The following is a 57,671-nucleotide window of genomic DNA, read 5'->3' as shown; positions in this document are numbered from 1 at the left end:
TTACTAATATTAATAAATAGAGATAATACTGTGCAAAATGTATCTTTAGATTTAAATGGTGATGTGCTAGAGGAAGTTTATATTAAATATATTCCTAAGAAGTATGGTGAAATAATAGAAAAAGAAGATGGTGGAGTTTTCAGTAAAGGATTATTCAATATACAAATTGACGAAAAATCTTTTAGAATATTTACACTAAGAAAACATATAGTAGAATAGAGAATAAAAGTGTATCAAGTTATTAATTTGATACACTTTTATTTATTTTAAAATGTAAGTTCTTCATCAGATATATTGGTAGAAGTACTTTCATTAGATTCATTAAATATTTGAGGTGATTCATAGTATTTTTTATCACTAGATTTATTATGATCGAGGAATTTAATTTCATTACCCAAGACCCAAGTTTTATATTTATAAGATCCTTCAGAAGTTTCGTATCTATCAGTTCTAATGGAACCTTCAATAGCTACTAGTTTACCTTTTTGTATATATTGAGCGTAAATTTCTGCTCTTTTGCCCCAAAATTCAATTCTAATAAAATCAGATTCAACTATACCAATTTTATTTTTATAATTTCTACTAACTGCTATTGTAAAACTTGTAACAGCATTATTTGATTCTCCGATAAAGTTTAATTCTGGATTATTTATAAGCCTACCGATTAGAGTAATATTATTCATTAAATCACCTCAAGATAAATTTTATTTTATTTTGATTTTAGACAAATAAATAATATTAAATACAAAAAATAATAAAAAAATTATAGATATAATAAAACACGAAATTTCTTTATTAAAAAGTTTTTACCAGTTCGCATTAAAAAGAATTGTAAAAATGGTGAATATTTTATAAAATAAAGCCAAAACTGATTTCAGGTTAATAAAATAATAAAAAAATCTCTATATCAAAGGTGATAATTAATTTTTTAATGTAATCTATATAAATATAATGTATAATTAAAATATAAGAAAATAAAAAGTTCGAATACGGGGGAATTAAGTATGAAAAAGAAATTAACATTGACGACTAAAATATTACTTGGATTGTTTTTAGGATTCGTGTTTGGTTTAGCACTTAGTAAAGTTCAAGATGGATTTATAAAGAATACACTTTTACTAGATGGAATTTTAAAAGTAGTAGGTACAGGATTTACATCAGCAATAAAAATGATGGTAGTACCATTAGTATTTGTATCTTTAGTATGTGGAACATCATCTATGGGTGATGTAAAAAGGTTAGGACGAATAGGTGGAAAAACTATGTTATTCTACTTAGGTACAACTGCAATAGCAATCATAATATCTTTAGTATTAGGTAGCTTATTAAAGCCTGGTATAGGATTAGATATGAGTAGTATGGTTACAGGAGAAGTTACAATAGGAGAATCTAAGTCACTGGTAGAGATAATATTAAATATAATACCAACAAATCCAATAGCATCGCTGGCTAATGGGGAAATGTTACAAGTGATATTTTTTGCAATGCTTTTAGGAATATCTATGAGTATATTAGGAAAAAAATCGGAACCAGTTAGAGTAGTGTTTGAAAGTGCAAATGAAATATGCATGAAGATGGTAGGTATAATAATGTTAGCAGCTCCATATGGTGTATTTGCCCTGGTATCTACTACATTTGCAACAGTAGGTACTGATGCTATATTTGCTCTATTAAAGTATATAGTAATAGTATTATTAGGTCTTTTAATACATGTAACATTTGTGTATGGAGGTCTATTTAAAATATTTACAAGACAAAAAATAAAACCATTTATAAGTAAATTTAGTGGTGTTGCAGCTATTACATTTTCAACAGCGTCAAGTAATGCATCTGTTCCAGCTAGTTTAGAAATAATGGAAGAATTAGGTGTTAGTAAAGGTGTAAGGTCATTTACTATACCTATGGGTGCTACAATAAATATGGATGGAACAGCTATAATGCAAGGTATAGCAGCATTGTTTATAGCGCAGATATACGGAATTGATTTAGGAATGAATGATATGATTACTATTGTACTTACTGCAACATTAGCATCTATAGGTACAGCAGGTGTACCCGGGGTTGGAATGATAATGTTATCAATGGTATTACAATCAGTAGGGTTACCTCTTGAGGGTATTGGATTGATAATGGGTGTAGAAAGAATAATAGATATGTTTAGAACGACTGTAAATGTTATGGGGGACAATATTTGTACATTAATAATAGCAAATAGCGAAAAGGAATTAGATTTAAAAACTTATAATAGTGAAGACGTTGTAGATAATTTAATATAAATAGGTTAGTAAATATTGATCGGCTAAAGTAAATAGGGTATCTCAACTTGAGATGCCCTATTTTAATATGATAATTATATCCAAATATAATTTGTACAATAAATTATTATTTAGTTATTATAACTAGATATCTTAGCATATAGATAATTATGGACAAAGTTATTTATATGTTAGGAGGATGAACATGCAAGATAAATATAAAGTGAAAGAGATTTTAAAGTTTGCAGGAACATATATATCGGTATGCATAGGTTCAGGGTTTGCAACAGGGCAAGAAATAATGCAATTTTTTTCTGCACATGGAGTACATAAAAGTATTTTTTCTACATTTATTTGTATGATTATAATGTGTTATTGTGGATCAAAGTTATTAGAAATAGGGAAAAGTATTAACTTGAAGTCATCTAATGATATATTCACATATTTATGGGGAGAATCTATTGGAAATTTATTTAAAATGTTTATGCCAGTATTTTTTCTTTGTAGCTTTATAGTGATGGTCTCTGGAGCAGGTGCATCAATAAGTCAATATTATGGCATAGATAGAAATATTGGAAGTACACTTATGGCTGTCTTATCTTTAGTATCGGTATTAATGGGTATAAAAAGAGTTGTAGATATTTTAGGAAATGTTGGACCTATAATCGTAATAGTGTCATTAGCAGTTGGAATTATAACTGTATCGAGAAATTATTCAAGCTTCATCAATAGTGAAAATATAGTTTCAGCACTCAATGTAACTAAGGCAGTAGATAATTGGCACCTTACAGGTATACTATATAGTGGTCTTAATATAATAATGGTTACGACATTTTTAGTAAGTGTAGGACAAACATCTACTAATAAAATTAATTGTAGATGGGGTGGTATTTTAGGTGGGTTAGCTTTTATGTTGGCTTGTTTAGTTATTAATTTAGGGATATTATCAGATATCGAAAATATATGTTTAAATGAAATTCCCACTTTATATATGGCTAAAAAAATAGGACCAATAGTAGGTATTTTATTTTCATTTATACTTATAGCTGGAATATATACAACAGCAGTGCCTTTATTATGGAGTGTATGTAATAGTTTTGCAAAAGAGGGAACGTGGAAATTTAACCTTATAGCATTTTTATGTTCATTAATAGCTTTAATAGGTGGAAGAATTCCATTTTCGGTATTAGTAAACTTTATATATCCTATATCAGGAGCATTGGGAGTACTAATAATAATAGGTTTATTTATAAAAAACATATATGTATAAGATTTAGGTATACTGGTTGAGTAAATATACTTTGTAATAAATACAATTATAAAGTTATGTTAATGTCATACGGAGAAAATACATTTGCCTATATTATTGAAAAAATCTAAAAATTCTGAAAAAAGTAAAGAAATTTATAATAATAAGTGGTATAATCATAAATAAAACTAACAAGAGGTGAGGTTATGGGGGAATATAGTTTTAAATATGGAGATACCACATTAATTACATGTATAAAAGATGAGCATATTATTCATTTGCTTAAACCAAAACATGTAGATTCTATAATAGATATAGAAAAAAAAGTTAATGAAGTTTTAGATAATCCTATTGGAACAGAAGCACTTCGAGATATTATAAAGCCAGGTGAAAAAATATCTATAATAGTAAGTGATATAACCAGAGCTTGGATGCAGAGTAATAAATTTGTAATACATATAGTAAATTATCTTTCATATTTAGGCGTGAAAGATGAAGATATGTTTGTAGTAATAGCTTTAGGTGGACATAGAAAAAGTACAAAAGAAGAATTAATAGCTGTTGTAGGAAAAGAAGTTCTAGATAGAATTAATGTATATGACCATGAATGTGAGGATAAAAATGAACTAGTTTATTTAGGAGAATCAAGTAGAAAGACTCCTATATATTTAAATAAGAGAGTATATGAAGCAGATAGAGTAATATTAACTGGAGGAATAGTATTCCATATATTTGCAGGATTTGGAGGAGGTGCTAAGAGTATACTTCCAGGTGTTGTAGGAATAGATACAATACAAGCAAATCATAGACTTTGTTTTAATCCAGGAAAATCAAGTGGTCTTAATTTAATGGCAGGACCTAATATAGTACAAGGTAATCCACTAAGAGAAGATATGAATGAAGTTTGTAAAATTGTAAATCCAGACTTTTTATTTAATGTTATTCTTGATACAGAAGGAAACTTTATAAAATTTGTAGCGGGACATTTTTATAAAGCATGGTATGAAGGTGGCTTATTTATAAGAAGTCTTTATGGAGTTCCAGTACAAAGTCAAGCAGACATAATAGTGGCATCAGCAGGAGGATTTCCTAAAGATATTAACTTATACCAAACTATAAAGACCATGGATAATGCATTGTATGGCGGAAAAGAGAACAGTGTATTAATATTAGCTAGTGAATGTAGGGATGGATTAGGTGCTGATGAATTTGCAGAATGGTTTAAGTATACTACCTTAGAAGATATGGAAAATGCATTAAAAGAAAACTTTACTGTACCAGGATATGCAGCTTATAAAACAGCCTATACAGCAAATCATAGAAAAGTTATATTTATATCCAATTTAGATGATGATATAGTGAAAGATTTTAATATGATACCATGTCATGATTTAGATGAGGCCATGAAGTTAGCTTATGAAATTTGTGAAATTGAAAATCCAAAAATAACTTTGATGCCATATGGAGGTAATACATTACCTATATCAATGTAAAAAAGAGTTGTATAAAGTACTTAATGTATTTTGTACAACTCTTTTTTACTTTATTATTGTAGTTTTTGATTATTTATAACAAATTTCATTAAAAAAAATATAGGTATAGTAGAAATCACGGGAGCAAGCATTGGTGCAAATACTTTGCTTATTCCTAATATATTAACCATAAATATAATTACTCCCATATTTAATATATACTCAAATATATAAACTAAGAAAGTAAGCAAAAATTTTTTTAATGAAAGTTTACTATTTTTAAATGTATACTTTGAGTTTAGAAAGTAAGAGGCACTTATGCTAATGACACTGACAATAGTATAGGAAACTAAATAATTTATTTTAAATTTTAAAAAAAGCATAAGATAAAAAAACTGAGATATCCAAAAGTTGCTTATTCCAACTATATTAAATTTTATATATTCAATAAACTTAGATTTTAAGTTGCTAAATTGTATAGAAAAGTGTTTAGACATATTAGCGATCTCCTTATAAGTCATAATATAAAATATTATATTATATATTAATAAAATTTATTTGTATATAAGTTATTATTCCAAGAATTATAAAATTAAATTAAAAATATTTGCCTTTGACATAAATATAAAAAAGTCCTACTATTTAGTTAAAAGTAAATGTATAAATATCAAAGGGGGAAAATAAATGTCAAATTGTGGATCTTGTCCATCAAGTAAATCTTGTAATAAAGAACAGTCAAGCTGTGGAGTAAGTAATAATCCTAAAAATAAAATTAATCGAATAATAGGGGTAATGAGTGGAAAAGGTGGAGTTGGAAAATCAACTAGTACTGCTTTAATAGCAAAAAGTTTAAGGAAGAAAGGGTATAAAGTAGGTATATTAGATGCAGATATAACTGGACCTAGTATACCAAGGTTATTAGGGGTTAGCAACTTAAGAGCTAATACAATAGACGGAGAATTACATCCTGTAATAAGTAAAGATCATATAAAAGTAATGTCTTTAAATTTATTAATAGAAGATGAAAATCAACCTGTCATATGGAGAGGTGCAATGATATCAAATGCAGTTAAACAATTCTATACAGATGTTATATGGGGAGATTTAGATTATCTTATTATAGATATGCCACCAGGAACAGGAGATGTGGCATTAACAGTAATGCAATCAATTCCTCTAAATGGAGTAGTTATGATATCAGTTCCACAAGATATGGTCTCAATGATAGTTTCAAAAGCAGTAAATATGGTGAAAAAAATGAATATAGATATAATAGGTGTAGTTGAAAATATGAGCTATATACTATGTCCAGATTGTGGTAAAAAAATTCGAATTTTTAATAGTAATAATAGTAGGGATTTTTTAGATGAAATGAATTTAAATTTATTAGGATCATTACCAATGAACTCTGAAATAGGTAATGTTTCAGTTGGAATATATGAGAGTGATGAAAATTTAGATGATCTATTTAATCCTATAGTAAATAATATGTTAAATTCATTAAATAAAATTGAAAATGAAAAATACATAATCTCTACTATATAATAATGTAATTATCATTAAATCTGGAATCTGGAAAAGTTATAGTATTAGGAGGTTTTGTTATGAAGCAAACTAGAAGTTATGATAGTATAAAGTTTTTTCCAGAAAAAGGATATATTGAATACTGCGTAAAAAATGATGATAATTTACAAGAAATAAAATTAAGTAATGATGAAATGAAGGCAATTAGCTTAAAAGATGTAGAAGGTTATAGTAGTAAAATATGTTCTAAAAAAATGGGAATAACATTAAAAGATTTTGAATCATTAATTAATGAAGCTAGAAAAAAAATAGCAGTAGCACTAGTTGATGGGAAAAATATAAAATTAACGATAAAAGAAAATGATCCTAAAGAAGATGAAGATTTAGATAACAAAAAAGTTTGTAAGTTTAGATGTGCTACATGTGGATATATTTATTATGTAAATTATGAATACCAAGATATAGTATGTCCGAAATGTAAGTCGACAAAAGTTATGTCTAGCGAAGATGCAGGATTTTCAAAAAAGTGGTCTCTTAAGAAATAGATAATAATTGACTAAAGAAAAGCAGTCTGATATTATAACTTTAATGCCATAATCACAGAACTTGAATTCTTTATTCAAAGTTTTGGAATAGAGGAGATGACAAGGTGAAGATATTAGATACTGTAATAATCGGAATTGATTTAATGTTATTTATGTATTTTTATAATGTAGCGATAAATACAACTGATATGACTACAAGACTGATAGCTTGTGCAGCTATGACTTTTGAAGTTTATTTTATTAGAAAACATATAAGAATAATGAGAAGATTAAATGTAAATAAAAAAGAGAATGTAACTAAAGATAAATAATAGTTAATTACAAAAGTACCTACATTTAGGTGCTTTTTTGTTGTAATTTATAAATTTTGGATAAATTATATAATATAAATTAAAATTAATTAGGAGGACATTATGAGTAGACAATTTGAAATAAGTTATTCTTTTGGATATGTGTATGATAAAAGTAAATTAATAGCAATGTATCCAGTAGGTTCAAATGTAATTAGTGAAGATGAATATGAAATGGAAGTAGAAGTGGCATTTTTAGAAGATGGTATAAATGCAGCTTTTAAAGAAGAGGATATTAAGTTCGCAAATGATACTATGAAACCATTGGAAATGTTTTTAATGAAGCCAAATAATATAATACCTTTTGTTGATACAATAAAAGATTTTGATACAAAAGAAGAACTAACTAAGCTTATAACAGAATTTGATAAAGAGTATGAATTAAAGAATGAGTATATACAAAAAGGTTATGAAATAAAAGATTATTATGATGTATTTAAAAATGTTACTAAATACATACCTAATGAGAACTTAGATAATTTAAATATATTAAAAATTGAATCTGAAAAATTTGATATGAATAAATTTTTAAATGATATAAAGGAAAATCTGGATGAAGTAACGGAAGCAAATCCTATATTTATGGGAAAAAGTGAACTTACTCCAAGATTATTTATAAAATCAAAAAGTGCGAATAGTACTAAATGTTTTTATATTCCATTTGCTACATACGGAAGTTCATATGATGATGGAATCGTTTGTGCAAATAAAGAAAGAATTGAAGATATAGATTCAGATATGGGTGATTTAGAGATAACAGTTACAAAAGATGCAGGATACATAATTGAAAATATAAATAATATTTTAACTTTTAAAATAAGTAATTTTAATTCTAAGACAGAAAATAATAATCAAATAACTCAGGTTGTTGATTATGGAGGGATAATTAAGCCAATGATGATAGAATTTTTAAATTCATACATCAAAAATTAAACTTTTAAAAATATATGAGTAGTTTTTATAATATAAATAAGTAGGAGATCTTTTGATATCCTACTTATTTTTTTATTATATAATTAATTTATAAAATTTAGGGGAGATTATTGTGAGTGTATTAAATATAGAGCAAATTAAATATAAATCTAATGAACTAAAACAGTGGATTGTAGACATAAGAAGAGATTTACATAAAACACCAGAACTTGCAATGAATGAAGTTATAACTAAAGGTAAAATTAAGAAATATTTAGATGAGATAGGTATAGAATATAAAGAATTTAATGATAACTATGGAATAATGGCATATATAATTAAGTCAAATGCAAAAAAAACAATAGCTATAAGAGCTGATATTGATGCCTTACCGATTGAAGAAAAAAATGATGTTGAGTATAAGTCTTTAAATAAAGGTATAATGCATGCTTGCGGACATGATGCTCATACTGCAATATTATTAGGCGCATGTAAAATATTATATGAAATAAGAGATAGTCTAAATATTAATATTAAATTCTTATTTCAACCAGCGGAGGAAAATATAGGTGGAGCTAAATATATGATACAAAATAAATGTTTGGAAAATCCAAAGGTTGATTATATATTTGGACTTCATGTCCAACCTTATTTAGAAACATCATTTATAGAATGTAAGTATGATACTCTGAATGCAAGCGCTAATGGATGTAAAATTAGAATAAAAGGTAAAAGGGCTCATGGAGCATATCCTAATAATGGTGTAGACTCACTAATTGCCTCATCTCAACTTATACTTGCTTTACAAAATATAGTTAGTAGAGAAATAGAACCTTCTAATATTAGTGTTATTACATTAGGAAAAATAAATGGAGGAGAAGCTCAAAATATTATTTGTGAAGAAGTGAAGATTGAGGGAACTATAAGGGCGCTTACAATAAAAGATAGAGAATTTATACTCAATAGAGTTTATGATATGGTTGAAAATATATCTAAAGCGCATAGATGCATTGGACATATAGATATTGACCAAAACTGGTATCCTCCAGTAATAAACAATAATTATTTGGTAGATATAGTGAAAGAAAATACACGTAAATTATTAGGTAAAGATAATTTTTTATTAAAAGAATATCCATCTATGGGGGGAGAAGATTTTTCATTTTATACGGATAAATGTAAAGGTGTATTTTTTCATTTAGGATGTGGAAATAAAGATAAAAATATAATTAGTCCACTTCATACAGCAAATTTTAATATAGATGAAGGGTGTTTAACAACTGGAGTTATGATGCATGTAATTAACACATTGTATTTCAATTAAGGATAAAAAGCAAAGTTACTTTAAACTAAGTGACTTTGCTTTTTATTTATATTAAAAACAACATAGATTTTTATATATTGTTAAAAATAATATAAATATATTACGACAATTGATAAGGAGAAAATAGTATGAATAAAAAAAGTGTAAAAATAATCCCTTTAGGAGGTTTGGGAGAAATCGGTAAAAATATTACAGCAATAGAGTATGAAGATGAAATAATAGTTATAGATTGTGGAGTATCTTTCCCAGATGAGGATATGTATGGAGTTGACTTAGTCATACCGAATATAAGTTACTTGATTGATAGACAGGATAAGGTAAAAGGTTTATTTTTAACACATGGTCATGAAGATCATATAGGAGCTATACCATATATAATAAAACAATTAAATATGCCTATATATGGTACAAAGTTAACTTTAGGGCTAGTTGAAAATAAGTTAAAGGAGCACAAAATGTTAGACTTATGTACTTTAAATCCGGTTAATGCAGGATATATGGTGAAATTTGATAATATGAGTATAGAATTTATTAGGGCAACACACAGTATAGCAGATTCTTGTTCATTAGCCATATTTACACCAATTGGAACTATAGTACACACTGGAGATTTTAAAATTGATTATACACCTATTGATGGATTAGTTATGGATTTAAATAGATTTTCAACATTAGGGGATGAAGGTGTATTATTACTATTAGCTGATAGCACTAATGTTGAAAGAGAAGGACATTCACTTTCTGAAAAGGTAATAGGAGAAACACTAAATAGAATTTTTAGAAATGCAAAAGGTAGGATAATAGTAGCTACATTTGCATCAAATATACATAGAATGCAACAAATAGCAAATGCATCTATAAAAGAGAATAGAAAGATAGCTTTTAGTGGAAGAAGTATGGAAAATGTATCACAAGTAGCTATGGATTTAGGATATTTACATATACCAGATGAATCTGTTATAGATATTGATGATATTAATAAGTATCCTAATGAAAACATAACTATAATTACAACTGGAAGTCAAGGTGAATCAATGGCAGGTCTTTCAAGGATAGCTCATGGATCACATAAAAAAATTGAAATAGATAAAGATGATTTATTTATAATATCGGCATCTCCAATACCTGGGAATGATAAGATTATTTCAAGAGTTATAAATCAACTATTTAGAAAAGGTGTAGAAGTAATATATGAAGATTTGGAAGATATACATGTATCTGGACATGCATATAGAGAAGAACTAAAGTTAATACATACATTGGTTAAACCTAAATACTTTATGCCTGTTCATGGAGAGTATAGACATTTAAAACATCATAGTGATTTAGCTATAAAACTTGGAATGAGTCCTGAAAATGTATTTACATTAGAAACTGGTCAAGTATTAGAAATATCAGAGAATGAAGCTAATGCAAATCAGAAAATACATACAGGTGTTTTATATGTAGATGGTATAGGAGTAGGAGATGTAGGTAATATAGTTTTAAGAGATAGAAAGTACTTAGCAAATGATGGTATGGTAACAATAGTCTTAGCTATAAATAGAGATACATTTGAGATTGTAGCAGGACCTGATATAATAACAAGAGGATTTATTTATGCTAGAGAATCAGAAGACTTAATAAATGAAATCAAGGATATATCAAGAAATGTAGTAGAACAATGTTTAGAAGAAAAAGTTATAGAATGGCATATTTTAAAAAATAGTATAAAAAAATCTGTTGAGAATCACTTATATACAAAGACAAAGAGAAGACCTAGTGTATTTCCAATAATAATGGAAGTATAAAATTTGATTAAAAAGTAATGTCAAAAATCAAAGTTGTCTCATAGTATAAGCTAGGAGTTAAAAAACTTCAAAAAAATTATATAGGGGGACAACATAATGTTAGACAGATTTTTTGGAGACGATGGATTCTTTGGTGGATGTGGATGGTGGATAATAGTATTATTCTTCTTATTCTTAGCATTCCAAGATGTATGGGTAGATTTTGATATATGTGCATGGATACCATTCTTAATACTATTATTAATAGTATGTGGATGTGGAGACGTTTTTGATGGTGGCTGCTGCTAATCAAATTGATGTAAAAAGTACCGATTAACTTCGGTACTTTTTTATATAAAATAAAAAAATATATACATAAATTTATAGAATATTGAGTGAAAATAATCTTGAAAAATATTGTCTTAAATTGTATAATATAAACTTAGTTAAAAAGAAAAAATAAATATAAACTTTTTAACAAAATACAAATACAAATATATATAAAATACGGTTATCAAGTAAGAAATAAAAATTAAATATTTAGTGAGGTGGCACAATGAAAATAGGATTTGATCATAAGAAATACCTAGAGGAACAGTCAAAATATATACTAGAGAGAGTTAATAATTTTGACAAGTTATATTTAGAATTTGGTGGAAAGTTAATCGGAGACTTACATGCAAAAAGGATATTACCAGGATTTGATGAGAATGCTAAAATCAAAGTATTACAACATATGAAAGATAAATTAGAAGTTGTTATATGTGTTTACGCTGGTGATATAGAAAGAAATAAAGTAAGAGGAGATTATGGGATCACTTATGATATGGAAGTCCTAAGGTTAATCGATGACTTAAGAGCATATGACTTAGATGTTAACAGTGTTGTAATAACAAGATTTGAAGGACAACCTGCAACTACAGTATTCATAAATAAGTTAGAGAGAATGGGGATAAAAGTATATAAGCATGCTCCAACAAAGGGATACCCAACTGATGTTGATACAATAGTTAGTGATGAAGGATATGGTGCAAATCCTTATATAGAAACAACTAAACCTATAGTTGTAGTAACAGCTCCAGGACCAAATAGTGGAAAGTTAGGAACTTGTTTAAGTCAGTTATATCATGAAAATAAAAGAGGAAATAGCGTTGGATACTCTAAATTCGAAACATTCCCAGTTTGGAATTTACCGCTTAAACATCCAGTAAATATAGCTTATGAAGCAGCTACTGTAGATTTAAAGGATGTTAACATGATAGATTCATTCCACCTTGAAAGATATGGTGAAACATCAGTAAACTACAATAGAGACTTAGAATTATTCCCAGTACTTAAGAAAATAATAGAAAAAATAACTGGAAAAGAATCTATATTCCAATCACCAACAGATATGGGCGTTAATAGGGTTGGATTTGGTATAATAGATGATGAAGTAGTTAGAGAAGCTTCTAAGCAAGAAATAATAAGAAGATACTTTAAAACTGCATGTGAGTATAAAAAAGGTCAATTTGATAAAGATGCATTTGACACTATAAAGTTAATAATGGAACAAGTTGGATTAAAGCCTGAAGATAGAAAGGTTGTTACACCATCTAGAGAATACAGTGCGAAGTTAAAAGAAACTGCAGAAAAAACAGATAGTTGCTCAGTTGTAGCATTAGAACTAGTTGATGGAACGATACTTACAGGAAAGAGTTCAAATTTAATGAATGCAAGTGCAGCGGCAATATTAAACGGAATAAAACATTTAGCTAATATATCAGATGATATGCATTTATTATCTCCTGCAATTTTAGAACCAATTGTAAATTTAAAAACTAAAACATTAGCAAGTAGAACTCCAGAATTAAGTTGTGAAGAAATACTAATGGCTTTAAGCGTAAGTGCTGTTACAAATCCAACTGCTCAAGCAGCTGTGGAAAAACTTCCAATGTTAAAGGGATCTCAAGCTCATTCAACTACAATATTAAGTAAAACAGATGAACAAACATTTAGAGAACTTGGCATAGATGTGACTTGTGATCCAGAATATCCATCACAAAACTTATATTACGCTAACTAACAAAATAAAAGTATAGAAAATCAGACCATGCTACAATAGTAGAATGGTCTTTTTTAAATATAAAATACAAAATACAAATAAAAATATACATAAAAATAAATTTACGGTTATCAATAAGGAATAAATACTTAGTTCCTTGGAATACTTATTTTAAATGTTTTTAAGGGATTTTGCAAGAAAAACTTTTAAAAATACAAAAAAAATATTTTATAATAATTATTAACTTGAATTTTTAAGTGGAGGTGATAGTTTGGATGGAAAATAGAAAAATAATTCATATAGATATGGATGCATTTTTTGCATCTGTAGAACAAAGAGATAATCCGTTGTTAAAAGGAAAACCGGTAGTAGTTGGTGGACCTCCAGAAAGTAGGGGAGTTGTTACAACATGTTCATATGAAGCAAGAAAATTTGGAATACATTCAGCTATGCCATCTAAAATAGCTTATAAAAGATGTCCTTATGCAATATTTGTGTATCCTAGATTTGATGAGTATCGTAAAGTATCTAATCAAATAAGAGAAATATTTCATAGATATACAGATTTAGTGGAGCCATTATCATTAGATGAGGCATATTTAGATGTTACAAACAACAAGAAAAATATAAAGTATGCAACAACTATAGCTAAAATGATAAAAAATGATATTTTAAAAGAAACTAATCTAACAGCATCAGCTGGAGTTTCATATAATAAGTTTTTAGCTAAGCTTGCATCAGATTATAAAAAACCTAATGGTTTAACTGTTATAACACAAGAGGATTCTCAGGAATTCTTAGATAAGCTTCCTATAAATAAATTTTTTGGTGTAGGAAAAGTAACTGGAAAAATACTTAAAAATATGGGGATACAAAATGGATATGATTTAAGGCAATTAAATATTTATGAACTAGAAAATATTTTTAAAAATAGGGGATATCTATTTTATCAATTTTCTAGGGGTATTGACTATAGACCCGTAGAGCCTTATAGAGAGAGAAAATATATTGGTTCAGAGACTACTTTAAGCCAAAACTTAAGTATTGATGAAGAAGAGGTTACTAATATATTAAGTGAGTTATGTGAAGATGTTGCATATAGATGTAAATATTCAGATAAGCTAGGAAAAACAGTTACATTAAAGATAAAGTATGAAGATTTTACTCAAATAACTAGAAGTATAAGTTTAGAGCATCCTATAAACACTAAGAAAGATATTAGAATTAATGTATATAATCTGTTAAAAAACCTAGAAGATAATAAAAAGCAGATAAGATTATTAGGAGTTACACTATCTAATTTAGTAGATAAGGAAGTTGAAGCTGGCAATATAACAATATTTGAATATATGAATAATTTAAAAAAATAGTAATTTTAGCTGTTGAAAAATAAAAGTATAGTAAATATAATTAAAGTATAAATATAAATTATTAAGGTGTACAAATGAGTACTTAAAAGGGAATATGGTGAAAGTCCATAACAGCCCCCGCTACTGTAAGAATGACGAACGCTTGAGAGTTTGGAGACTCTAATTCCACTGGTGTATACTGGGAAGGATAAGCTATTAGGTTGAGTTCAAAGTCAGGAGACCTGCCTAAAATTAAGCATTAATCTTTCGGAGGGAGAGAATATGTAATATGAGGGTTATTTTTATATAGATATATTTTAAAGTACATATTATATATTTTGAGAACCGAGAGATATTGGTTCTTTTTTATTTTATATATTTATATTAAAAAAACTATTTAAGAAAAAAATACTTTCTATAACATTAAGCCTAAGCATACATAAAATAAAGTATGCAGTTTAAGTTTAAGGAGGAAGGCTAATGTGTGGAATATCAGGATGGTGTAACCTTAATGACAATATAAAGGATTACACAAATATAGTTGAGAATATGATATCAACCTTAAGATTTAGAGGTCCTAACTCTGAAGGTATAAAGACATATTCACACTCTATTATTGGACACAAAAGATTAGCGATTGTAGATCCAACAGGTGGATTACAACCGATGAGTAAAACTATAGGAGATAGAGAATATACAATTTGCTATAACGGAGAGTTATATAATACTGAAGAGGTTAGAGATAGATTAAAGGAAAGAGGATATACATTTGATTCATATTCAGATACAGAAGTTCTTTTAACAGCATATATAGAGTTCGGTGAATTGTGCTTAGATTATATAAATGGAATTTATGCATTTGGAGTATGGGACGAGTATAAACAAGAATTATTTTTAGCAAGAGACCCACTTGGTGTAAAGCCATTATTTTATTCTTACAAGAATGGGAACTTAGTTTTTGGATCTGAAGAAAAGGCATTACTAACTCATCCATTAATTAGTCATGTTGTTGATCGAGATGGATTTTTAGAGTTAATATCACTAGGACCTGCTAGAATCCTAAATAGTGGTATTTTTAAAGATATAAGAGAAGTTCCACCAGCACATTATTTAAGATTTAATAAATCAGGCATAAAATTAAAAGAGTATTGGAAGCTTCAAGCTAAAGAACATGAGCATAACTTAGAAGAAACTAAGAAATATGTAAGAGATTTATTGATTGAAGCAATAGAGGGTCAACTTGTAAGTGATGTACCTGTGTGTACTTTTTTATCTGGTGGATTAGATTCTAGTATAATATCAAAGGTAGCAGCAGATGCTTTCAATAGACAAGGAAAAGAAACACTTAATACTTTTTCTATAGACTATACAGATAATGAAAAATATTTTAAGAAAAGTTATTTTCAACCAAACTCAGATTCATATTGGGTAAAGGTTATGGCAGAGTATATCGGAAGTAATCATCATGACGTAGTTCTTGATAATGTAGAACTTGCGCATGCTTTAATAGATGCAACTATGGCATCTGATTTACCAGGTATGGCAGATATTGACTCATCCTTAGACCTTTTTTCAAGAGAGGTAAGTAAACACGCTACAGTTGTTTTATCTGGAGAATGTGCAGATGAGGTTTTTGGAGGGTACCCTTGGTATACTAGAGAATATGATTCTATAGAAATTTTCCCTTGGGCTACCACAATTGGTTATAGGAAAAATGTATTAAATGATAGTTTGAAGTTGTTACCAATAGAAGATTATGTAAAGCAAGCATGTAGAGATAGTATAGCTAAGGTGCCTAAGCTTAATGGAGAATCAAAGGAAGATTCAATAATGAGAGAATTATCATACTTAAATCTAAAATGGTTTATGATAACTTTATTAAATAGGAAAGATAGAATGACTATGCATAATAGTTTAGAAGGTAGAGTACCTTTTGCAGATAAAAGATTAGTAGAATATGCATTTAATATGCCTAAGCATATAAAACTGCTAAATGGAAGAGAAAAAGGACTGTTAAGAGAAGCATCTAAAGGAATATTACCAGAAAATATCGTTGAAAGAAAAAAAAGCCCTTATCCTAAAACTCATAATCCAATATACACAAAAGAAGTATGTAAGATGTTAAAGAGAATATTAGATGATAAAAGTTCCCCTATTCATCAAATTATAGATGAAGAATTTGTAAAAGAATTAGTTCAGACTGGTGGTTCAGCATTTAACCAACCTTGGTTTGGACAATTAATGACAGGTCCTCAAGTTATAGCATATTTAATTCAAATAAACACTTGGATGAATCTTTATAATGTAGACTTACAATTATAGATAGAATGCTAAAAATAGCTTAATTTTATACAAATATAAAGTATAAAATTAAGCTATTTTTGTTTTAAGTTAGTCCATCAGAATATCTTCCAAAGCCTCTCTATCTAGTATCTTTATTATGTTTTTTTGATAATCTATTAATCCTTCATCTTTCATGTTAATTAATTCTCTTGAAAGTGAAGGTCTAGGAATTCCAAGTGATTCAGAAAGCTTTTGTTTTGTCATGTTTAATTTTATAAAATTACTTTTTTGGATGTTAGATTCTTGTATTAAAAAGTTGCATAGTTTTTGTTTAATTGTGCTAAATGATAAACCAGTTATAGATTTATTTAAAGTTATTATCTTATTAGTTAATTCATTTAAAAATAACTTCAAGAAACTAGGGTGGCTAGTACAAAAATAAATAAAATCATATTTATCTATAAACATTACCTCGCTATTAGTTGATGAAATAACTGTAGCTGGATAAGAGTTAGCATCAGAGAATGCAATTATTTCTCCGAATAAATAGCCAACACTAAATGAAGAAAGATGAACTACTTTGTTACTAGTTAAAATTCTTTTTATATCTATATTACCACTTAGAACTAATCCAACCTTATTACATGGTGAATTTTCGATAGCAATAATATCATTCTTATCATATTTAACTATACTATAGTTTACATCTCTAAAGAATTCTATTAATTCTTTTTTAGTTTTATTTTTTAGCATTTTATCACCTATATCTTATATATAAAAATTATATATTATTTTATACCCAACTAATATATATAATATCTTAAAAAAATAATTCTATAAAGTAATTAGTTTATATTGAAGATTAAAATATCAAATGATACAATGGATTTACAGGTGTATATACAGATGAAAGGTTAAGGGATTTATTTATGTCAAATGATTTAATAGAGAAAATAAATAAAATAAAGGTAGATAGAAATGCTATTATACTAGCTCATTATTATCAACCACCAGAGATACAAGATTTAGCTGATTATGTAGGAGATTCATATTTTTTAAGTGAAATAGCAAGAGATTGTGATGAAGAAGTAATTGTGTTTTGTGGAGTCAAATTTATGGGGGAGAGTGCAAAAATATTATCTCCAAATAAAAAAGTCTTAATGCCTATAATAGATGCCGGATGTGCTATGGCTGATATGGCAAATGAAAAAGTTATATTAGAACTTAAAAAAAAATATCCAAATGCTATAGTTGTTTGTTATATAAATTCTACAGCAGAAGTAAAATCACATTGTGATGTAGCTGTAACATCTTCAAGCGCAGTTAAAATATTAAATAATATTCATGAAAAACAAGTAATATTTGTACCTGATAAAAATTTAGGTAAATATATATCAGAGGAATTTCCAGAAAAAGAATTTATTCTTTGGGATGGATACTGTAAGTATCATCACAATATAAAGGTATCAGACATAATAGAGTTAAGAATAAGATATAAAAATGCAAAAGTATTAGTGCATCCAGAGTGCCAAAGTGAAATCAGAGATATAGCGGACTATATAGGATCTACATCGGGAATTATAGATTATGCTACAAAAAGTAATTATAAAGACTTTATAGTTGCAACAGAAGAGGGAATACTACATGAATTAACAAAAAAAAATCCTAACAAAAATTTTTACATACCTGGAGATAGTGTATGTTGTGAAGATATGAAGAAAACTACATTAGAAAGTATATATGAAACTTTATTAAAAATGGAAAATGAAATATATATAGAAGAAGAGATAAGAGTTAATGCTTTAAATTGTTTGCTAAATATGCATAGATTTGCAGGTGATAAAAATGAATCTACAGTATGATGTTTTGATTGTTGGTAGTGGAGTTTCGGGCTTATATTGCGCTCTTAACTTAGATAAAAAACTAAACATATTAGTTATTTCAAAAGATAGCATAGAGAATAATAACACATACCTTGCTCAAGGAGGGATTTCTACTGCTAGAGGAAAAGAGGATATAAATTTATTTATAGAAGATACTTTAAGAGCTGGACAATATAAAAATAAAGATGAAGCGGTAGAAGTCTTAGCTATAGAATCTATGAACAATATAGAGTCAATGATTAAACTTGGACTTAATTTAGATAAAGATGATGGAAAAATAGCATTTACAAGAGAAGGTGCACACAGTATAAATAGAATTGTATACAGCAAGGATACTACAGGTAAAGCTGTATTTGAAACTTTAATAAATGAGGTTAAGAATAGAAAAAATATAACTTTATTTGAAAATACATGTCTAATAGATATAATAACTTTTAATAATGAATGTTTAGGTGGAATAGTACTAAAAAAAGATAAAATTAATATATTTTCGAAAGTTGTTGTTTTAGCAACTGGTGGAATAGGAGGACTATTTAAAAGTTCAACTAATCAAAGACATTTAACTGGCGATGGATTGGCTATTGCGCTTAAACATAATATAAAAGTAAAAGATATAGGATATATACAAATACACCCAACGTCTTTTTATGAAGAAAATAGCCATGGTAGAAAGCTATTAATATCAGAATCTGTAAGAGGAGAAGGCGGGAAGTTATTAAATAAAAATAAACAAAGGTTCATAAATGAGTTATTACCAAGAGATATTGTAAGTAAGGCAATTTTTGAGCAAATGAAAATTGATAATAGAAATTATGTTTACTTGGATGTAACACATTTAGATGCAAAATATATAAAAAATAGATTTGCATATATATATAAACAATGTTTATTGAGAGGAATAGATATAACTAAAGAATATATAAAGGTTACTCCAGCACAACATTATTTTATGGGTGGAATTGATGTTGACTTAAATTCATATACATCAATGACTAGATTATATGCAGTGGGTGAGGTAAGTTGTACAGGTGTCCATGGTGCAAATAGATTAGCGAGCAATTCATTATTAGAAGGATTAGTTTTTTCTAAAAGAGCAGCGGACCATATAAATAAAAATATAGATATTATAGAATTTAATATAGTTGAAGATGACAAGTTAAATATAGAACTATGTACACACCTAAATAAATCTATTTTATTAAATAAGATAATCACTATAAGAGAGGATTTAAAAAATGAACTACTTGCTAATTGATAAAATGATAAAAGAGGCTTTAATTGAGGATATACCAAATGAAGATATAAGCACTACCTCAATTATAGGAGTAGATTTAAAATGTGAGGCTGATTTAATATGCAAGGAAGATGGTATACTCGCAGGACTTCCTATATTCAAAAGAGTATTTGATATACTTGGTGAAGTGGAAGTTATATCGCTTAAAAATGATGGAGATAAAATTAAAAAATACGATAAAATAGCCTTATTGAGAGGTAGTACTAGAAATATATTATCTGGGGAAAGAGTAGCATTGAACTATTTACAGCGTATGAGTGGAATAGCTACGAAAACAAATAAATTTGTAGATAAATTAAAAGATAGTAATATGAAATTACTAGATACTAGAAAAACTATTCCAAACTTAAGAATTTTAGATAAATATTCTGTAAAAATTGGTGGTGGAATAAATCATAGATTTAACTTGTCTGATGGAATAATGATTAAAGATAATCATATAGAAGCTGCTGGTGGAATAAAAAAAGCGGTTGAGTTATTGAGGGAAAATACACCTTTTGTTAGAAAGATAGAAGTTGAAGTAGAAAATTTAGATATGGTTAAAGAAGCTGTTGAAGTTGGAGTGGATATAATAATGCTCGATAATATGGATATAGATACAGCTAGGGAAGCATTGAAAATAATTGATAGAAAAGCATTGGTTGAATTTTCAGGTAATGTTACTTTAGAAAGAATGGAAGAGATAAGTAAAATAGGTGTAGACTATATATCTGTTGGTGAGTTAACTCACTCAGTAAAAGCTTTAGACTTAAGTTTAAAGAATTTAAGAAATATATAAATTTATGTAGTTAAGCAAATAAAATGACTATCTAAAAATAATGAAATTTATTTCTAGACAGTCATTTTTTATATTTATTATCATATATTTTATATAACTAATAATTTATATAAAAGGAGATGATTCGATATAAATTATTATGAAGAATTCGAGATAGATAATAGACTAAAACAGGTCGGTATAGAAAGTGAAAAACTAGACCTAATATATGAATTAGTAAATGAAATAATAAATGCTAAAGATAAAGCTCTTAATATTATAGTAGGATTATATAGATATAAAGGGATCGAATTTAATGATGAAGAAAAGCTAGAACTATCTAGAGAACTCACAACTCAAATTAAAGATAAAGTAATAGAATATGTTTACTCAAATGATAGTACATCATATAGTGAAGCTATGATAGTAATTAATTATTTCTTATTACAAATATATAGGGGCATTGGATTGAGGGTTGAAGAAGTTACTCAAGATCCATATAAAAGTCAGTTTATGATAGAGTTTGAATTATATGAATCTGGAGGAGAGGAAAGTAAGAGAGTTAAGTTATACAATGATTTAGCTAATCCAATAAAAGATGCAGTAGATACTCTTATAAAGTTTATAAAAAGTATTTATAAAACTAACAACTTAGTATTTAAAGAAGAAGAAGAAAAAACTGTTTATGAAAGCTTAATTTATGAGCTATCTGACATTATAGTTCACTATATTTATAGTGATGAAGAAGCTAATTATAAAAACTCTATAGAGAAAATAAATGAATATATGGTTGAATTTATTGGAAGATTCATAAAAGTAAGAGATAATAAAGAGTAAGATGTATTAAAAGGTGTATACATAATAAGTATACACCTTTAATTATTTGAATTTTAAGTTTAATATTGTGAAAAATAGTTTTAATAGGGTATAAGTAAGTTAAATTAGTTAATAAAAAGGAGCAAAATATGAATTATAATAAAGTTGTAAAGGCAAAATTTATAGAAAGGCCAAATAGATTTATAGCTTACTGTGAAATAAATGGAAATATAGAAAAGGTTCATGTTAAAAATACAGGTAGATGTCGAGAACTTTTAACTCCCAAATGTAGTGTTTATTTAGAAGAAAGCGATAATCCTAATAGAAAAACAAGGTACTCTTTGATTGCAGTTGAAAAAGAAGATAGACTTATAAATATGGATTCTCAAGTTCCAAATAAAGTTATATATGAGGCTTTAAAAAATGGAAAAATAACATTACCAGGAATAGATGAAAAGGTTACTTTAATTAAGCCAGAAAAAACTTATGGAAATTCAAGATTTGATATATATTTAGAAGCTGGAGATAAAAAAGCATTTATAGAAATTAAAGGGGTTACCTTAGAAGAAGAAAATATAGTTAAATTTCCAGATGCAAAAACTGAGAGAGGAGTAAAACATATAAGGGAACTTATAGAAGCTAGAAAAGAAGGTTATTATTGCTATATAATATTTTTAGTACAAATGGATAATGTACTTTATTTTACTCCTAATAATAAAATGCATAAAGAGTTAGGGGATGCATTAATAGAAGCTAAGAATAATGGAGTTGAAGTTTTAGCATATGATAGTTTAGTTACTAAAAACTCAATAGATATAAATAAAGATATTGAAGTTAAATTATAAAATATGTTGCAACTAACGATAGTATTAGCTACTATTTAAGTGTACATATAGTGTAAATTTATTTTAGGAAGGATGTCACATACACCTTCTTATTTTTTTACGAAAAAATAAAGTTTTATTTTAATTATTCAAAATATTAGATGAAATATGTAAGTATTTATAAAATATTAATGGTATAATATTTATTGAGAAAATATATTTATACGATAAAATATGAAAGGAATACATTAATATGAAAAACGAATTATCGATGAAAGATTTACTAGATGAGCAAGAAAAGGCTTTTAATGAAGTAAAGGTAGGTAAAACTATAACTGCTAAAATAATTAAAGTTGCCCATGATGAAGTTGTATTAGACTTAGAATATGGATTTGATGGAATAATACCAGTAGGAGAATTAAATATAGAGGGTAATAAAAGTATAGAAGAAGTATATAATGTAGGAGATGAAGTAACTGCAGTTATACAAAGGGTTTCGGAAAAAGATGGAACAATAAGACTGTCTAAATTACAAGCAGATAAAAGAAATGATCTAGCAGAGATAACTAAAGCATATGAAGATCATAGAATAATAACTGTAAATGTTGAAAAAGCTATAGAAAGAGGAGTATTTGCAAAATATAAATCAATAGATGTATTTATGCCAATATCTCAAATAGATACTAAGTTTGTAAAAGAAACTAAAGAATATATTGGAGCAAATTTAGAGTGTTATCTAATAGAATTAGATGCTAAGAGAAATAGATTTGTGGTAAGTCATAGAGAGGTATTACAAGAAAGAATAAACATAGAAAGAGAAGAAAGAAGAGCTAGAATACAAGCTGAAAAAGAAGCTGAGAGAGCTAGAATTAAAGCTGAAAGAGATGCAGAAAGAACTAGAATAAAGCAAGAAAAAGAAGATCTGTTTAACTCTTTACAAGTAGGACAAAAAAGACATGGTAAAGTAACTAAGATAATGTCTTATGGTGCATTTGTAGATATTGGAGGGCTAGAAGGTTTAGTTCATTTAAATAATCTATCTTGGAAAAGAGTAGAATCTGTTGAAGATATGTTACAAGAAGGACAAGAAGTAGACGTTTATGTTTTAGATGTTAATATGGAAACTAGAAAAATAGCGCTAGCATTAAAAGATATAAATAATGACCCATGGCAACTAATATCTGAAGATGTATATGTTGATGATATAATAACAGGTAAGGTTGTTAGAATAATTGATAGAGGAGCATTCCTTGAAATTAGAGAAGGTGTAGAAGCATTTTTACCAATATCTGAGTTAAGTGAAGATAGAGTTGTAAAAGTGACTAACGTAGTAAATATTGATGATGAAGTTAAGGTAAAGGTTCTTAACTTTAATCCAGAAAATAGAAGAATGTTAGTATCTAAAAAAGAAGCTGAAAGAGAGCCTGAAGAAGATTACACAGAATATTTAGAAGTGGAAGATTCTTTAGGAACTCTTGGAGATTTATTTAAAGATAAATTTAAAAATTTACAAAAATAATAAGTCAAGGATATCTCAAATAGTTTGAGGTATCCTATATTTATATGATTAATAAGAGGAGGTATTTATGAAATCAATTTTAGATTTACATACACATACTATAGTAAGTGGACATGCATTTAGTACTATAAAAGAGAATATAGAATTTGCTGTAAGGCGTCAGATTAAATATCTTGGTATATCAGATCATTCATCTAATATGCCAGCATCACCACATAAATACTATTTTCAAAATTTAAAGGTAATTCCTAGAGAAGTTGATGGAGTCAAAATTCTTAGAGGTATAGAAGGAAATATACTTGATTTTGAAGGAAACTTAGATATAGATGAAGATTTATATTCAGGATTAGATTATGTAATAGCAAGTCTTCATCCACCTTGTGTTAAATTTGGTTCTATAGAAGAGAATACTAGAGCAATACTTAATGTAATGGATATAGAAAAAGTTAGAATAATAGGTCATCCAGATGATAGTAGATATGCACTTGATTATGAAGCAGTAGTATTAAAAGCAAAAGAAAAAAATATATTATTGGAAATTAATAACTCTTCACTAAATCCAAATTCATTTAGAGAAGGTGCAAAAGAAAATTTATCAAAAATGTTAGAGCTTTGTAAGGAGCACAATGTAAGAGTAATAATGGGAACGGACTCTCATATTTGCTATGATATAGGGAGATTCGATAATTGTGAAAAATTAATTAAAGAAGTTGATTTTCCAAAAGAATTAGTTATAAATTATCATGAAGATCAAATAATAGAATTTTTTAATTTAGATTTTATGAAGAGGTAACATAAGTAATATATATGTATAAATTTAACTATATAATTGACAAATAAAAAGTAAAATAATACTATAACTAATAAACAATTTAAAATAAAAGGCGTTGATTAGGAGTAGTAGAAATGATGAAGCTTACAGAGAGCCAAAGGATGGTGTGATTTGGCAGTGGATAAATTCGAACTTGTCTATGAGCTGTTGCAATTTGCAAACCGATTAATCTAGGTTATAGGATATATAATGATTTATCATTATTATAAAGTAGGCTTTATAGCCAAATCGAGTGGTACCGCGAGCTAAACTCGTCTCTAATTTTTTAGAGGCGAGTTTTTTTATTGGAAAAAAGATTTTAAATATATAGGAGGACTATTATGAACCATGAGAAATATTCTAGATTTAAAAAGATTACCATGAAAAATAGAAAATGTCCAGATAATGAGATTATAAAATCACCTATATGGTACAGTGTTGACCTAAGAGATGCTAACCAAGTTTTACTAAATCTTATGAATGTAGATGAGAAAATTAAGATGTTTAATATGTTGGTAGGTATTGGTTTTAAGCAAATAGAGGTAGGATTTCCATCTGCATCAGATACAGAATATAAGTTTATAAGAAAATTAATTGATGAAAATCTAATACCAGAAGATGTTACTCTTCAGGTGATAACTTAAGCAAGAGAGCATTTAATATTAAAAACTTTTGAAGCATTAAAAGTATGTAAGGAAGTAATTGTTCATATTTATAATTCAATATCAACACTTCAAAGAAATGTTGTATTTGATAAAACTAAAGAAGAGATAATTGAAATAGCTGTAAAAGGAGCGAAGCTTGTAAAAGATGAAGCTGAAAAATATCCAGAAACTAAATTTAAATAGAGAATCTAATAGCAAAGATAAAGCTGTTGAAAAAGTATTGAGTAAAGGATATAAGACAGAGGATATTTATGACGGATATGGTATAAAAGTTACCACGAAAGAAATTGGAGATTTAATTTCTAATCATAAATATTACAAATAAATTTTGAGATAATATTAAAAAGTAAACTATTAAGGTAAATAATAAATTTTATTTTAAATGTAAATCTATATTTTTATTAAAAAATGTAGAACTTAAATAAAAAAAATAAATATTATATAATAAAGAAACTATAAAATTGACATATTTATTTAGAAAACATACTATAGATATTAAAATATTAAAAATTTAAATAATAATAATTTTTAAGAAAGGAGGCTTATTATGAGCAAAAGGTTATTTATTCCTGGACCTATAGATGTAAATAAAGATGTCCTAGAATATATGTCTACTCAAGTAATCAGTCATAGAGGAAAAGAAGCATCTAGGATACAATATGATATAAGTAAAAAGTTGCAAAGTTTATTTTATACAAATAGCGAAATACTTTTATCTACATCATCCGGTAGTGGATTAATGGAAGGTTCCATTCGATCCTGTACATCTAAAAGGGCAGTTGTATTCTCCTGTGGATCCTTTGGAAAAAGATGGTATAAAATGGGAGTGTCAAACATGGTACCCGTGGATTTATTTGAAGTAGAATTAGGGAAGGCGATAAGTCCTGAAATGGTTGATAAGGTACTTTCTACCGGTAAGTATGATTTAATAACTATAACTCATAATGAGACTTCAACAGGCATAACAAACCCAATAGAGGCTATTGGAGAGGTTATTAAAAAATATGAAGATATAATTTACTGTGTAGATGCAGTAAGTTCGGCGGGTGGAATAAAAATAGAAGTTGACAAAATTGGAATAGATATATGTATAACATCGGTGCAAAAAGCACTTGGATTACCACCTGGTATGTCAATCTGTACATTTTCTAACAAAGCAGTTCAACGAGCTAAAAAAGTACCTTATAGAGGAACGTATTTTGATTTATTAGCAATGTATGAATACATAGTTAATAAGAATTACCAGTACCCTTCAACACCATCCCTTTCACATATGTTCGCTTTAGACTTCCAATTAAACCAAATCTTAAAAGAAGGCCTAGAAAATAGATTTTTAAGACATGGAGAAATGGCTAATATAGTTAGATCTTGGGCTAAAGAACACTTCCAAATTTTTACCGATGAAAATTACTTATCTAATACTCTTACCGTAGTGAAAAATACAAAAGGTATAAGTATATCTAAATTGAATGATCAATTAAAAGAGAGAAACCTTGAAATTGCCAATGGATATGGGGAACTTAAAGAAAAGACATTTAGAATATCTCATATGGGAGATTATTCAGTAGATGATGTAAAAGATTTATTAAATAATATTGATGAAATATTAGGATTTGAAAAAAATTAAATTCAATATAAGGCGGTAAAAAAAGGTTAAATTTGGAGGTATAAATATGTTTAATATATTAATAACTGATGGTGTGAATAAGGATGAAATAGAAAGATTAAGAAAGTCAAACTTTAATGTTATAAATGAATTCTTTGATGGATTAGGATTAGGGGAAAAATTAAAAGATATGGATGCTTTAGTAATAAGATCTAAAAATAAAATAACTAAAGAAATAATAGATAAAGCCTGTGAGGGTAATAGATTAAAACTAATAATAAGATCTGGCGTAGGTTTGGATAATATAGAGGTAGATTATGCTGAGAGTAAGGGTATAAAAATAATGAATACACCTTGTGGAAGTACAGTTTCAGTAGCAGAGCTTACAATATGCCAAATAATAAATATAGCAAGATTTGTAAATATATCAAATGTAAGAATGAGAGAAGGTAAATGGGAAAAGAAACATTATATAGGAACTGAAATTTACGGAAAAACATTAGGTATAATTGGTATGGGAAGAATAGGAAAAGAAGTAGCTAAAAGAGCTTGTGCTATGGGCATGAATATTATATACTATGACATTTTGGGTAAGATGGATGTGCCTAATAAATATAGATTTTGTGAATTTGAAGAAGTATTAGCAAACTCAGATTTTTTAACTATTCATATACCTTACGATAAAGAAAAGGGATATTTAATAACTAAAAAAGAAATAGAAAAAATGAAAGATAGAGTATACTTGATAAATCACGCTAGAGGTGGACTGGTTTGTGAAAAGGATTTAATAAATGCATTAGATAATGGAAAAATTGAGGCAGTAGCATTAGATGTTTTTGAAAGTGAGCCAAAATTTAATTTAGAATTAGTAAATCATCCCATGGTATCTCCTACACCTCATATAGGAGCTTCAACGGTAGAAGCACAAAAAAGGATAAGTGCTGAGATAGTAGAAATTATAACTGAATATTTTCAAAGTGAAGAAGGTCGTAAAAATATAAGGCTAGCGCTATAAGAGCATATAAATAAGGGGGATGAATATGGCAGTAATAAAACCATTTAGAGCAATTAGACCATCTAAAGAATATGTAGATAAGGTAGCTGAATTACCATATGATGTTATGAGTAGAGATGAAGCTAAAAATATGGCGTATAACAATAAGTATTCATTTTTACACATAGATCGTGCAGAGATCGATTTACCAGATTATATAGATGAGTATGATGAAAAAGTATATTTAAAAGCAAAAGAAAATTTAAATAAATTTAAAAAGGAAAATATTTTAATTCAAGATGAGAGTGAATGTATATATATTTATAGAGAAATAATGGATAATAGAGCTCAAATAGGTATAGTTGCATGTGTATCTGTAGATGATAGTTTGAATGGTATTATAAAGAAACATGAATATACTAAACCAGACAAGGAACTAGATAGAACAAATCATATAAGGTATTGTAATGCAAATACAGGTACTATATTAATAACCTATAAAAATAAAAAAGAAATAGATGATATAATAAATAGCTATACAAAAGAAGAACACTTATATGATTTTATATCAAATGACAATATAAGACATACTGTTTGGAGAGTAAGTGAAAGTAAGGCTATAAATAAAATAGTAGATGAATTTAAAAGTATACAGTATTTATATATAGCAGATGGACACCATAGAGCAGCTTCAGCAGAGAATATTGCAAAAGAAATGAGAATTAAAAATTCTAGTTATACAGGAAAAGAAGAATTTAATTACTATTTAGCAATGATTGCACCAGAAAAAGACTTATTAGTACTAGATTATAATAGAGTAGTTAAAGATTTAAACAATTTAAATGAAATAGAGTTTATGAATAAAGTTAGAGAAAACTTTAAAATAATTAATTTAAAAGAAGATGGCTATAAACCTAAAGAAAAAGGAACGTTTGGAATGTATTTAAATAATAAATGGTATAAACTTCAATTTAAAAAGTTATCAGAAGTAGAAAATGATACAATAAGATCATTAGACGTTAGCATACTACATGATTATTTAATAGAACCTATTTTAGGAATAAAAAATCCTAGAAGTGATAAACGTATAGAATTTGTAGGAGGGATTAAAGGAATTAAAGAACTTGAAAATAGGGTTAATAAAGATATGAGGGTAGCCTTTTCTTTATATCCAACTAAAATAAAAGAATTAATGAAGGTGGCGGATGAAAATAAAATTATGCCAGCTAAATCAACTTGGTTTGAACCAAAAGTTAGATGTGGATTATTTTTGCATGAAGTATAAAAGCTATATAAAAAGATGATTACTTAATCTGAGTAGTCATTTTTTTATATAATTTTTAATTGATTAATTAATATAATTTTACTCTATGCTAAGTGTGAAAATGATAGTATACTAATACTTGCGTGAATATATGAATAAAATATAAAATCATAAAACTTAATAAATCGAGGTGGCATCATGGAAGTTATATTATCTCAATTGAACCATATAACTGTGGTAATATCAAATGTAATATGGCCAATATTTATACCATTTTTATTACTTATGGGAATTTACATTTGTGCTCAAGTAATACTAAACATAAGATCATTGACAACTGAAAAAAGAGAGTTTAGTATAATGCATTTAATACCTCAAGCATCAGTATCTCTAGGTGCTATGATGGGAACTGGAATTATAATTGGCTTTTTAAGCGCATTAAGTAACTTGTATGTAGGTGGTCAAGTATATGTAGAATCGGTAGCTTTATGGGCATTAATAGGATCATTAGTATTAATACCAATATCATATTGTGAAACATTAATAGCTAAAATTGTAAATATGGATCCTAGAGACTACATAGAAAAATTTGTATCTAAAGGTGCAGCAAAGATTTATGTTATAGCATTAATTTTATTATATGTATTTGCTATAGGTGGTGTTCAATTTAGTGGAATGGATGCTATTATAATAACGAGTTTGGATAAGATATCTGGAATTAAACTTACTCAAATGCAACAATATTTATTTGTAATAATACCCATTATATTTATTTTATTTGTAGTTGTATTGAAAAATAGACAAGATATATTTATCAAATCTATGGTAAGTATGATTTTAGTTGCTGCAGGCGCTTACTTTGTGTTTTTTGGAATATTTTTAATAAAAACACATACATATGTGCCAGCATTTATCGAAAGGATGCTTATAGGATTTAAAAATCCAGTAAGTATGTTGTTTGGAATTCCTTTAGGTCTTATATTTGGTATGCAAAGAGTAATTCAAATTGCAGAACCTGGATTAGGGACATTGCCACTAGCAGCAGTTAAAACAAATTCTAGTCCAAGAGTAGCTGCGTCTATATCAGCTATTATGACTACATTCCTTGTTGTAATATCAGTATTAGTTACATCTTATATAGCTTCATATGGAGTTGATCAAAATATTATATCGTTTACAGAAAATAGTGCTCAAAGATTAGTATCTTATTTTGAAACTGTAATAAGTGTAACAGGTATATTGGGATTAGCAATATTATTTATATTTATAATATTGTCGGGAATGACGACTTTACTAGGTTCATATTATCTTTTAAGTTTATCTAGCAAGATTAATATAAAGAATAGAAATATTATGTATCTAAGCATGTTATTAATATCAGGCATTTTATCAATATTTAAATTTGAAATATTATTTAATTTATTAAATATATTACTTTTTGTAGCAACATCTTTAAATATTGGTGCATTAGCTATGTTTGTGGAATTTGAATGGAGCAAATATAAGTTAAATAAAAATAATAAAAAGCAAGTTGCATAAAAAAATCGAGATAATTATCTCGATTTTTTTATGCGTATAATATCTACATATTTCTATAAATTACATATATAACCATGATTATTTTTAGATGTATATTATTTTTTATGATATAATTATAGGTCAGAGTTGAAAAATAAGTTTCATACTATAATAAAAAGGATATAATAAATCTTATTATAAATTAAGCAGGTGATTATCATGGAAAATAAATTTTTACCAATATGTAAACAAGATATGATAGATAGAGGTTGGGAACAGCTAGATTTTGTATTAGTTACAGGAGATGCGTATGTTGACCATCATAGTTTTGGTACAGCTATAATTTCTAGAGTATTAGAAAATGCAGGATATAAGGTTGGTATAATAGCCCAACCAAATTGGAAGTCTACAGAAGACTTTATGAAGTTAGGAAGACCAAGACTTGGATTCTTAGTTAATTCAGGGAATATGGATTCTATGGTTAACCATTATTCAGTAAGCAAAAAACAAAGAGAAAAAGATCTATACTCTCCAGGGGGAAAAATGGGATGTAGACCAGATAGAGCAGTAATAGTTTATTGTAACAAAATAAGAGAAGCATACAAAGATATACCAGTAATAATAGGTGGTATAGAAGCAAGTTTAAGAAGATTTGCGCACTATGATTATTGGGCTAATAAAGTTAGAAAATCAATATTAGTAGATAGTGGTGCAGATTTACTAGTTTATGGAATGAGTGAAAAGCAAATAGTAGAAGTTGCAGATGCTCTTAATAATGGATTTGATCCGAAGTATATAAGACATATAAATGGAACATGTTATATGGTAGATAGTTTAGATGAAGTATATGAAGATTATGTATTACTTCCATCATATAAAGAAATATGTGAAGATAAAGTAAAATATGCACAATCATTTAAATTACAGTATGATGAGCAGGATCCATATAGAGGAAAAGCTATAGTTGAACCATATGGAGATAAGTTCTTAGTTCAAAATAAACCAGAGAAGCCTTTAAATAGAGAAGAACTAGATGATGTATATGCCTTACCATATCAAAAAACGTATCATCCTATATATAAAGAAATGGGTGGCATTCCGGCAATAGAAGAGGTTAAATTTAGTATAGTGAGTTCAAGAGGATGTTTTGGAAGTTGTTCATTCTGTGCAATAACATTCCATCAAGGTAGAGCTGTACAAAGTAGAAGTCATGATTCAATCGTGGATGAAGCAAAATATATAACTACACTTCCAGACTTTAAAGGTTATATACATGATGTTGGTGGTCCTACAGCAAACTTTAGACAAGAGGCTTGTAAAAAACAAATAACAAAAGGTGCTTGTAAGCATAGACAATGCTTGCATCCAGAACCATGTAAAAATCTAAAAGTAGATCATACAGATTTTATAGATTTATTAAGAAAGGTAAGAAGTTTACCAGGAATAAAAAAAGTATTTGTACGTTCTGGAATAAGATATGATTATGTCATGGCAGATAAAGATAATAAGTTCTTAAAAGAATTAATAAAGCACCATGTAAGTGGTCAATTAAAGGTTGCTCCAGAGCATGTTGCAAGCGAGGTATTACATCATATGCAAAAGCCAGCTGGAAATACTTATGATAGATTTAGACAAAAATTCTTTGCTATAAATGAACAATTAGGCATGAAACAGTACTTAATACCGTATTTAATGTCAAGTCATCCAGGTTCAACATTAAATTCAGCAATAGAACTTGCTGAGTATTTAAGAGATACAAACTATCAACCAGAACAAGTACAAGACTTTTATCCAACTCCAGGAACATTATCTACAACAATGTTCTATACAGGACTAGATCCACTTACTATGCAAGAAGTGTATGTGCCTAAGACTAAGCAAGAAAAAGCAATGCAAAGAGCTTTATTACAATATAGAGCCCCTAGAAATTATGAACTAGTTCATGCGGCCCTTGAAGAAGCAGATAGAGAAGATTTAATAGGGTATGGTCCTAAGTGTTTAATAAAGCCTAGAGAAGGTAGAGGATTTGGACATAGAGGTAATTCTAATAACAAAAATTCTAGAGGTAAGAATAATCAAAGAGATAACTCAATAAGAGTTTCTAAAAATAATAAAGACTCTAGAAATAAAAAAAATACTAAAAGTAAGAACTCAAGAAGTAACAAAGTAGAAAATATTAAAGTGGAAAAGAGTTCTAATAATAGAAGAAAAAAAAGATAATAATAAAGGATATGAAATTAATTCATATCCTTATATTATTTTCAGAATAAAATAATATAAGGAAGTCAATAAATAGGATAATTATAGAAAAAAACGACTTATATTGACAATTATTTTATTTGCATTTATACTAAAATTTGCGTGAATTTTAATAATTAATATGAAGATAAAAATTAAAATAGAGAGGATAATGTAAATGAATAAGAAGTTATCAATAAAAACGATAGTTTCTATAGGAATAGGAGCGGCAGTTTTTATGGTATTAGGAAGATTCGGGTCTATTCCTACATTTATTCCAAATACTAATATAGAGACATCTTATGCATATTTGGCATTAATGTCTGTAGTATATGGTCCTATGGCAGGATTCCTTATAGGACTTATAGGACATGGATTAAAAGATTTAGTATTTTATGGATCACCATGGTTTAGTTGGGTAATAGCATCAGGAGTAGTTGGATTAGTAATCGGAATTGCTTCAAAAAAATTAGATTTAGAAGATGATTTTAATATAAAACAAATAATACTATTTAACATAACTCAAGTTATAGCAAACGCATTAGCGTGGTTTTTAGTAGCACCTGGATTAGATATAATAATATACCTAGAACCTGCAAATAAAGTATTTTTACAAGGAATCATAGGTGGTATATCTAATATGGTAACAGTTGGAGTTTTAGGAACATTAATATTATCGGCTTACTCTAAGACAAAAATAAAGAGCGGAAGTTTAAGAATGGAAGAGTAATACTAAAGGAGATAGGAATGAAAAGAAAGATAATAGAGTTTAAAGACTATAGTTTTCGATATAGAGTGCAAGCAGAGCCTACTCTTAAAAATATAAATTTAACTATATATGAAGGAGAAAAAGTACTTATAGTGGGACCTTCTGGCTCTGGTAAAAGTACTTTAGCTCATTGTCTTAACGGATTAGTTCCATTTTATTATAGTGGGAAAACATCTGGAGAGCTATTAATTGATGGTGAAAATGTTCAAAATAAAAATATATTTGAATTATCTAAAATAATAGGTACAGTACTTCAAGATCCAGATAGTCAATTTATAGGTTTAACAGTAGGTGAAGATATAGCGTTTAAGCTTGAAAATGACTGTGTAGAGCAAGAAAAAATGAAGAAGATAGTTAGTGATTCAGCAAAATTAGTGGATATAGATAAGGAATTAGAATCCTCACCATATAAGTTATCTGGAGGTCAAAAGCAAAGAGTTACTCTTGCTGGTGTTACTGTAGATGATGTAAAGATTCTATTATTTGATGAGCCATTAGCGAGTTTAGATCCATTGACAGGTAAAAGTGCAATAGAATTAATTGATAATATAAAAAATAAAAATAACAAGACTATGATAATTGTAGAACATAGATTAGAGGATGTACTACATAAGGATTTAGATAGAATTATTGTTATGAATAAAGGTGAAATAGTAGCAGACACTACTCCGAACGAACTTCTCTCAACTAATATATTAAAGGAAGTTGGAGTTAGGGAGCCACTATATTTATCAGCTTTAAAATATGCTAATTGTGATATAAATCCTGGGATGAATCCTGAAAGAATAGAAAAAATAGATTTAATAAATTGTAAAGAAAAATTAAAAGCTTGGTACTCAAGTATAGATGAGGATGTTTGTAATGAAAATACTTATCCTATACTTGAAGTTGAAGACTTAAGTTTTTCATATAGTATAGAAAAACAAATATTAAATAATGTTTCGTTTAAAATAAATAAAGGTGATATGGTAAGTATTGTTGGAAAAAATGGTGCAGGAAAATCTACTATATCAAAACTAATTTGCGGTTTTTATAAACCAACATCAGGAAAAATAATATTTGATGGAGAAGATATAGCAAATCAAACTATAAAAGAACGTTCGGAAAAAATAGGATTTGTAATGCAAAATCCAAATCAAATGATATCTAAATCTATGATTTTTGATGAAGTTGCATTTGGACTTAGAGTTAGAGGATATTCTGAAAGTGAAGTTCAAGAGAGGGTTTATAATACTCTTAAGATATGTGGCCTTTATCCACTTAGAAATTGGCCAATATCAGCGCTAAGTTTTGGACAAAAGAAAAGAGTTACAATAGCATCTATACTTGTACTAAATCCAAATATAATAATCTTAGATGAGCCTACAGCAGGCCAAGATTTCAAACATTACTCAGAAATAATGGAGTTTTTAGTAGATCTTAATAAACAAGGAATTACTATAATAATGATTACTCATGATATGCATCTAATGCTAGAGTATACAAATAATGTAATTGTTTTATCAGAAGGTGAAAAAATAGCAGATGATACTGCTATAAATATATTAACTAATTATGATGTTATAGAAAAAGCAAACTTGAAAGAAACATCATTATATGAACTAGCTCAAAAATGTGGAATAAAAGATGAGAGAAGTTTTATTAAAAGATTTATAGATTATGATAGGAGGGTTAGATAAATATGAACTCAGAAATGTTATCATATATAAAGAAAGATTCTCCTATACATAAGTTAACAGGAGCTACAAAACTGATAATTTTTTTATTATGGTCCATAGCCTCTATGATAACTTATGATACTAGATTACTAGTAGGAATGCTTATAATAGGTATTATATCTTTTAAGATATCTAAAATAGAATTTAGAGAAGTTTCATTTATACTTTATTTTATAATGATATTTTTACTTTTAAATGCTGTTATGATATTTGTATTTGCACCAGAACAAGGTGTTCAAATATATGGTAGTAGAACAGTTTTAATACACTTAATAGGTCCATATACTATAACCTTAGAACAATTATTCTATGAACTTAATGTTGTGTTAAAATATTTTGCTGCAATACCTATGGCCCTTTTATTTATATTAACAACAGATCCAAGTGAATTTGCTGCATCATTAAATAAAATTGGTATTAGTTATAAGGCTGCATATTCTATATCAATAGCTTTAAGGTATATACCAGATATCCAAAAAGATTATAAGGATATAGCTTTTGCTCAGCAAGCTAGAGGAATTGATTTATCTAATAAGGAAAAGTTCTTTAAGAGAATCAAAAACGCAGCATCAATACTTATGCCACTTATTTTCTCGAGTTTAGAGAGAATTGATAAAATAAGTATAGCCATGGAGTTAAGAGCTTTTGGAAATCAAAAAAAGCGTACATGGTATAAAAGAAAAGATTTCACTAAAAATGATTATATATCAATATTATTATGTACTTTATTAGTTTTAGTATCAATAATACTAATTAAAGTAGATGGAGGAAGATTCTATAATCCGTTTATATAATATTAAGCCGTGCTAATTTAGCATGGCTTTTTTTATTTAATATATGTGTTAAGAAAGATTAGAAATGTAAAATTAAATATAGTACTAAAATTTAATTATTGTGGAACAATAATTAAAAGAAAGGAGTGTAGATATGAAAAAAGTGAATCAAAGTAAAAGAATATTAAATGAGCCGACAGAATTAACTAATTTAGTTAATCATGGTCACACATATAATGAAATTAAAAATATAATTGAAGATGAGGATGAAGAAGTTGTAAGAAAATCTCATAAAAAGGGGAATTTAAAAGCTCCATCATATGATGAAGCACATAACCATAATAAGCTAAAGTAATAAAGTTATTTATTTTAGATAAAAAAGATGTACTTTTAAAGTACATCTTTTTTTATTAAATAATTAAGCTACATCATCTAATCTATTATCGAAACCTTCTTTTTTAGCCATATAGCTATATACAGGTAAACCTATAAGTGTTATTATAACTCCACCAATTGACATTAAAGTATTTGTCATTCCAGCAAAGAATAATTGATTTAATACTACAAATAATCCACCAGCTATAGCTACGAATGGTATAAATGGATATAAAGGAACTTTATAAGGTCTATGCATATCTGGATGAGTCTTTCTTAATTTTATAACACCAACAAATGTTAATACATAGAATGACCATACAGCAAACATAGATAAATCACTTAGTAAGTTGAATTGTCCAGATAGTGCATATAACGCAGATATAAAAGCCATTATCATTGTTGCATTAGCAGGAACATCATTTTTATTTAGTGCACCTATAAATTTATATCCTGGTAAAGTTTTTTGTTGAGCTAATGTATAAAGTATTCTTGGTCCAGTCAATAAGTAACCGTTAATACATCCGAATACAGATATTAGTATACCAATAGTTATTATTTGACCACCAACTCTACCAAATAATACTTCTGCAACAGCTGAAGCTGGTGAAGCAAATTGAGCAAGTTGATCAGCTGGTAATACAAATAAATAAGCTATGTTTATTATAACATATACAGCCATAACTAATGATAAGCCACCAACTATTGCTTTTGGTAAATCTTTTCCTGGATCTTTCATTTCTCCAGCTATAGCACCAACATTTATCCATCCATCATATGCAAATAATATTGCTATTAATAATTGTCCGAATACTCCTCCAGGACTAACACCTTTTCCTACAAGAGGCGTGAATACTGGGCTAGATGCATTTCCTTTGAATAATCCAAATCCTATTATTAAAATAAGTGGAACTAATTTACATATTGTAGAAATTGTTTGTATCATACCACTTGTTTTAGAACCAAATGAGTTTATAAAACCTATAAATAATATTACACCTGCAGTTAAAAGTATAACTAATGTTTGATTATTTCCGTTTCCAAGTAATATTGCAGATTGTTGACCGAACATTACTGATATTGCAGCTATAGTAGCTGGGAAAAATAAAACACATTGCATCCATCCTGTTAAGAAACCTAATTTCTTACCATATATTTCTTCGATATAAACCATCATACCACCAGTTTTAGGTATCGCAGCCGAAATTTCTGCAGCTGTAAGACCAGCAGTTATTGTTACTATACCTGCAACGATCCAAGCTATCATCCCAAGACCAGGTGCTCCACCTGTTAATGTAAATACTGCTTGTGGCTTAAAGAATACACCGCCACCAATTACCATACCAACAACAGTTGATAGAGCTGCAGCAAATCCAAGATTTTTTTGAAGACTCTTGTTTTCCATATTATTATTCCTTTCTTTTATTAGAAAAATTATTATATAAAATTAGTGCTTTTTTTAGCGACAAGAACCATTATAATACTTTTAAAAATAAAACAATGTTTTCTTTAAAATTTCCTTTCAAAATTCGACAAAAAAATTGGTAAATATTAAATTAAATGTAACATTTGGTAAAATATTGAAATATATTTACTTTATCTTTAAATAGTTTATTATTATATTTTTATCTAAGATAAAAAATATATAAGTAAATTATATAGGTAATATGTGGGATTGAATTTTAAAAGACACTATTATTGTTATATAGTATTTTAATAATAAATTTTTAATAAATTTTATAGAATAATAAACTAAATTAAATTTAAGAATAAATAATAAAGTATAAATTTTATTATATGTAAGGAGAAGTGTTATGTTTTATAAAAGAACATATGAAGATGTAATGTCAAATTTAAACTCTAGTCTACAGGGATTATCCGAAGATCAAGTTAATGAACTATTAAAATCTAAAGGGTACAATGAATTAAAAGAAAAAGATAAGATACCTACATATAAATTATTTTTAGAATCCTTTAAAGATCCTTTAGTAATAATATTACTTATTGCTGCAATAGTCCAAATTATATTAGGTGAAGTTGTAGAATCTATAATAATATTTGCGGTTGTAATAATAAATTCAGTATTAGGAGTTGTACAGACTAAAAAGGCGGAGGGGTCATTAGAAAGTTTAAAGAAACTATCTGCACCTCAAGCTAAGGTTATAAGAAATAATAAAAAGGTAACCTTAGAATCTAGACAATTAGTGCCAGGAGATATAGTAGTATTAGAAGCTGGTGACTATGTTCCTGCAGATGGAAGACTTATAGAAGCGGAAACATTGAAGGTTGTAGAAGGAATGCTAACTGGAGAATCAGAACCTGTATTAAAGTATACTGATGTAATAAATGAAGAAGTTGGGCTAGGAGATCAGAAAAATATGGTATTTAGTGGGTCTATAGTCGTATATGGTAGAGGGATGTTTATAGTAACTGACACTGGTATGAATACAGAAATGGGTAAAATAGCAGGTCTTTTAGAATCTTCAGAAAATAAGTTAACTCCTCTTCAACAGAAGCTAGAGGAGTTTAGTAAAAAATTAGGTATTGGAATAACTATACTTGCTTTAGTAATTTTTATAATAGAGGTTGCAAGAGCATACTTTACTAGAAATACAACAAATATGATAGGTGTAGCCTTAGATAGTTTTATGTTCGCAGTGGCCGTGGCGGTAGCAGCGATTCCGGAAGCTTTATCATCAATTGTAACTATAGTTTTAGCTGTAGGAACTAATAATATGGCAAAACGACAAGTTATAATAAGAAAGCTACCAGCAGTTGAGACTTTAGGATCTGCAAGTATTATATGTACAGATAAAACTGGTACTCTTACACAAAATAAGATGACAGTTGTAGATTATTATATGTATGGAAATGATGATGATGTATTTGAAAAAGGAAATGTACATTATAATTATCAAGCTAAACTACTGACAATGATATCAACTCTATGTAATGATTCTCATATTACTGAGGAAGGAAATGAGATAGGAGATCCAACAGAAGTTGCACTAATTACTTATTCAAATAAAAATGATTTAAATTATAGTACTTTACGAGGAAAGTATGTAAGAAAAGGGGAAATACCATTTGATTCAGATAGAAAATTAATGTCTACTGTAAATGATATTTACGGTGATGCAGTAATGTATACAAAAGGAGCCCCGGATGTATTATTTAATAGATGTAAATATGCTTTGAATAATGGTGAAGTAGTTGAAATAAATGATGAAATCTTAAATGAGTATAGAAAAGTTAATGAAGAGTTTTCAAAAAATGCATTAAGAGTTTTAGCTTTTGCGATGAAAGATGTACCAGATAAAGATTTTGTTCCTAGTGTAGAAGATGAAATTGACATGATATTGGTAGGCTTAATGGCAATGATAGACCCTCCTAGGGAATCAGTATATAGCGCGGTTAAGGAAGCTAAAGAAGCTGGTATAAAAACAATTATGATAACTGGGGATCATAAAACTACAGCTCAAGCAATAGCTAAACAAATAGGCATAATGGATGAAAGTGAATTAGCACTTACAGGTCAAGAATTAGATGCTTTAACTGATGAGCAATTAGATAAGGAATTAGAAAAAATAAGTGTTTATGCTAGGGTTTCACCTGAGAATAAAATACGTATAGTTAAAGCATGGCAAAGAAAAGGTAAGATAACTGCGATGACAGGTGATGGAGTAAATGATGCACCATCATTAAAACAGGCAGATATTGGAATCGGTATGGGGAGTGGAACTGATGTATCAAAGGATGCATCAGCAATGATACTAGTAGATGATAATTTTTCAAGCATAATAAGTGCAGTTGAAGTAGGTAGAAGTGTTTATGATAATATAAAAAAGGCAATTACTTATTTATTTGCTGGAAACTTAGGAGCGATAGTAGCAATATTGTTTGCTGTATTTGCAGATTGGAATAATCCGTTTACTGCACTGCAATTATTATTTATAAATCTAGTAAATGACTCATTACCTGCTATTGCATTAGGTCTTGAACCGCCTGAAAAAAGTATAATGAAACATAGTCCAAGAGACCCAAATGAGAGTATATTAGCAGGAGGTACGCTAAAAAGAGTAGTCTTTAGAGGGATAGTTATAGGGATTGTAACTATATTTGCTCAGTATATAGGTAATTTAACATCAGAGTACTTAGGAGTAGCTATGGCATTCTCTACATTAATAATATCTAGGATTCTTCAAACATTACCAGCAAGATCTAATGAAAGTACATTAATTCAGTTGGGGATTTTTTCTAATAAATTTGCATTAGGAGCTGTAGTAGTTTGCTTTATACTATATAGTATAACTTTAGTACCAGGTGTTAGAGAATTATTTTTAATACCAAATTCATTTGGTATTAGTCAATTTAGTATTTGTCTAGGTCTAGCGTTAATTTCAACATTTATCATGGAAATTGCAAAAATAATAAAAAAATAGATGGAATATATTATATAATTGTAAAATAGATAAATAAACAATTAGGAGAGACAGTATGACAAGAATAATAGACGCAATAGAAATGTGTGAAGGAAAAATACAAAAATTTAAAGAAGAAATTACAAAAATTGAAAAAATTATAAACAAGCAGCCTGAATTTATAATAATAAATGCATCTGACGATGAGGGAAATGCAAGGTATATAAAAGGAAAAATAACTGAGGGTGAGAAAGCAGGTCTTAAAGTAAATGCAATAAAATTAGAAGAAAATTGTACAAATGAAGATGTGAAAAATATAATTGATAAATGTAATGCAGAAAAAATTCCAGTAATACTTCAATTACCGACATTTAAGCATTTAGATACAGATAATCTAATGAAGTCGATAGATTATAGTGTTGATGCAGATGGATTTGCAAAAGAATGGATAGGAGAGATAAATTTAGGTAATGATAAAATATTAGCCCCAGCAACTCCAAAAGGCGTAATATCATTATTAGAGTATAATGATGTTGAAATACAAGGTAAAGTTGCGTTAGTTATAGGAAAATCTAATCATGTTGGTAAACCCCTATGTTCTATGCTTATGAATAGAGGTGCAACATTGATAAATGCGAATAGTAAGACAAAAGACTTGTCATCTTTAGTCCAAATTGCAGATATAATTATTTCTTGTGTAGGAAGACAAAATCTTATTAACTCGAAAGATATTAAAGAGGATGCTGTTGTAATTGGTGTTGGTTTTACTTATGTTGGTAGAAAACAGATATTAGACTTTGATGTAGATGAAGTTGTAAGTATAGGAAAAGCTAGTATGGTATCAAATAGAATAAACTGCACAGGTAAAGCTACAATAAATTCACTTATTGAAAATGTTATTGAACTGTATAAAATTAATTTTAATATATAAATAATATTATTTATGTTAATAAAAACATCAAAATAAAAGGATATCATAAAGTTAAATTACTTATACTTTGACTTTAGATATCCTTTTTATATTGTATCAACTTATATATATATATAACATAATATAATATATACATTGTCTAGTGGAGGGAGAGTATGAAAATAAAAGAACAATTTACAGGTTTAATACTTTCTATTATGTCAGGATTGTTAATAAGTTATATTCCAATTATATGTTCGGATAAATTAGAAGTTATTACAATATTAAATATAATACCAGTATATATTATAAGCAGAAAATCACCTAGTATAGACACATCATATATATTTACGTTTTATTAATTGAGTATCTAATCAAGTTGAGTCCATAAGGTTTTTATTTATTAATGGGTTATTAGGACTTTTTCTTGGTATGTTTAGTTATTATATAAGAAAAAAACTCTTGATGAGTTTATTTACAGGAATAATATTATATATTTCTATAAATGGAATCTATAATTTAATTAACTTAATATTAATATTATATATGGTTTACATCTTAATGGATTAGCTATCCAATGTATAATAATATTACTCTGTATATTATATAGTTCAATTGTATTAATGATATGTGATTATCTATATAAAAATATGATTTATATTTTAATATCATTACTATATAAAACTTAAAATAGTAAGTTTTATAAAAATAAGAAATATATATAAATACGAAAAAAATGTCTAAAAATGTTGAACAATTGCATATTTAGAGGTTATAATAGAAAAGCATAAAATAAAAATATACAATAGAAGAGGAATGAGTAAAACAAATGGAAATCTTATTAAACGTAATTGGTATAGTTGTTTTACTAGGTGCATTATTCTTATTCTCAACGGATAAGAAAGCTATCGATAAAAAAATGATAATAAAAGCACTAGTAATACAATTTATACTAGCATTTTTATTAGTAAAATTCCCTCTAGGTCAAATGGCCTTAGAAAAAGTATCTGACTTTGTAACTGCAGTTCTGGGTTATGGTGCAGAGGGATTATCGTTTATGTTTGGAACACTTGCAGATTCATCAGCGCCAACGGGAAGTATATTTGCAATAAGTGTATTAGGAAACATAATATTTGTTTCTGCATTAGTTGCAGTTTTATATTATTTAGGTGTTATAAGTGCTATAGTTACAGCAATAGGTGGAATAGTAGGAAAGGTTCTTGGAACATCTAAAGTTGAAAGCTTTGTAGCTGTTGCTAACATGTTCTTAGGACAAACTGAATCTCCAGTATTAGTAAGTAAGTACTTAAAATCTATGACTGAAAGTGAAATAATGTTAGTTCTAATATCAGGTATGGGTAGTATGTCTGCTACAGTACTTATGGGATATGCTGGTATGGGAATACCTATGCAATATTTACTTTTAGGAGGAGCATTAGTTCCATTTGGAAGTATATTAGTTTCTAAAATGTTACTGCCAGAAGATTTAAGTTTAGTTGGTAAAAGTGAAGTTAAAGATATTAAGATTGATAATAAAGGAGATAATCCGAATCTTATATCTGCAATATCTCAAGGTGCTTCAGATGGGCTTCAAATGGTTTTAGGAATAGGTGCAGCTCTTATAGCTATAACTGGTTTAGTTGCATTAGTTAATGGAGGGCTTGGAATATTTGGACTATCTTTAGAAAAGATATTATCAGTAGTTTTTGCGCCTATAGGATTTTTAATGGGATTAAAACCAGATGAAATATCTCTAGCAGGGCAATTACTAGGAAGTAAATTAGTTCTTAATGAGTTTGTTGCATTTGGTCAACTAGGAGATGTTATAAAGACATTAGAACCAAGAACTGCCATGGTGTTATCTGTATCTTTATGTGGATTTGCCAATATATCAAGTATGGGTATATGTATATCAGGAATATCAGTATTCTGCCCCGAAAAAAGAAATCAATTATCAAAACTAGCATTTAGAGGTATGATAGGTGGATTCTTAGTAAGTATATTAAGTGCATTAGTTGTAGGTCTAATCGCTGCTTTATAAAATTAATAGAATTATATTTAATCAAAAACCACTTTAAAATAAGTTAATTATTTTAAAGTGGTTTTTTTTAAAAGGAATAATATATAGATTAACATAATTATAAATATAAGGTTATGGGTAAAATGAATATAGAATATTATTCTAATTTAAAAATAATATATTAATTATTTGACATTAAGTATATAATATAAAAAAATAGAAAATAAAGACTAGAGGGGGTATACATATGATAAAAAATAGAATTGAAAAATTAAGAAAACTAATGAGTCAAAAAGAAATTTATGCCTATATAATACCATCTTCAGACTTTCATCAAAGTGAGTATGTTGGAGAGTATTTTAAAAGTAGAGAATATATATCTGGATTTACAGGGTCGGCAGGTACTATAGTAATAACTAAAGATGATGGTGGATTATGGACTGATGGAAGGTACTTCTTACAAGCTGAAACTGAACTTAAAGATAGTGGCATAAAACTATATAAGTCTGGAATGGAAGGGGTTCCTACTATTGAAGATTATTTATATGATAATATGCCGGAAAATTCAACGTTAGGATTTGATGGAAGAGTGATATCTGTTGATGAAGGAGAAAAATTAAAACATCGATTAAAAAGTAAAAATATAAAAATTTCTTACGAAGATGATTTAATTGATTATATATGGGAAGATAGATCATCGATGTCATCAGAAATAGGATTTTTATTAGATATAAAATATACAGGAGAAGATTTTTTAAGTAAATTAAATAAAGTAAGAAAATCTATAAAAGAAAATAATGCAACAATGCATATAATTGCATCATTAGATGATATAGCATGGTTATTTAATATAAGAGGTAGAGATGTAAAGTATAATCCTGTACTTCTTTCATATGCAATAATAACTTTAGATAAAGTTTATTTATTTGTTGATGATAATAAACTTACAATTGAAATGAAAGAAGAGTTAAATAAGGCAGATACAATTATAAAACCATATTTTGAAATATACGATTTTATAAAAAACATAGATAAAGATCAAGTTGTATTACTAGATAAATCTAAGATAAATTATGCAATTTATAACAATATTTCGAGTGAAATAGAAAAAGTAAGTGTACAAAACCCTACTGTATTACTTAAAGCTATAAAAAATGAAGTAGAGTTAAATAATATAAGAAAATGTCATATAAGAGATGGCGTTGCTATGACTAAGTTTATGTATTGGTTAAAAAATAATGTAGGAAAAATTGAAATGGATGAAGTTAGTATAGATGAGCAATTGCTAAAGTTTAGACAAGAGCAAGAAAACTTTATTGAGCCTAGTTTTAACACAATAGCAGGATATAAAGAGCATGGGGCAATAATTCATTATAGTGCTACAAAAGAAAGCGCATATAAATTATACCCAGAAGGATTATTGTTAGTAGATTCTGGGGGACAATATTTTGATGGAACCACAGATATAACTAGAGTATATGTATTAGGTGATATTCCTGAAGTTCAAAAAACACATTTTACAGCTGTAGTTAGAGGTATGGTAAAATTATCAATGGCTAAGTTCATGTATGGATGTAGAGGGTACAACTTAGATATACTAGCAAGAGGTCCAATTTGGGATTTAGGTATAGATTATAGAACAGGTACAGGACATGGTATAGGATTTGTTTTAAATGTACATGAGGCTCCAAATGGATTTAGATGGAGAATAGTACCTGAAAGGAATGATAGTTGTGTATTAGAAGCTGGTATGGTTACTACTAATGAACCAGGTATTTATATAGATGGATCTCATGGTATAAGAATAGAGAATGAGCTTATAACAGTTAAGAGTGATGTAAATGAATATGGACAATTTATGGAATTTGAAGCTGTTACACTTGTTCCTATAGACTTAGATGGAATTAATCCGATGTTAATGGAAAAAGCAGAAATTGATTACTTAAATGATTATCATAAGAAAGTTTATAATGAGATTTCTCCATACTTAAATGAAGAAGAAAAGGAATGGTTAAAGAAATATACTAGGGCTATATAATGAAATAAAAAGGTGTATCCTAAATTATATGGATACATCTTTTATTTTATAAAATAATTAGATAGTAAAATATATAAAAAGGGATGAGATATAACATGTCAAAATCAAAAGTAAAAACTAATGCAATGAGAATACTTGATTCGAATGATATTAAATACAATATATATTCTTATGATATTGGAAAAAAATATGTGGATGGAATTGAAGTTGCAAGTAAAATAGGTAAGGATATTAAAGTGGTGTATAAGACATTGGTAGCACAAGGTTTAAGTAAAGAATACTATGTATATGTTATACCAGTTAATGAAAATTTGGATTTAAAGAAGGCGGCAAAAGCTTCTAAAGAAAAGAATATAGAAATGATACATGTTAAAGATATTAATAAAGTTACTGGATATGTAAGGGGAGGGTGTTCACCTATAGGTATGAAAAAGTTGTATAAAACTTTTGTAAATATAAGTGCTAAAGAATTAAATGAAATTATTGTAAGTGCAGGTAAAATAGGATATCAAATTGAAATATCTCCTACTGATTTACAAAAACTAGTTAAATTTGAATTTGAAGACATTATAAAATAGACTGAGTAAAATACTCAGTCTATTTTATAATCTACTTAATATAAGTGCCTTTTGAATCTTGAGTTATGACACCTTTTTTCATAAGAATACCTAAAGCACGTTTAAAGTTTTTCTTACTAGAATTAAACACAGTGGCAATTTCTTCTGGCGTAGATTTATCATTAAATCTCATAAATCCATCATTACCCTCTAAGTAACTAATAATAGAAGATTCTAAAGTATCTAGTTCATCTTTTCTACCCTGTCTAGGAGAAAGTCCTAGTTTTCCATCTTCATATATTTTTATAACTTTTAAAGTTAACTCCTGCCCATGTTTTAACTCAGTGAAATATTCATTATGTAGTATTACCCCAGCATACTTATTATCAACTACAACCATAGCTGAATTATTCGTTTGGAATCCATATACAACTCCATTAACTGTATCTCCAATATTATATTCATGATCAGTAGTTAAGTATGAATCTATATCAGTAGTAGCTGCTAATCTTTCGCTTTTATCTACATATATATAGAATGGATATCTTTCTCCTTTTTCTAAATCATAAGTTCTAGCCTTAAAAGGAACTAGTATATCTTTAGGAAGACCGATATCTATGAAACTTCCTATTTTCGTATGAGCAACAACTTTTAACATAGAAATTTCACCAACTTTAGCTTTAGGGGCTATTAAAGTTGCAGATAGTCTATCTTCTGAATCCTTAAAAATAAAAGCTTCAACTTCATCTCCTATTTCTATACTGTTTTTTCCAAGTAATCTATTATGTAATAATATATCATCTTTAGTTTGATTAGTTTTACCATCTAAGAAATAACCAAAATCAGCTTTCCTTTTAACTTTTAATTTATTAAAATCACCTATTTTTATCAAATTAAGCATCTCCTTACTAAATTATTATTTATAATTGTGCATTTCTATATAATATCATATATTATGTGAGTTATATAAAATATTTTTTACAAAATACTAATAAATTATTGAAATAGTTAGGAAAATAAAATGAATTAATTATTAAAAGGTAATAATATAATAAAATTAGATGATTTTCTCATTAAATTTTAATACTTCATTAATACGCCTCTAATTTAAAAAATATATAATACAATTAAAGATTGGAGGTAGCTAATTATGAATATGAATGAAAATAAGAAAGAAGAAAAAGTGAATAAATTAGATATAATAGAAAAGATAAAATTAAAGAAGAAAAAAATAAAGAAAAGTATAATAATGATATTAATTTTTTCTATAATAGGAATTGGAAGTGTTGGCATAGGAGTGTTTTCATATGCAGAATCTAAAGTAAATTATACAGAAGATCAGTTAAAAGAAATTGCATTAAGTAAAATTCCAGGTGATATTATTAAAGTTGAAAAAGATTTTGATGATGATAGTTTTACCTTCGAATATGAATTTAAAATAAAGGATGAGAATAATCTACTTAGAGAAGTTACTGTTAACAGCAATAGTGGAGCTATAATAGATCTAGATGATAATTTTAGAAATAGCTATAAATATGATTAAATAATTAATATAGTAAAGTGGGGATATAATTAATATATTCCTATTTTTGTATAATAAATATAAACAAGAAAGGAATATGTTTATGAAAAAAATATTAGTCATAGAAGACGAGAAAAATATATCTTCTTTTGTAAAAATGGAATTACAATTTGAAGGATATAATGTAGTTATAAAAGAGGATGGTAAGAGTGGATTGTATGAAGCAATTAAAGAAAGTTATGATTTAATCTTATTAGACTTGATGTTGCCAGAGCTTAATGGGCTAGAAGTTTGTAGAAGATTAAAAAGAGAAAAAGATACACCAATAATTATGTTGAGTGCAAGAGATAGTGTTATGGATAAAGTTACTGGACTTCAAACTGGAGCTGATGATTATATAGCTAAGCCGTTTGCAATAGAAGAATTATTAGCAAGAATTCAAGTTGTATTTAGAAGACAAGGAGAAGCAAATTTAAAAGAAATAAAAATAAAAGATATAAAAGTTTGTAAAGAGTCTAGAATAGTAAAAAAGGGTGATAAAGAAATTAACCTTACAAATAAGGAGTATGAGCTCTTGCTATACTTAATAGAAAATAAGGATAAGGTAATTTCTAGATATTCACTTTTAGAAAATATATGGGGTTACGATTATGAAGCAGAGACTAATGTAGTAGATGTTTATATAAGATATTTAAGAAATAAATTGGATAGTGAAAATAAAGAAGAATATATTCAGACAGTCAGATCAGTTGGATATGTTATGAGGTCTTAGATATGAAATTAAAAAAGAAATTATCAGTATCTAAGGAGTTTAGTCTTGTTTCTTTGGCTATTATAGTTGCAATACTTACAATTTATACAATAATACAAGTTATAAGTTTTACTGCATTTAGCATAGAACATCAATGTGAATTGATAGACAAAACATATAATCAGTTAAGATATATGATTACTAGAGAAGGTGAAGAAAGTTATAAAGATTTAACTAATTTTATAAGTAATTTAACTGAAGATGAGTATGTTAGGGTTTATAAAAATGGAAAATCTATTTTCCAAACAAATTCAGACATATGGGATAAAATAAGTGTTAAAAATAATATAAAATATAAATTAAAGATAATAGAATATAGACCATATATATTATTAGATAAAGATATAAATAATACTTATCAAGTTCAAATTTTACAAAAAATAGATATATTAACTGATTTTTTAGAAAATTATATTTTTATATTTATAGGAGCTATTATACTTAGTATAGTACTTAGTATTTTTGGATCATTATACTTATCAAAGCGATTTGTAAATAGGCTAAAAGTTTTAACTAATACAATGAAAAATATTAAAGAAAATAATATTGATTTAAGAGTTCCTTTGTTAAATACTAATGATGAATTTGATAAAATGAATATTTTATTTAATTCTATGATGGATGAGATAGAAGATGCTTTTAACAATCAAAGTCAATTTGTATCAGATGCATCTCATGAATTAAGAACTCCTTTAACTGTTCTTCAAGGTCATTTGAAGATGTTAAATAGGTGGGGAAAAGAAGATAAGGATGTCTTAAATAATTCAATAAATGTATGCTTAGATGAAGTTAATAGAATGATAAAAATGGTTAATGATTTACTTTCATTATCAAGGGCGGATAAAGAAATTATAGATTTAAATAAAGTAGAATTAATTTATCCTAAGGATATTATCTTAGACACTATAGATAATTATAAGTTTTTAAATGAATCTATAGATTTTAAAGTTGATATAGATAGTAATATTAAAATAAAAATAACAAAAGAACATTTAAAACAATTGTTATTGATAATTATTGATAATGCTATAAAGTATAATAATAAAGATAATATAAGAATAGAATTATCTGTTTATATAGAAAATGAAAATATGTGTATATCAATAAAGGACAATGGTATGGGTATTGATAAAAAACATATCAAAAAAGTTACCGAACGATTTTATAAAGCAGATGAGGCTAGAGTTAAAAATAACTCCTTTGGCTTAGGTCTTTCAATAGCTAAAAGAATTATATTAATGTATAAAGGTGAAATAAAAATATATAGTGAAGTTAATAAGTATACAAATATCATATTGAAACTTAAAAATTCTCATTAAATTTTAATATTTTATTAAGAAATATTTAACCTCTTATATTTAAAATAAATATAACAAAGTCGATTTGATTATATTTAAAAAGAGGTGGATTTATGGATATAAATACTTTAGTGATAAATTTCATGAATCAGTATGGGCTAATAAGTATTTTTATTATTATAACTTTAGAGTATGCAAATTTTCCTTTGCCTAGTGAAGTTGTGTTGCCACTAGTAGGAATAATGATTTCTAAAGGTGATTTTAATTTTTTAGTGGTTCTTATAATATCTATATTAGCTGGTATAACTGGAAGTATTACAAATTACTTAATTGGATTAAAGTTTGGAAAATCATTAATGAAATATTTATTAAAGAAGTATCCGAAGATAAAAAAATCAATGAATGTATCAGTTTGGTGGTTAAATAAATATGGAAAAGTATCAGTTATGATATCAAGGGTAATTCCAGTAGCTAGAACTTTTATATCTATACCTGCAGGTATAAATAAAATGAATATGTACTCATTTATATGCTACTCATCTATAGGTATAGGTGTATGGAATTCTGGACTAATTGGATTGGGATATATTTTAGGTGATAATTTATCTGAAATAGGATACATAATGAAAAACTATTCTATATTAATTTTTATTTTGATATTAATTATAATAGTTACTTTGTTCTTAAGAAAAGATAGGTACATAAAAAATAATTGCTAAATATATATACTCTAAAAAGCCTCTTGAAGAAATTTAAGAGGCTTTTTAGAGTATATATATGTAATATTGAGAAAATATAAAGATAGGATAAAATATAAAAGGTTTATAAAATTATTTAATAATTAAATTAGATATAAAGTAAGGTAAAGGTATTAAAAAATTAGGCATACTAAACTTTATAAATATTAATATAAACTTAATATACAAAGTAAATAATAAAAACATTAAAAATACTAGGTTTTGACAGTTAGGAAAAAATAAAAAATAGTTAAAAAACTATTGAATAAAATCTTAAAATTTTATATAATAACTTTTGTTGTTTAGAAATTTTAAACTCAATGTTTAGTCATTATAACAAAACGAGGAGGTGTAAATATGGATATAGGTGAGAAAATTAAAAGGATGAGAATTGAAAAACAATTGACCCAAGAAGAACTTGCAAATAGATGTGAGTTATCAAAAGGATTTATATCTCAAGTTGAGAATAACCTTACGTCGCCATCCATAGCTACTCTTATAGATATATTGGAAATCTTAGGAACGAACTTAAGAGAATTTTTTAATGAAATAGATGATGAAAGAATATCTTTTACAAAAGATGATATGTTTGAAACTGAAGATGAAGAATTAAAATATAAATTAAAATGGTTAATTCCGAATTCTCAAAAAAATCAAATGGAACCTATAATAATAACATTATATCCAGGCGGTCAATATAAAGAAGAAAAGCCTCATGAAGGAGAAGAATTTGGATATGTTCTTGCAGGTTCAATATATGTACATATAGGAGATAAAAAAAGCAAGGTTAAAAAAGGAGAAAGTTTTTATTTTAAACCTAGAGCAAATCATTATATATCAAATGTAGGAAAAAAAGAAGCTAGAGTGGTTTGGGTAAGTACTCCACCATCATTTTAGGAAAGAGGTGCTATATAATTGACAGATAACATAATAAGTTTACAAGGTATATCTAAAACTTATGAAGATAATAAAGTTTTAGATGGTCTAAATTTAGACATTAAAAAGAATGAATTTTTAACATTACTAGGTCCAAGTGGATGTGGAAAAACGACTACGTTAAAAATAATAGCTGGGTTTGAATATGCAGATGATGGAAAGGTATTATTTGAAAATAAAGATTTGAATAATATACCGCCTTATGAAAGGCCTGTAAATACAGTATTTCAAAAATATGCTTTATTCCCACATATGAATATTTATGAAAATATAGCATTTGGGCTAAAAATAAAGAAAATGCCTAAGGATGAAATAGATAGAAAAGTAAGAGAAATGCTAAAGCTTGTTGCACTTGAAGGATTTGAAAAAAGAAGTATAGATTCTTTAAGTGGTGGCCAACAACAAAGAATCGCTATAGCGAGAGCATTAGTAAATGAACCTAAGGTTTTATTATTAGATGAGCCACTAGGAGCACTAGATTTAAAATTAAGACAAGAGATGCAAACTGAGTTAAAAAAGATACAACAAAAGCTTGGGATAACATTTATATTTGTAACACATGATCAAGAAGAAGCATTAACTATGTCAGATACAATAGTAGTAATGAATAAAGGTAAAATACAACAAATGGGTAGTCCTGAAGATATATACAATGAGCCTAAAAATGCTTTTGTTGCTAGATTTATAGGTGAAAGTAATATATTTGACGGAGTTATGCATGATGATTATAAAGTTGAATTCTGTGGAAAGCACTTTGAATGTGTAGATAAAGGATTCAAAAAAGATGAAGTTATAGATGTTGTAATAAGGCCAGAAGATATAAAGATGACAAGTGCGAATGAAGGAATGTTAAGAGGTATAGTTACATCAGTTGTTTTCAAAGGTGTACATTATGAGATAGAAGTTGAAGAAAATAGTAGGAAATGGATAATTCATAATACGCAAAATGCCAAGGTAGGAGAAGAACTTGGTATGAATATATATCCAGAAGATATACACATTATGAAAAAGGTAAGTGAAGTATAATGAAAAGAAAAACTAACTCATATTTAGCTTCTCCTTATGCAATATGGAGTATGATATTTATAGTCATTCCTTTATTATTAATAGTATTTTTTGGATTTACTAAGGAAGTTGATGGTAGATATATACTATCGTTAGAAAACTTCCAAAGATTAATGGATCCTATATTTTTCAAGGTATTTGCTCGTTCACTATGGCTTGCTCTAATATCAACATTACTATGTATATTAATTGGATATCCAACAGCATATATTATTTCTAAGGCAAAAGTAAGTAGACAAGGGATATTAATAATGTTATTTATATTACCAATGTGGATGAACTTTTTATTAAGAACTTATGCATGGATGTCAATATTAGGTAAGAATGGCTTTATAAACACAATTCTTACATCATTAGGATTTGAGCCCGCTAATATATTATACACAAATACAGCAGTACTATTAGGTATGGTATATAACTTTTTACCATTTATGGTACTTCCGATATACACAATACTTTCAAAAATGGATCAAGACTTGATTAATGCAGCAAAGGACTTAGGAGCAAATAGTTTTCAAGTGTTTACTAAAGTTATTTTCCCTTTAAGTATACCGGGTGTTGCATCAGGTACAACAATGGTATTTATGCCAGCGGTATCTACATTTGTAATTTCTAAGTTACTTGGTGGTGGTAAAATAATGCTAGTTGGTAACTTAATTGAGCAGCAATTTATGGCAGTTGGAGATTGGCACTTTGGATCAGCAGTATCTATATTTATGATGATATTAATTCTACTGTCAATGGCATTTATGAATAAATTTGAAAATGAATCTAGCAAAGAAGGCGGTGGATTACTATTATAAAGAAACTAACGTCTAATATATACTTAACGTTGGTGTTCATATTTTTATATGCACCAATAATGGCTCTAGCTGTTTTCTCATTTAATGATTCTAAGTCTATGGGGAAATGGGAAGGTTTTACGTTTAAATGGTATCAAAGTTTATTTCAAGATGAACGAATAATGACGGCTTTATTTTATACTATAGTAATAGCAGTTGTAGCATCATTAGTAGCTACAATAATCGGTACGATTACAGCAATTGGTATACATAATATGAAGAGGGGTAAATTAAAAAAAGTAATATTAAATGTAAATAATTTGCCGATATTAAATCCAGATGTTGTAACTGGAGTATCTTTAATGACACTATTTGTATTTTTAAATGTTGAATTTGGATTTAAAACTATATTACTTTCTCATATAGTATTTAATATTCCATATGTAATACTTTCTGTTTTACCAAAACTAAAACAATTACCTCCTAATATTGAGGATGCTGCAATGGATTTAGGCGCTACACCTATGTATGCACTTAAAAAAGTTGTAATACCTCAAATAAAGCCAGGTATAATATCAGGTATGTTAATAGCATTTACTATGTCTATAGATGATTTTGTAATAAGCTTCTTTACAGCAGGTAATGGAGTGACAAATTTATCAATAGAGATATACTCAATGACAAGAAGAGGAATTAGTCCAGAGATAAATGCATTATCTACAATAATGTTTGTTGTTGTTTTAATACTATTAATATTATCTAATGTAAGTGGTAAAAAACAGCCAGTATTAAATAAAGAATAATAAATGTTCTTGAGGAGGGTAAATATGAAGTCTAAAAAAATTATATGCTTAGCTACTATATTTGCACTAGCCTCTACATTATTAGTTGGATGTGGTAGTTCGAAGCCATCTAATCAAGTTCTTAACATATATAATGTCGGAGATTATATAGATGAAGACTTATTGACTAAGTTTGAAGAGGAAACTGGAATAAAAGTAGTTTATGAAACATATGACACAAATGAGTCTATGTATCAGAAGGTAAAAAGTGGAAGTTCAAAGTATGATCTGGTATTCCCATCAGATTATATGGTTGAAAAAATGATAAATGAAGATATGTTAGAAGAAATTGATTATAACAATATACCTAACTATAAATATATAGATGAAGAATTTAAAAATGTGCCATATGATAAAGGTGATAAGCACAGTGTGCCTTATATGTGGGGAACATTTGGAATTGTATATAATAAAAATATTGTAGATGAAGAAGATGTTAAAACTTGGGATGTACTTTGGAATGAAAAGTATACAGGTGAAATTCAAATGCTAGATTCTGTTAGAGATAGTATGGGAATATCATTAAAAAGGTTAGGATACTCAATGAATTCTACAAATCAAAATGAAATAGAAGAAGCTAAACAACAACTTATGATTCAAAAACCTATAGTACAGTCTTATGTTAATGATGATGGTAAAGATAGACTTGTAGCAGGTGAAGCAGCTATGGGTATAGTTTATTCTGGTGATGCGATTGTTTTACTTGAAAGTAACGAGGATTTAGCGTATTCAATTCCAGAGGAAGGAACTAACAGATGGATTGATGCAATGTGTATACCAAAAACTGCAGAAAATAAAGAATACGCAGAGCAGTTTATAAACTTTATGTTAGACCCTGAAAACTCAGCTCAAAATGTTGAGTATATATGGTATTCAACACCGAATACTGGTGCTATAGAAATTTTAGGAGAAGATTATACTGAAGATCCTATAATGAATCCTTCTAAAGAAGTTATAGAAAAAACTGAAGTTTTCTCTGATTTAAGTATGGATGTACTAAAACTATATGATAATGCATGGATAGAAGTTAAATGCGAATAAGAAATAAAAAGGTCTGATTGAATTCAATCAGACCTTTTTATTTTTTATTGATTTTTAATACTATTAAATTTACACTTATTAAAGTATATGATTAATATACTTGTAAGAGTAGATTCGATTATTATATTATAAAATATTAATTTTATATCATGTAATGAATTTAATATTCGTATAAATAGATTATCGATTGGTGTAATTTAAATAAAATTTATACATAATAAAGGCGATTAGTAAGAATATAGTATAATATATAAGTAATAAAGATAAGGAGGGGTTATGGGGAAGAAAAAGATAAAACATCTAAAAAGAAGAAAAATAAGAAAGAAAAAAGTAAAAAAAATTATCTCTATAGTTATTAGTTTAATTTTTATAATCGTATTGGTTGTAGGACTAAAGTATGCAATTGAGATGTTTAAAGCTAAAAATATAGAAGACTCTAAAATTGAATTTTACATGGATGTAGCAGATGAAGCAGGCAAACAAGAAACTCAAATTAATTGGAAAGAGCTTCTGGCTATTGATATGGTGATATATAATAATGATTTAAGTAAGGTAAAGAAAAGTGAAGTCTTAAATAGGGCTAAAAAGTTTTTAAATAAATCTAAAGATGAAAATGGTAATTATACTTATACATTGAAGTCTATAAAAGAAGTTCTAAATGAATTAAACTTTGATGAGAAGCAAAAATCAAAAGTAGAAAAAAATCTAAAAAGTTTAGAATATTTATGCTTAGGTAATATAAAGTTTACTGAAAATAGTCCAGAAATTATATTTATAAACAAAATAGAGGATATTGCTATAAAAAATTATAATGAATATAAAATACTACCGTCTATAACTATAAGTCAATGTATACTAGAGTCTGGGTGGGGAAACTCTGAACTTGCTAAACAAGGAAATAATTTATTTGGAATAAAAGCAGATTCATCTTGGGATGGAGAAAAAATAAGCATGGAAACATCTGAAAATTATGATGATAAAATAATAGCAACCTTCAGGGTGTATCCGTCTGTTGATCAGTCTATAAAAGATCATGGTAAGTTCTTAAAGGAAAATCCTAGATATGAAAAAAATGGTCTTTTTGAAGCTAAACACTATACTACTCAAGCTCAGGCTTTAGAGGATGCTGGATATAGTACTAAAGAAAATGAATATGGTGAAAAGATATATGCAGATATGTTGATTAAACTTATTAGAAAGTATAACTTACAGTTGGTTGATTCTAAATTATATAGATAAAAAATATTTTGATATTGAATGCAGTAATTAGATACATACTAATGGATAAATAAGTCTAGTTTTAAATAGGCTTATTTATCCAAATTAATATAATAATTTTTAGTATGAATAAATAAGGAAAAATGATATATAATATTAAAGCAAGGTAAAAAATATAATAAATTAAAAAAATATTAAAAAACTATTGACTAAAAAATACAAAAATGATAAAGTATAACTTGTCTGAAAGATAAGAAGACAAAATTAAGAACTTTGAAAATTAAACAGTAGGTTAATTTATATAACTAATTCTTATTTAAGAATTAAAACACAAACAACCAAGCCAGATATTCAGATAATGATTAGCTGAGCGATGGACAACTTTTGAGCATCGGGATATTCTCGTAGAGAATAGACGATGGCGAAATGAACGAAAGTGAATTTTATTTGAGAGTTTGATCCTGGCTCAGGATGAACGCTGGCGGCGTGCCTAACACATGCAAGTCGAGCGAACTTCTTCGGAAGTGAGCGGCGGACGGGTGAGTAACGCGTGGGTAACCTGCCCTATACACA

At 27.4% G+C, this 57,671-nt stretch carries 53 protein-coding genes, 1 rRNA gene, 1 riboswitch and 1 other annotated feature (1 of these 56 running past the window's edge); of the genes, 49 read left to right on the top strand and 5 right to left on the bottom strand.

Annotated features, from left to right (window positions below; translation table 11 throughout):
• On the top strand, positions 1-219 hold the end of the coding sequence (locus EIH23_RS13825; RefSeq protein WP_122641024.1) for a glycoside hydrolase family 13 protein. It extends 1,701 nt beyond the left edge of the window; the window shows 219 of its 1,920 coding nt (coding positions 1,702-1,920); its start codon lies beyond the left edge, outside the window; it ends in the stop codon at positions 217-219.
• Positions 220-266: 47 nt separating this feature from the next.
• On the opposite strand, the gene EIH23_RS13820 is transcribed toward EIH23_RS13825, so the two are convergent.
• Entirely contained in the window at positions 267-683 is a 417-nt protein-coding gene (locus tag EIH23_RS13820; protein WP_122641023.1) for a single-stranded DNA-binding protein, read from the bottom strand.
• Between the two features lie 321 nt (positions 684-1,004).
• Between EIH23_RS13820 and EIH23_RS13815 the strand changes: the two genes are divergently transcribed.
• From EIH23_RS13815 to larA, 3 genes are all read left to right on the top strand, one after another.
• Entirely contained in the window at positions 1,005-2,276 is a 1,272-nt protein-coding gene (locus EIH23_RS13815) for a dicarboxylate/amino acid:cation symporter (protein ID WP_122641022.1), read from the top strand.
• A gap of 184 nt (positions 2,277-2,460) precedes the next feature.
• Complete coding sequence (locus EIH23_RS13810) at positions 2,461-3,525, top strand: YkvI family membrane protein (protein WP_122641021.1); 1,065 nt, start codon at positions 2,461-2,463, stop codon at positions 3,523-3,525.
• 185 nt (positions 3,526-3,710) lie between these two features.
• Positions 3,711-4,997, top strand: a complete 1,287-nt coding sequence (gene larA / locus EIH23_RS13805) for a nickel-dependent lactate racemase (RefSeq protein WP_122641020.1) — start codon at positions 3,711-3,713, stop codon at positions 4,995-4,997.
• 53 nt (positions 4,998-5,050) lie between these two features.
• On the opposite strand, the gene EIH23_RS13800 is transcribed toward larA, so the two are convergent.
• Positions 5,051-5,473, bottom strand: coding sequence for a GtrA family protein (locus EIH23_RS13800; protein WP_164489088.1), 423 nt, complete (start codon positions 5,471-5,473; stop codon positions 5,051-5,053).
• Positions 5,474-5,660: 187 nt separating this feature from the next.
• On the opposite strand from EIH23_RS13800, the gene EIH23_RS13795 reads away from it, so the two are divergent.
• From EIH23_RS13795 to asnB, 10 genes are all read left to right on the top strand, one after another.
• Positions 5,661-6,521, top strand: a complete 861-nt coding sequence (locus EIH23_RS13795; RefSeq protein ID WP_122641018.1) for an Mrp/NBP35 family ATP-binding protein — start codon at positions 5,661-5,663, stop codon at positions 6,519-6,521.
• A 59-nt stretch (positions 6,522-6,580) separates the two neighbouring features.
• Positions 6,581-7,045 (top strand): DUF134 domain-containing protein, encoded by a 465-nt coding sequence (locus tag EIH23_RS13790; protein WP_122641017.1) that lies wholly within the window; start codon positions 6,581-6,583, stop codon positions 7,043-7,045.
• A 104-nt stretch (positions 7,046-7,149) separates the two neighbouring features.
• Positions 7,150-7,356 carry a hypothetical protein gene (locus EIH23_RS13785; RefSeq protein ID WP_122641016.1) on the top strand — a complete coding sequence of 69 codons (207 nt, stop codon included), beginning with the start codon at positions 7,150-7,152 and terminating at the stop codon, positions 7,354-7,356.
• A gap of 102 nt (positions 7,357-7,458) precedes the next feature.
• Positions 7,459-8,328, top strand: coding sequence for a hypothetical protein (locus EIH23_RS13780; RefSeq protein WP_122641015.1), 870 nt, complete (start codon positions 7,459-7,461; stop codon positions 8,326-8,328).
• Between the two features lie 109 nt (positions 8,329-8,437).
• Positions 8,438-9,631, top strand: coding sequence for a M20 family metallopeptidase (locus tag EIH23_RS13775; protein WP_122641014.1), 1,194 nt, complete (start codon positions 8,438-8,440; stop codon positions 9,629-9,631).
• A gap of 128 nt (positions 9,632-9,759) precedes the next feature.
• Positions 9,760-11,421 (top strand): ribonuclease J, encoded by a 1,662-nt coding sequence (locus EIH23_RS13770; protein ID WP_122641013.1) that lies wholly within the window; start codon positions 9,760-9,762, stop codon positions 11,419-11,421.
• A 96-nt stretch (positions 11,422-11,517) separates the two neighbouring features.
• The gene (locus EIH23_RS13765) at positions 11,518-11,709 is read left to right on the top strand and encodes a hypothetical protein (RefSeq protein WP_122641012.1); all 192 of its coding nucleotides are present in this window, start codon (positions 11,518-11,520) and stop codon (positions 11,707-11,709) included.
• Between the two features lie 247 nt (positions 11,710-11,956).
• On the top strand, positions 11,957-13,465 hold the full coding sequence (locus tag EIH23_RS13760; protein WP_122641011.1) for a DUF1846 domain-containing protein: 1,509 nt from the start codon (positions 11,957-11,959) through the stop codon (positions 13,463-13,465).
• 254 nt (positions 13,466-13,719) lie between these two features.
• Positions 13,720-14,814 carry a DNA polymerase IV gene (gene dinB / locus EIH23_RS13755; protein WP_122641010.1) on the top strand — a complete coding sequence of 365 codons (1,095 nt, stop codon included), beginning with the start codon at positions 13,720-13,722 and terminating at the stop codon, positions 14,812-14,814.
• 47 nt (positions 14,815-14,861) lie between these two features.
• Positions 14,862-15,057, top strand: a riboswitch (cobalamin riboswitch).
• Positions 15,058-15,273: 216 nt separating this feature from the next.
• Complete coding sequence (asnB, locus tag EIH23_RS13750; protein ID WP_122641009.1) at positions 15,274-17,115, top strand: asparagine synthase (glutamine-hydrolyzing); 1,842 nt, start codon at positions 15,274-15,276, stop codon at positions 17,113-17,115.
• Positions 17,116-17,184: 69 nt separating this feature from the next.
• Here asnB and EIH23_RS13745 read toward each other — a convergent pair whose 3' ends face one another.
• Positions 17,185-17,829: a Crp/Fnr family transcriptional regulator gene (locus EIH23_RS13745; RefSeq protein WP_122641008.1), complete on the bottom strand. Its 645-nt coding sequence runs from the start codon at positions 17,827-17,829 to the stop codon at positions 17,185-17,187.
• A 176-nt stretch (positions 17,830-18,005) separates the two neighbouring features.
• Here EIH23_RS13745 and nadA point away from each other — a divergent pair, with 176 nt between their 5' ends.
• The 18 genes from nadA to EIH23_RS13655 all read left to right on the top strand — a co-directional run bounded on the left by nadA (position 18,006) and on the right by EIH23_RS13655 (position 36,880).
• Positions 18,006-18,938, top strand: a complete 933-nt coding sequence (gene nadA, locus EIH23_RS13740) for a quinolinate synthase NadA (RefSeq protein WP_122641007.1) — start codon at positions 18,006-18,008, stop codon at positions 18,936-18,938.
• The gene (locus tag EIH23_RS13735) at positions 18,922-20,214 is read left to right on the top strand and encodes an L-aspartate oxidase (RefSeq protein WP_122641006.1); all 1,293 of its coding nucleotides are present in this window, start codon (positions 18,922-18,924) and stop codon (positions 20,212-20,214) included. Before nadA ends, EIH23_RS13735 begins: the two co-directional genes overlap by 17 nt.
• Complete coding sequence (nadC, locus tag EIH23_RS13730) at positions 20,195-21,031, top strand: carboxylating nicotinate-nucleotide diphosphorylase (RefSeq protein WP_122641005.1); 837 nt, start codon at positions 20,195-20,197, stop codon at positions 21,029-21,031. Before EIH23_RS13735 ends, nadC begins: the two co-directional genes overlap by 20 nt.
• A 447-nt stretch (positions 21,032-21,478) precedes the next feature.
• Entirely contained in the window at positions 21,479-21,847 is a 369-nt protein-coding gene (locus EIH23_RS13725) for a hypothetical protein (RefSeq protein ID WP_122641004.1), read from the top strand.
• 128 nt (positions 21,848-21,975) lie between these two features.
• Positions 21,976-22,671 (top strand): DNA/RNA nuclease SfsA, encoded by a 696-nt coding sequence (sfsA, locus tag EIH23_RS13720; RefSeq protein ID WP_122641003.1) that lies wholly within the window; start codon positions 21,976-21,978, stop codon positions 22,669-22,671.
• 232 nt (positions 22,672-22,903) lie between these two features.
• Positions 22,904-24,169, top strand: coding sequence for a 30S ribosomal protein S1 (locus EIH23_RS13715; RefSeq protein ID WP_122641002.1), 1,266 nt, complete (start codon positions 22,904-22,906; stop codon positions 24,167-24,169).
• Between the two features lie 67 nt (positions 24,170-24,236).
• Positions 24,237-24,962 carry a phosphatase gene (locus EIH23_RS13710; RefSeq protein WP_122641001.1) on the top strand — a complete coding sequence of 242 codons (726 nt, stop codon included), beginning with the start codon at positions 24,237-24,239 and terminating at the stop codon, positions 24,960-24,962.
• A gap of 85 nt (positions 24,963-25,047) precedes the next feature.
• Positions 25,048-25,263 (top strand) — a binding site (T-box leader).
• A gap of 58 nt (positions 25,264-25,321) precedes the next feature.
• Positions 25,322-25,624, top strand: coding sequence for a hypothetical protein (locus EIH23_RS17240; protein WP_442970300.1), 303 nt, complete (start codon positions 25,322-25,324; stop codon positions 25,622-25,624).
• A gap of 166 nt (positions 25,625-25,790) precedes the next feature.
• Positions 25,791-25,970, top strand: coding sequence for an isocitrate/isopropylmalate family dehydrogenase (locus EIH23_RS13700; protein WP_122641000.1), 180 nt, complete (start codon positions 25,791-25,793; stop codon positions 25,968-25,970).
• 222 nt (positions 25,971-26,192) lie between these two features.
• Positions 26,193-27,272: a pyridoxal-phosphate-dependent aminotransferase family protein gene (locus EIH23_RS13695; RefSeq protein WP_122640999.1), complete on the top strand. Its 1,080-nt coding sequence runs from the start codon at positions 26,193-26,195 to the stop codon at positions 27,270-27,272.
• Between the two features lie 46 nt (positions 27,273-27,318).
• Positions 27,319-28,266: a D-2-hydroxyacid dehydrogenase gene (locus EIH23_RS13690; RefSeq protein WP_122640998.1), complete on the top strand. Its 948-nt coding sequence runs from the start codon at positions 27,319-27,321 to the stop codon at positions 28,264-28,266.
• 25 nt (positions 28,267-28,291) lie between these two features.
• Positions 28,292-29,530 (top strand): DUF1015 domain-containing protein, encoded by a 1,239-nt coding sequence (locus EIH23_RS13685; protein ID WP_122640997.1) that lies wholly within the window; start codon positions 28,292-28,294, stop codon positions 29,528-29,530.
• A 177-nt stretch (positions 29,531-29,707) separates the two neighbouring features.
• On the top strand, positions 29,708-31,048 hold the full coding sequence (locus EIH23_RS13680) for a hypothetical protein (protein ID WP_122640996.1): 1,341 nt from the start codon (positions 29,708-29,710) through the stop codon (positions 31,046-31,048).
• Between the two features lie 198 nt (positions 31,049-31,246).
• On the top strand, positions 31,247-33,247 hold the full coding sequence (locus EIH23_RS13675; RefSeq protein ID WP_122640995.1) for a YgiQ family radical SAM protein: 2,001 nt from the start codon (positions 31,247-31,249) through the stop codon (positions 33,245-33,247).
• A 196-nt stretch (positions 33,248-33,443) separates the two neighbouring features.
• Positions 33,444-33,995 (top strand): ECF-type riboflavin transporter substrate-binding protein, encoded by a 552-nt coding sequence (locus EIH23_RS13670; protein WP_122640994.1) that lies wholly within the window; start codon positions 33,444-33,446, stop codon positions 33,993-33,995.
• Between the two features lie 17 nt (positions 33,996-34,012).
• On the top strand, positions 34,013-35,713 hold the full coding sequence (locus tag EIH23_RS13665) for an ABC transporter ATP-binding protein (protein WP_122640993.1): 1,701 nt from the start codon (positions 34,013-34,015) through the stop codon (positions 35,711-35,713).
• A 2-nt stretch (positions 35,714-35,715) separates the two neighbouring features.
• On the top strand, positions 35,716-36,546 hold the full coding sequence (locus tag EIH23_RS13660; protein WP_122640992.1) for an energy-coupling factor transporter transmembrane component T family protein: 831 nt from the start codon (positions 35,716-35,718) through the stop codon (positions 36,544-36,546).
• Positions 36,547-36,679: 133 nt separating this feature from the next.
• Positions 36,680-36,880, top strand: a complete 201-nt coding sequence (locus EIH23_RS13655) for a hypothetical protein (RefSeq protein ID WP_122640991.1) — start codon at positions 36,680-36,682, stop codon at positions 36,878-36,880.
• A 63-nt stretch (positions 36,881-36,943) separates the two neighbouring features.
• Here the strand turns inward: EIH23_RS13655 and EIH23_RS13650 are convergent, their stop codons facing one another.
• Positions 36,944-38,305, bottom strand: coding sequence for an APC family permease (locus EIH23_RS13650; protein WP_122640990.1), 1,362 nt, complete (start codon positions 38,303-38,305; stop codon positions 36,944-36,946).
• Positions 38,306-38,714: 409 nt separating this feature from the next.
• Here EIH23_RS13650 and EIH23_RS13645 point away from each other — a divergent pair, with 409 nt between their 5' ends.
• From EIH23_RS13645 to ybaK, 6 genes are all read left to right on the top strand, one after another.
• The gene (locus EIH23_RS13645; RefSeq protein WP_122640989.1) at positions 38,715-41,342 is read left to right on the top strand and encodes a cation-translocating P-type ATPase; all 2,628 of its coding nucleotides are present in this window, start codon (positions 38,715-38,717) and stop codon (positions 41,340-41,342) included.
• A gap of 55 nt (positions 41,343-41,397) precedes the next feature.
• On the top strand, positions 41,398-42,252 hold the full coding sequence (locus tag EIH23_RS13640) for a bifunctional 5,10-methylenetetrahydrofolate dehydrogenase/5,10-methenyltetrahydrofolate cyclohydrolase (RefSeq protein WP_122640988.1): 855 nt from the start codon (positions 41,398-41,400) through the stop codon (positions 42,250-42,252).
• Between the two features lie 155 nt (positions 42,253-42,407).
• Positions 42,408-42,593: a hypothetical protein gene (locus EIH23_RS13635; RefSeq protein WP_122640987.1), complete on the top strand. Its 186-nt coding sequence runs from the start codon at positions 42,408-42,410 to the stop codon at positions 42,591-42,593.
• A 467-nt stretch (positions 42,594-43,060) separates the two neighbouring features.
• Positions 43,061-44,272, top strand: a complete 1,212-nt coding sequence (locus EIH23_RS13630; protein WP_122640986.1) for a NupC/NupG family nucleoside CNT transporter — start codon at positions 43,061-43,063, stop codon at positions 44,270-44,272.
• A 226-nt stretch (positions 44,273-44,498) separates the two neighbouring features.
• A complete protein-coding gene (locus tag EIH23_RS13625; RefSeq protein ID WP_122640985.1) occupies positions 44,499-46,289 on the top strand; it encodes an aminopeptidase P family protein in 1,791 nt (596 codons plus the stop codon).
• A 95-nt stretch (positions 46,290-46,384) separates the two neighbouring features.
• The gene (gene ybaK, locus EIH23_RS13620; RefSeq protein ID WP_122640984.1) at positions 46,385-46,867 is read left to right on the top strand and encodes a Cys-tRNA(Pro) deacylase; all 483 of its coding nucleotides are present in this window, start codon (positions 46,385-46,387) and stop codon (positions 46,865-46,867) included.
• Between the two features lie 31 nt (positions 46,868-46,898).
• Here the strand turns inward: ybaK and EIH23_RS13615 are convergent, their stop codons facing one another.
• Positions 46,899-47,738: a CvfB family protein gene (locus EIH23_RS13615; protein ID WP_122640983.1), complete on the bottom strand. Its 840-nt coding sequence runs from the start codon at positions 47,736-47,738 to the stop codon at positions 46,899-46,901.
• A gap of 258 nt (positions 47,739-47,996) precedes the next feature.
• Here EIH23_RS13615 and EIH23_RS13610 point away from each other — a divergent pair, with 258 nt between their 5' ends.
• From EIH23_RS13610 to EIH23_RS13560, 11 genes are all read left to right on the top strand, one after another.
• Positions 47,997-48,389 (top strand): PepSY domain-containing protein, encoded by a 393-nt coding sequence (locus tag EIH23_RS13610; protein WP_122640982.1) that lies wholly within the window; start codon positions 47,997-47,999, stop codon positions 48,387-48,389.
• A gap of 82 nt (positions 48,390-48,471) precedes the next feature.
• Positions 48,472-49,140, top strand: a complete 669-nt coding sequence (locus EIH23_RS13605; RefSeq protein ID WP_122640981.1) for a response regulator transcription factor — start codon at positions 48,472-48,474, stop codon at positions 49,138-49,140.
• A gap of 2 nt (positions 49,141-49,142) precedes the next feature.
• Positions 49,143-50,498 carry a sensor histidine kinase gene (locus EIH23_RS13600; RefSeq protein WP_122640980.1) on the top strand — a complete coding sequence of 452 codons (1,356 nt, stop codon included), beginning with the start codon at positions 49,143-49,145 and terminating at the stop codon, positions 50,496-50,498.
• 92 nt (positions 50,499-50,590) lie between these two features.
• A complete protein-coding gene (locus tag EIH23_RS13595) occupies positions 50,591-51,196 on the top strand; it encodes a DedA family protein (protein ID WP_122640979.1) in 606 nt (201 codons plus the stop codon).
• Between the two features lie 375 nt (positions 51,197-51,571).
• Entirely contained in the window at positions 51,572-52,111 is a 540-nt protein-coding gene (locus EIH23_RS13590; RefSeq protein ID WP_122640978.1) for a helix-turn-helix domain-containing protein, read from the top strand.
• 18 nt (positions 52,112-52,129) lie between these two features.
• Complete coding sequence (potA, locus tag EIH23_RS13585; RefSeq protein WP_122640977.1) at positions 52,130-53,176, top strand: spermidine/putrescine ABC transporter ATP-binding protein; 1,047 nt, start codon at positions 52,130-52,132, stop codon at positions 53,174-53,176.
• Positions 53,176-54,018, top strand: a complete 843-nt coding sequence (locus EIH23_RS13580) for an ABC transporter permease (RefSeq protein WP_122640975.1) — start codon at positions 53,176-53,178, stop codon at positions 54,016-54,018. The genes potA and EIH23_RS13580 overlap by 1 nt, the downstream gene beginning before the upstream one ends.
• A gap of 98 nt (positions 54,019-54,116) precedes the next feature.
• A complete protein-coding gene (locus tag EIH23_RS13575) occupies positions 54,117-54,800 on the top strand; it encodes an ABC transporter permease (protein ID WP_334294993.1) in 684 nt (227 codons plus the stop codon).
• 24 nt (positions 54,801-54,824) lie between these two features.
• Positions 54,825-55,880 (top strand): ABC transporter substrate-binding protein, encoded by a 1,056-nt coding sequence (locus EIH23_RS13570; protein WP_122640971.1) that lies wholly within the window; start codon positions 54,825-54,827, stop codon positions 55,878-55,880.
• Between the two features lie 276 nt (positions 55,881-56,156).
• On the top strand, positions 56,157-57,119 hold the full coding sequence (locus tag EIH23_RS13565) for a glycoside hydrolase family 73 protein (RefSeq protein ID WP_122640969.1): 963 nt from the start codon (positions 56,157-56,159) through the stop codon (positions 57,117-57,119).
• Between the two features lie 422 nt (positions 57,120-57,541).
• Positions 57,542-57,671, top strand: a 16S ribosomal RNA gene (locus EIH23_RS13560); the annotation flags it as partial.

It is taken from the genome of Romboutsia sp. Marseille-P6047, from assembly GCF_900604535.1.
Lineage (GTDB): Bacteria > Bacillota > Clostridia > Peptostreptococcales > Peptostreptococcaceae > Romboutsia_E.
Note: the sequence above shows the minus strand (reverse complement) of the source record. Positions and strands in the feature narration are given on the sequence as shown.

Bases quoted from the DNA above. Each gene is read 5' to 3' on its own strand.
- EIH23_RS13820 (WP_122641023.1), bottom strand. From the start codon at position 683: ATGAATAATATTACTCTAATCGGTAGGCTTATAAATAATCCAGAATTA.
- EIH23_RS13815 (WP_122641022.1), top strand. From the start codon at position 1,005: ATGAAAAAGAAATTAACATTGACGACTAAAATATTACTTGGATTGTTT.
- EIH23_RS13810 (WP_122641021.1), top strand. From the start codon at position 2,461: ATGCAAGATAAATATAAAGTGAAAGAGATTTTAAAGTTTGCAGGAACA.
- larA (WP_122641020.1), top strand. From the start codon at position 3,711: ATGGGGGAATATAGTTTTAAATATGGAGATACCACATTAATTACATGT.
- EIH23_RS13800 (WP_164489088.1), bottom strand. From the start codon at position 5,473: ATGTCTAAACACTTTTCTATACAATTTAGCAACTTAAAATCTAAGTTT.
- EIH23_RS13795 (WP_122641018.1), top strand. From the start codon at position 5,661: ATGTCAAATTGTGGATCTTGTCCATCAAGTAAATCTTGTAATAAAGAA.
- EIH23_RS13790 (WP_122641017.1), top strand. From the start codon at position 6,581: ATGAAGCAAACTAGAAGTTATGATAGTATAAAGTTTTTTCCAGAAAAA.
- EIH23_RS13780 (WP_122641015.1), top strand. From the start codon at position 7,459: ATGAGTAGACAATTTGAAATAAGTTATTCTTTTGGATATGTGTATGAT.
- EIH23_RS13770 (WP_122641013.1), top strand. From the start codon at position 9,760: ATGAATAAAAAAAGTGTAAAAATAATCCCTTTAGGAGGTTTGGGAGAA.
- EIH23_RS13765 (WP_122641012.1), top strand. From the start codon at position 11,518: ATGTTAGACAGATTTTTTGGAGACGATGGATTCTTTGGTGGATGTGGA.
- EIH23_RS13760 (WP_122641011.1), top strand. From the start codon at position 11,957: ATGAAAATAGGATTTGATCATAAGAAATACCTAGAGGAACAGTCAAAA.
- dinB (WP_122641010.1), top strand. From the start codon at position 13,720: ATGGAAAATAGAAAAATAATTCATATAGATATGGATGCATTTTTTGCA.
- asnB (WP_122641009.1), top strand. From the start codon at position 15,274: ATGTGTGGAATATCAGGATGGTGTAACCTTAATGACAATATAAAGGAT.
- EIH23_RS13745 (WP_122641008.1), bottom strand. From the start codon at position 17,829: ATGCTAAAAAATAAAACTAAAAAAGAATTAATAGAATTCTTTAGAGAT.
- nadA (WP_122641007.1), top strand. From the start codon at position 18,006: ATGTCAAATGATTTAATAGAGAAAATAAATAAAATAAAGGTAGATAGA.
- EIH23_RS13735 (WP_122641006.1), top strand. From the start codon at position 18,922: ATGAATCTACAGTATGATGTTTTGATTGTTGGTAGTGGAGTTTCGGGC.
- nadC (WP_122641005.1), top strand. From the start codon at position 20,195: ATGAACTACTTGCTAATTGATAAAATGATAAAAGAGGCTTTAATTGAG.
- sfsA (WP_122641003.1), top strand. From the start codon at position 21,976: ATGAATTATAATAAAGTTGTAAAGGCAAAATTTATAGAAAGGCCAAAT.
- EIH23_RS13715 (WP_122641002.1), top strand. From the start codon at position 22,904: ATGAAAAACGAATTATCGATGAAAGATTTACTAGATGAGCAAGAAAAG.
- EIH23_RS13710 (WP_122641001.1), top strand. From the start codon at position 24,237: ATGAAATCAATTTTAGATTTACATACACATACTATAGTAAGTGGACAT.
- EIH23_RS17240 (WP_442970300.1), top strand. From the start codon at position 25,322: ATGAACCATGAGAAATATTCTAGATTTAAAAAGATTACCATGAAAAAT.
- EIH23_RS13700 (WP_122641000.1), top strand. From the start codon at position 25,791: ATGAAGCTGAAAAATATCCAGAAACTAAATTTAAATAGAGAATCTAAT.
- EIH23_RS13695 (WP_122640999.1), top strand. From the start codon at position 26,193: ATGAGCAAAAGGTTATTTATTCCTGGACCTATAGATGTAAATAAAGAT.
- EIH23_RS13690 (WP_122640998.1), top strand. From the start codon at position 27,319: ATGTTTAATATATTAATAACTGATGGTGTGAATAAGGATGAAATAGAA.
- EIH23_RS13685 (WP_122640997.1), top strand. From the start codon at position 28,292: ATGGCAGTAATAAAACCATTTAGAGCAATTAGACCATCTAAAGAATAT.
- EIH23_RS13680 (WP_122640996.1), top strand. From the start codon at position 29,708: ATGGAAGTTATATTATCTCAATTGAACCATATAACTGTGGTAATATCA.
- EIH23_RS13675 (WP_122640995.1), top strand. From the start codon at position 31,247: ATGGAAAATAAATTTTTACCAATATGTAAACAAGATATGATAGATAGA.
- EIH23_RS13670 (WP_122640994.1), top strand. From the start codon at position 33,444: ATGAATAAGAAGTTATCAATAAAAACGATAGTTTCTATAGGAATAGGA.
- EIH23_RS13665 (WP_122640993.1), top strand. From the start codon at position 34,013: ATGAAAAGAAAGATAATAGAGTTTAAAGACTATAGTTTTCGATATAGA.
- EIH23_RS13660 (WP_122640992.1), top strand. From the start codon at position 35,716: ATGAACTCAGAAATGTTATCATATATAAAGAAAGATTCTCCTATACAT.
- EIH23_RS13655 (WP_122640991.1), top strand. From the start codon at position 36,680: ATGAAAAAAGTGAATCAAAGTAAAAGAATATTAAATGAGCCGACAGAA.
- EIH23_RS13650 (WP_122640990.1), bottom strand. From the start codon at position 38,305: ATGGAAAACAAGAGTCTTCAAAAAAATCTTGGATTTGCTGCAGCTCTA.
- EIH23_RS13645 (WP_122640989.1), top strand. From the start codon at position 38,715: ATGTTTTATAAAAGAACATATGAAGATGTAATGTCAAATTTAAACTCT.
- EIH23_RS13640 (WP_122640988.1), top strand. From the start codon at position 41,398: ATGACAAGAATAATAGACGCAATAGAAATGTGTGAAGGAAAAATACAA.
- EIH23_RS13635 (WP_122640987.1), top strand. From the start codon at position 42,408: ATGAAAATAAAAGAACAATTTACAGGTTTAATACTTTCTATTATGTCA.
- EIH23_RS13630 (WP_122640986.1), top strand. From the start codon at position 43,061: ATGGAAATCTTATTAAACGTAATTGGTATAGTTGTTTTACTAGGTGCA.
- EIH23_RS13625 (WP_122640985.1), top strand. From the start codon at position 44,499: ATGATAAAAAATAGAATTGAAAAATTAAGAAAACTAATGAGTCAAAAA.
- ybaK (WP_122640984.1), top strand. From the start codon at position 46,385: ATGTCAAAATCAAAAGTAAAAACTAATGCAATGAGAATACTTGATTCG.
- EIH23_RS13610 (WP_122640982.1), top strand. From the start codon at position 47,997: ATGAATATGAATGAAAATAAGAAAGAAGAAAAAGTGAATAAATTAGAT.
- EIH23_RS13605 (WP_122640981.1), top strand. From the start codon at position 48,472: ATGAAAAAAATATTAGTCATAGAAGACGAGAAAAATATATCTTCTTTT.
- EIH23_RS13600 (WP_122640980.1), top strand. From the start codon at position 49,143: ATGAAATTAAAAAAGAAATTATCAGTATCTAAGGAGTTTAGTCTTGTT.
- EIH23_RS13595 (WP_122640979.1), top strand. From the start codon at position 50,591: ATGGATATAAATACTTTAGTGATAAATTTCATGAATCAGTATGGGCTA.
- EIH23_RS13590 (WP_122640978.1), top strand. From the start codon at position 51,572: ATGGATATAGGTGAGAAAATTAAAAGGATGAGAATTGAAAAACAATTG.
- EIH23_RS13580 (WP_122640975.1), top strand. From the start codon at position 53,176: ATGAAAAGAAAAACTAACTCATATTTAGCTTCTCCTTATGCAATATGG.
- EIH23_RS13575 (WP_334294993.1), top strand. From the start codon at position 54,117: ATGGGGAAATGGGAAGGTTTTACGTTTAAATGGTATCAAAGTTTATTT.
- EIH23_RS13570 (WP_122640971.1), top strand. From the start codon at position 54,825: ATGAAGTCTAAAAAAATTATATGCTTAGCTACTATATTTGCACTAGCC.
- EIH23_RS13565 (WP_122640969.1), top strand. From the start codon at position 56,157: ATGGGGAAGAAAAAGATAAAACATCTAAAAAGAAGAAAAATAAGAAAG.